Below are 56,373 nucleotides of genomic sequence, written 5' to 3'. Positions count from 1 at the left end.
CGCACCGCGTCTGGCGGCGCAGGTCGGTCGCTACGCGCATGCGAAACAGTTCCGGCGCATGCGCAAGGCATTGAGAACGCTCAAGGGTTATACCGGCCGCGTGATGCGGGACATCCGGCGGCAGCTTGACGAGATCCCCGAGGGGCCGCTGCGCGAGCGGGTGCTCGACAAGCTCGTGGTGGTCTCGCGGCTGCTCCACCAGGCGCCGAAGGACCCGGGCAAGATCTACTCGCTCCATGAGCCGGAGGTCGACTGCATCTCGAAGGGAAAGGCTCGGGTGCGCTACGAGTTCGGCACCAAGGTCAGCGTGGCCACCACGCTGAAGGGCGGCTTCGTGGTGGGCACGCGCTCGCTGCCGGGGAACCCTTACGACGGCCACACCCTCGGCGAGGCGCTGGAGCAGGTCGGCATTCTCACCGGCCACCCGCCGGAGCGGGCTGTCGTCGATCGCGGCTACAAGGGTCACGGCGTCCATGGCACCCAGGTCCTGATCAGCGGCACCCGCCGCGGGCTGACCCCGGCGCTGGCGAAGGCGCTCCGACGGCGCAGCAGCATCGAGCCCGAGATCGGTCACATGAAGGCCGACGGTCGCCTTGCCCGCTGCTACCTGAAAGGCACCCTCGGCGACGCCCTCTTCGCCGTCCTCTGCGGCTGCGGCCACAACATCCGCAAGATCCTCGCCCATCTGAGGGCTCTTCTTGCCGCCGTCATCGCCCTCGTACTGGCGATGATCCGACAGAAGCCGCTTCACGGGTGTAGCATCGCCGCCGCCTGATCGCGTTGTTCAGGCTGAACTTGATAGAGCGATACGGCGCGTCCGGCGAACATCTTCTCGGGGCTTTGACCTTTCGGGGGCTGGCGAAGACCAATTCAGCGCCCTGCTACATGCACTTGGCTTCTTTAAGATGGAAAGCCGCCGCCCCCACGGCATCAAGTTCGGCCAAACTTGCCCAAATGCGCGGACCCTGCTTAACATCTGTTGATACTGGATCCAATGCCTCTTGTGCAGGATTGAAGTTGGTATCAGGCATTCTTTATTGCAGTCAACATACGCAAGTACATAAGGACCCTTGAATGACACGCTTCAATCCAGTCAACCGTTTCGCCGGGGGGTACACTCAAAGAGATGCAACAATAGAGTTCTACCTAAGAATTAATGCACTGATCAAACCAGAATTCGAAGTGGTGGATATAGGTGCGGGAAGAGCCGCATGGATGGAGAAAGATCCGGATTGCATCAAGACAAGCCTCAGAACTCTGAAGGGTAAGGTTAAAAGAGTAACCGCGATTGACGTCGATGAGGCTGTTTATCAGAACGCGTCTGCCGATCTCTCTCTCTTAATCGAGAACTGCGTTTTTCCGCTTCCGGATCAAGCCGTCGACCTAGCGATCGCGGACTTTGTGCTCGAGCATGTCGAAGACCCCTGGAAGTTTTGCTCTGAAGTGGACCGCATTCTCAAGCCAGGGGGATTCTTCTGCGCACGGACTCCACACATAACAAACTATATAACAATTATCTCTAATCTTTTGCCTGAGCGGATCCACTCAAGGGCGCTCAAGGTGACGCAACCCCTAAGGGAAGAACAAGACATATTTCCGACATTCCACAGACTTAACACGATGACGAAGATAAAGGGCCATTTTCCAAATTACTCTGATCTATCTTATTTCTACAAAACCGATCCCGCCTATTATGCCGGAAGCCGAATCATTTACAGATCAGCTGAATTACTGCACAGCATACTTCCCGCAGCGATGGTTGGGAGCATGCTGGTTTTTTTGCGCAAATCGCCTACTGCCTGAAGTCAAAGAGCCTTCTTTTGCAACAACGAACAGATAAAAAGGCAGCGTCGCTCGGTGTGGCTACATTATTATTGGGTCAGATCGTCTGGGCGGCATCTCAGGCGGCTGTGTTGCTCGCAACGGCGCACACATCGTCCTATGAAATCATCGGATCGTTTTCAGTTGGCCTGAGCATCTTCGCGCCGCTTTGTCTGCTAACAGGGTTGAATCTTCGGGTAGCGATGGCAGTTTCGGATCCGCCGAAAATATCGCCTTCCACAGCGTTGTTGTTACGAAGCACCACAACTTTAGCATGTTTCATCTTGGCGGGAGCTATCACGTATCTGGTGTCAGCTTCCTCCGAAACGGGAAGATCCGCCATCCTGTTGTTAGCCCTGAGATCCTTCGATCAGATAAGCGATGTGTCTGTGGGATACTTTCAGCAGCGCAATCAGAGATCCAATGTTGGGCGATCTTTCCTCGTTAGAGGCCTTGGCAATCTTGCGCCATTTCTGGTTGCATTCGAGTTAGGGTTTAGCCTCGACGGTGCATTAGTAATCTCACTGCTATCAACCGTGCTAGTGGTGGCATACTTCGATATTTTGCCTGTGACGCGCACTTCCGTCCGGAGTGTAGGACACAATAGGAACTGCATTCGGTCACTTATTAGGTCCACCTGGTCAATCTCAGCATTGCACCCAGTGCTCGATAGTCTGCAGGCAAATATGTTGCGGTACCTATGTCTTATGGCAGCGTCGACGCACTTCATGGGTGTGTTGGCCCTTGCGCAAATGATGTTCGTTCCGTTTCAACTAATTGTAACAGCAACGGGGTATATTACACTCGAGAACTCAAGAAAAGCACGGCAGGCTGGTGATAAGAGCGGTTTGAAGAGATATCTTTTTAGGTCGGCGAGTTTTGGGCTGGTCGCTTCGGTATTGACGGCTCTTACTATTCAATCTCTTCCCTCGCAAATTCTTGACTTGGTTTTCCATGCAGAACCTGATGCTGTGCGCGAAAGCATATTAATGGTGGGGCTGGCAATCTTATTCTGGGCAAGCTGCGGATATCTGAGTCAGGGGCTAATAGTTTCTGATCAGCACACAAGATACTTCTTGGCGCCGCTAATTGGAATAGGATCAAGTGTGCTTTTCTTTGCTGTGGCAAGAGAAGCGCCTATCGATTTTAGCCTATGGATGATTGGAGCGTGCGTTTGTGCAGGATACTTAGTTCGTCTGATCTTTTCCGTCTTATCGGTTCTGCATCTTCATCGTTAGGCTGATAGGCAGGGCAACGTGCCATGGCCATGTCTTCGGGTTCAATCGGAAGTCGGCCAATCAGAACCGGCACATCCAGTTTTGGGGTTGATCTTCGGAAATGAGACAAGGGATTAAGAAGTTGATCCAATATGGTGCCGGCGTAGCCCTACTCCGCCTCTTGCGCCTATCTCGCGCCGTTTTAAATAAAAGTAGAAGCCTACTTGCAACAGGCATAGCCCAAGCACTATGCAAGCACTTTGGCGAGGGCAGTCGCGTTCAGCACAACGTGTGGCTGCAAGATCTAAAACAAATCTCCTTTGGGACCAACTGCATTATCTGCAGCGGAAGCATAGTGGTCTCCGAAAGCGAAAACGGCTTCATGGATATTGGAGATGATGTTTCAATAAACATGAATGTTCGGATCGACTACACCGGCGGTCTGAAGGTCGGCCGCAACGTCGTGATTTCCGAGTCTGCGGTAGTCTACACGCATAGTCACGGATTTGATCCACACTCACCACCGCGGGGTTTCTATAAAGAGATTGGCGACCTCGCTTGGATCGGAGCCCGGGCGATTGTTTTGCCTCAATGTCAACGTATTGGGAAGGGTTCTGTGATTGCTGCTGGCGCAATTGTCTCTAGTGATGTTCCGCCTAACAGCGTTGTAGCTGGAAATCCGGCACGAGTAATAAGGACGCTACAATAGTATGCTTGGTGGGCTGCTTCTCTTCCTAGTTCACGCTATTGGATTGACTTGTGAGGGTCGACGTCCACTTTATAATGCCCCCGTTCGCATAGTTTCTATTTTGAGTTCAGTCACGATCTTGCCGTACTATGCCATTCTGGCCATCGACCCAGACAGATCACGTGTGGCTTATTTGACTTCGTTGCCCGTTCGAGAGGGCCTTTCTAAAGTCTCAGGGTACTACGCAATTTCGCTTTTATTTACGATTTTTGGCATCATTGTTGCTGCCTCATTTAGAGGTAGGCTCCCTTCTTCGTCGGCAGCCTCAGAGGCAAAAACGTCGACACCTGCAACAGTTTTGCTATTATTCGGCTTCTGCGTTGCGCTTGTCATTGTTAAGCTAAGTGCCGCCGGTGGCCTTTTCTACATCATTGGTAATATCGCATCCCGAGCAGAACTTCTCGCGGGAACTGGAGTCTACGACATATTCCTGACGCCCGCGATATTTCTGACGATCCTACATGCAACCAGGGTTCACAGTCAGCGGAGAATGCGTCTCATACTCTTGATCTTCATTGTTTCCTCCTTGTTTGTCCTTCTGGCAGTTTTCGGGGGACGAAAGATCCCGATATTTATTCTGTTGTTTGCTTGGATTGCTTATCAAAAGTACGTCCGCAAGATCCCGTTAATCTCGCTTACGTCTGTAGGTTTAACAGCGTTAATCGTGATCTTCTTCTCTGCGATGCTCGAATGGCGTGTAAACAACCAGACTGGCTCGGCGGGAGATTTTAAAGCGGGCGCCGTATCGACGATCGCTAATCTCAGTTACTTAGACACCTATCTATTCATCACTGACTACTTCGACAATCACCCAAAGTGGCAAGGAAGCTCATTCAAAGATCTTATAGCTAGGTTTATGATCCCGGGGCCTTACGGTAATCCGCCACTTGACGAGGGGGTATACATTCGAACGCTCGCCGAAGGCTATCATGTTGTACCATCTTTGCCTTTCTCCCTCATGTATCCTAGCTCTTGGCCACCGGAGTCGTACGGGAATGGGTACGCGAACTTCGGATTGATCGGAGCGCTGCTGTTCAGCGCAATCAGAGGCATCGTGATCGGAACCGGCTTTGCAATAGCACGAAGTCATGGATTTGGCCCGAAATCGTTTTTCCTCGCGTTGACAACTGCATTCAATTTCCACTTCACTAATCTTCGACTGACGCAGTTGGCGATGGTTCTTTGCGGGTTTGTTGTTATTATTCTGATCGAGCGACTTGGAGCGAGAATCGCAAGGATGCGTATTCGTTGACGCGCTGTAGTCAACTCGGAATGAAGGCCATATACATTCTTTCGCGCTTATAGAACAAAAGCTTGGAAAGGTATGCTCAAGCATTATGGGGGAGCACTTGAAAGTAGCACTTGTAACGGCTCTTCTTTCACCTGCCGCAGGTGGATTAGCTTCGTCTGTTCCATCGCTTGCCCGCGGTTTGACAAGGAAAGGCGTTGATACCCATGTCGTCGGTGTTGAAGATCCAGAAGATCCAGGTGCAGGTTCTCGCTGGGGGCAAAACGTTCACTCACACGTACAACCGTTGCGAACGCCCTTTCGTTATGCTCCGGACATTGGAACTACGTTGGCCAGTCTTAGGCCCGACGTGGTCGACGTCCAAGGTATCTGGACTTATCCATCGCTCGCCAATCTACGGCATCATATAGGGTTTGGCACTCCTTACGTCATTACACCTAGGGGGATGTTGGACCCTTGGGCTAGGGATCACTCGCGCTGGAAGAAGGCGTTGGTGCGCCACCTGTTCGAGGATCAGCATCTAGCAAAGGCCTTCTGCCTCAGAGCGACGGCTACGATGGAAGCTGAGCATCTCCGCTCTTTTGGGCTGCGGAACCCAATTGCTGTTGTACCTAATAGTGTTAGCATACCACCTTTACAAGGCGGCTCGAATCCTCGTCCGGGCATGCGCCGCCTTTTGTTTCTTAGTCGGATTCATCCGAAAAAGGGCCTCCCATATTTGCTTCGCGCTTGGGCTGCAGTAGAGGATGCGCGCCCGGATTGGGAACTCATTATAGCGGGACCAGATGAGCTTAATCACACAAAAGAGATGCAACTTTATGCGCGGAAGCTGAATGTTTCCCGCGTTCGGTGGCTTGGGCCGATTCACGGCGAAGCAAAGAGCTCGCTTTATGCTGGGGCGGATATCTTTATTCTTCCCACTCATGCCGAGAACTTCGGTCTTGTCGTTGCCGAAGCTTTGTCGCACGGTGTACCAGCAATCACCACGCGAAATGCTCCTTGGTCAGGCCTCCGCGAGTATGGGTGTGGCTGGTGGATCGATTTGAACGATCAGACGCTCCGGGCGACTCTACTGCAAGCGACGGAACTGCCTAGGCGAGCGTTGGGAGAAATGGGAAGAAAGGGCCGGGCTTGGATGGAGAAAGATTTTGGCGAAGAAAAACTTGCTTCAAACATGCTTGAGGTCTATTCTTGGGTAGTAAAAGGGGATAACCTTCCAAGTTTCGTTTTAACGTGAGGCATGGGCTGCCGTTCCGCGTTGTTCGGGCTGAACCAGCTAGTGTTCCGAGTCTGACGCTTGTTACCGATTTCCGCGGATTTCATCGAGTTTGTCCAGCGCGCGGCGTTCGCGGGTGAGGATGTCTTGCGCCGATTTGGTCCAGACGAAGGGCTTCGGCTTCTTGTTGTGAAGCAGCAGGTAGTCGTAGATCGCGTTCTCGAGATCGTCGACGCTCTCGTAGCTGCCCCGGCGGATGCGCCGGTTCGTGATCTCGGCGAAGAAGCGTTCGACCAGGTTCATCCACGAGGCGCTGGTGGGCGTGAAGTGCAGCTTGAACCGCGGATGCTTCTCCAGCCACGCCTGCACCTCGGGCGTCTTGTGGGTCGCATGGTTGTCCAGCACCAGATGCACGTCGCGCGGCTTCAGGACGGCGCGGTCGATGCGGCGCAGGAATGCCAGGAACTCCTTCGCCCGGTGGCGCGGCATGCATTCGCCGATGACCATGCCCGATTTCACATCGAGCGCGGCGAACAGCGTGGTCGTGCCGTTCCGCCTGTAATCGTGGGTCATGGTGGTCGCGCGCCCCTTCTTCAGCGGGTGAGGAGGAGCGTGGCCCCGGTGGGGCCGCGTAAGCCGACGAACGGCTGGGTTCGGTCGAGCGCCTGGATCTGAGACTTCTCGTCGACGCAGAGCACCACCGCCCGGTCCGGCGGATCGAGGTAGAGGCCGACGATCTCGGTGACCTTCTCCTCGAACATCGGGTCGTTCGACACCTTGAAACCCTTTGTCAGGTGTGGCTTCAGGCCGGCTTCCGCCCAAATCCGGCCCACGCTCGACGGCGAGATGCCCACGGCTGCGGCCATGCTCGACCGGCTCCAGTGCGTGCCGTCGGCGGCGTCTCCTTCACCGTCTTTGCGATCACCTTGAGGCGCGTTTCCCGAGGCAGCGGAGGCACCCGCGAAGGCCGCGTCTTGTCGCGCTTCAGGCCATCGACGCCTTCGTCGAGATACCGCGCCTGCCAGCGCCAGACCGTCGGCTTCGACGTCCTTGCCCGCCGCATGATCTCGCTGGTGCCGCAGTGGTCGGCTGACGCCAATATGATACCGGCGCGCCAGACGACCTTCCGGGGCGTGTTGGGTCAGTCAGCAGCGCTTCCAGCTGCGCTCGGTCGTCGGGGCCAAGATAAAGGCAGATGTCATCGCGTCTCATGCCCGAACAATGACACATATCACCGAAAACGGGAATCCTCCGTCAGGTGAGGAACACTAGTACTACTAGTACTACACGTCGGCATCCAGTGTGCATCTGGCAAAACCCGAACCGCTTCTCGCGTCGGTACGTGGGCCTGCGCTGGCACCTCTACGATCCTTGACGTCTCCGCGATGGCAACTCCTATGACCCGCGAACAGGCCACTGTGTCGCGCTTGGTTCACGTTAATCCATGGCCCTTGACTACGACCGTGCCATTACGGAAGCCCCCTTCTAAACGACGTGATGTCATCATTTAGTACTGACAGGGCATAATGGCCGGATCCGGCATTGCTGTATATGACCCAGAACGGGTTATTGCCCGGGCGACCACGATATTGAGGTAAATAATGAGCAAAGGCCAACCTGATCTTTCACGCTTTAACAATGACGGTTTTGAGCGTGGCGCGGCCAAATGGCGAGAGGGCCTTTGGACGGTAGTGCAGGCAATTTTCTTCGCGTCTTGGCTTCCTGGCTCAGCAATGCGAAGAAGCGTCCTAAGGTTGTTTGGCGCCTACATTGGAGAAGGTGTTGTTATCAAGCCACGAACGAGAGTGAAGTTTCCTTGGCGACTCCGAGTTGGCGACAACAGTTGGATTGGAGAAGACGTTTGGATTGATAACCTGGCGCCGGTTATAATTGGCTCCAACGTTTGCATTTCCCAAGGCGTTTACCTCTGCACCGGCAGTCACAATTGGAGCTGCGCGACATTTGACCTAATTACGAGCGCAATATCAATCGGTGATGGAGCTTGGGTGGCTGCTCAGTCAACAGTTGGCCCGGGCGTCAGTATCGGCGAGGGTGCAGTGCTTGGGCTCGGTAGCACAGCGACGAAGGATCTCGAACCATGGACTATAAACTGCGGATTGCCGGCTGTTCGCTTGAAAATGCGGAGTATGTTTTAGCTTATTCACCGAACCCGTGCTGCCGGTCGGGTCGTCATTTCGGCGGCGGATGGGGGATTTCCCCTTATCGTCCAGACATTGAAGCTGAGGCGCGCCGAGATCCTCGGGCAGATCAAGGCCTACGAAGCTCAGATCGCGCACGCCAAGCACGACCTCGCCCATGCGAATGCGACCATCGAGCTCTTGGCGGCACCAGAGCGGCAGCGGGCGCGCTACAGACACCTCGGCCCGCGTCAGCCACGAGACCATCCACGCCGCGTTCTACGCGCAGCCGCGAGGTGGGCTGAAGGCCGCAATGATCAAGGCCCCGCGTCAGGCAAACCCGCTCGCGGATGCCGCCGCACGACACGGGCGGGCAGCGCGATGGTTTCGGAATCGCTGCGGATCATCAACCTGCCGGAGGAGATCGAGGCACGGATCGTGTCCGTCCACTAGGAGGGATGAATCGACCCAGTGAGAACCTGCTCATGCTACAAGGAGTAAGGTAGCGATGAGTGTGACGATGGACGACCCGATCAAGCGGTGGACGGCGAAGCGCAAGACGGCGCTCGTGGTAGAGATCATCCAGGGGAAGACGACATTGGTCGAGGCCGGTGCAGCACCTCCGGTTCGCCGATTGTAAGGGGAGTAGATTTCAGTATTATCTTGCCCCTGATACAACCGCCGTCTAACCTTAGAAGATGGATTTGTTCTCTCTGGCGCGGAAGTGAGAACGTGAAATCCGTGAAGCGGGCGGAGTGCGCTGAGGGACGCTGGGCAGAGATGGCGTGTTGGTAGCGTGGTTCTGGGTCAGCCCAAAAGGCTGAGAGCCTCATGTCGACACATTCGCGGATTGTTGACCTTTTTGTCGCGTTTGCCGAAATTGCGATAGAAATTGCCGTTTCATCGAACGGGCCGCAAAGCCGATGCGGGCGCTCGATTTCGGGGTAACCGTCTTCTCTGTTCCATGCGAGGCGCCATCCGCGCCCATCCGGGCAAAGAGCTTGTTGAGACGATATAGGTGAAGATGATCGTCGCATGGGCGACAAGAATGAAGGGGAGGAGGCCCGAATCTGCAAGGCTACCGAGCAGTGGATTGTTTTCCCGCGGCACGGGCAGTATTCTTCGGCTGCGCCACCTCGATCAGTTTCCGTCGGGCTTTGATCATGTCGAGGATTTGGCTCTGTCCTTGCCGACGAGGCTCACGCCACCGCCGCATCGTCCGCATCTGTCCTGGTGAGGTTTTCTGTCGCACTACGTTGGAGATGTCTTTTGCAACTTTGGATCGTATTTCGATCCGGACTGGATTGTGATTTGGCTTTGACCGGGATTTGTCGGCGGCCTTGCTGATTTGCGGGCGGGTCTGCGGCTCCCCTGGGGCCTCCGAATGGCCGCGGAGGCCCCGCTCATCCGGGGATGAACAGCCGGGCCCGGGGGCCGAGGCGGGAACGGAGAATGGGACATGCCGGGAGTGGCGCGCCGAACGATCCTGGCCCTGACGAGCAGTCTCGCCCTGCTGTCGGGCTGCTCGGAGGGGCATGTGCGGTTTCCGGTGACGGAGAGGGCGCAGGCGTCGCTGCCTTCGGACGTGCAGGTGATCCGGCTCGATGCGTCGAACATTTCGAGCTTCGAGCGGCCGGCCGAGCCGCACCGGGCGACGGCTCTTCCGAAGGTGGGGAGGTGGGCCTACCGGATCGGGAGCGGGGATCTGCTCGGCATCGTCGTCTTCGATCACCCAGAACTGACGATGCCGGCCGGGCCGGAGGCGAAGGCCGGGGAGAACAGCTTCCGGGTGCAGGCGGACGGCACGATCGTCTATCCCTATGTGGGCTCGATCCGGGCGGAGGGCCGGGGGCCGGAGGAGGTGCGCGAGGAGCTGCGGGAGCGGCTGGCGGCCTTCGTTCCGGATCCCCAGGTGGATGTGCGGGTGCTGGGGTTCCAGTCGCAGGCGGTGAGCGTGACGGGGGAGGTGGAGACCCCGAACCGCCAGCCGCTCACGACGGTGGCGCTGACGCTGCTCGATGCGATCAACGCGGCGGGGGGGCTGACGGAGACTGCGGACACGCGCCGCGTGACGGTGCGGCGGGGCGGCCAGTCCTACCGGGTGGATCTGGACGGATTTCTGAGTGCGGGCCTTGGGCAGAACAACCCCGTGCTGCGGCCCGGAGACATTGTGACGGTTCCCCGGCGACGGGCGGAGGAGGCCTATCTTCTGGGCGAGATCGTGAAGCCTGCGGCGGTGGATCTCTCGCTCGAGCCGCTCACCCTGACCCAGGCTCTGACCCGTCAGGGCGGGATCCTCGAGCGTCGGGCGGATGCACGCGGGGTCTTTGTCTTCCGCGGCAAGGGCGGGACGGGGATGACGGTGTTCCAGCTCGATGCCCGCTCGCCCACGGCGCTGCTTCTGGGCACGCGGTTCCTGCTGCAGCCGAGCGACGTGGTCTATGTCACACGGGCGCCGCTCAGCCGGTGGAACGACACGATCAGCGACCTGCTGCCGACGGTGGGGGCTGCGGGGAGTGTCGACCGTCTGGGTGCGAACTGACCGGTGAGGATGGCATCGATCCTCGTCGTCTGCGTGGGCAACCTGTGCCGGTCGCCCGCGGGCGAGCGTCTGTTGCAGGCCCGTCTGCCGGAGCTGCGGATCGCGTCGGCGGGTCTGGCGGCGGTGACCGGCAGCCCGGCGGATCCGCAGGCTCTGGCGGTGGCCGCGGCGCGGGGGGTCTCGCTCGAGGGGCATGTGGCGCGGCAGTTCACCTCGGCGCTGGGGACCGGCTTCGATCTCATCCTGGTGATGGAGCCCCACCACCGTCAGCAGATCGGGCGGGGCGCGCCGCAGCTCTTCGGACGGACGCTGCTCTTTGACCGCTGGACGGGGAACACGGGGATCCCCGATCCCTACGGCCGCTCGACGGAGTTCCACGAGGCGACATTTGTACGACTGTCTGCGGCGGCCGATGCCTGGGCGCAGCGGCTGCGCGAGAGGATCGAGGAATGATGGCAGAGAGACCGCAGCCGGTCGCGGCTCCCGAAGAGGACGAGATCGACCTCGGCCAGCTCCTGGGCCAGATCTGGCACGGCAAGCTCTGGATCGGGAGCGCCACGCTGGCGGCGGGGATGCTGGGGCTGGCGTGGCTGGCGAACACGGCGCCGACCTACCGGGCGGATACGCTGCTGCAGCTCGAGGAGAAGGCCTCTCCGCTTGCACTGCCGACGGCACTTTCGGAGTTGGCCGGAGGCGAGGCGCGCAGCGCGACGGAGGTGGAGATCCTGCGTTCTCGCCTTGTGCTGGGGGAGGCGGTGGCGGCGTTTCACCTGGACTGGGAGGCGAAGCCGCTACGGGCGCCGCTGGTGGGGCAGGCGGTGGCCTCAGGCGTGCTCCCACTGCCGGAGGTGGAGGGCTTGATCCGCTACGACCGGGGCGACAGCCGGATCCGGCTCGACCTGCTCGAGGTGCCACCCGAATGGGTCGAAGAGCCGATCCTCCTGACGGCGATGGGGGAGGGGCAGTTCGCGCTCCTGCTGCCCGACGGGCGCGAGGAGACGGGGGAGGTCGGACGCCCGCTTGCCGTTCCGGACCGGGGCTTCGGGCTCAGGATCGGGGCGCTGGAGGGCGTACGGGGCCGCCAGTTCGTGATCCGGCAGCTCGACGAGACCGGGGCGATCGGGGCTCTGCGCGACCGGCTCACGGTGGCCGAACGTGGCAAGCAATCCTCCATCCTCGAGGTGGGGCTGACGGGCCGGGACCCGGCGGAAGTGCAGCGGACGCTCGGCGGCATCGCCGAGGCCTATCTGCGCCAGAACATGACCCGGAGCGCGGCCGAGGCGGAAAGCAGTCTCGAGTTCATCGAGGGCCAGCTGCCCGAGGCGCAGAAGGCGGTCCGGGCGGCGGAGGACCGGCTGAACGCCTACCGCCAGGCCCAGCAGGCGATCGACCTCGGCTTCGAGGGCCAGAGCCTGCTGACCCAGATCAGCGCGATCGAGACCGAGCTGCGCCAGCTGGCCGATCAGGAGGAGGAGATCGCCAACCGCTACACGTCGAACCACCCGACCTACCAGCGGCTTCTGGCGATGCGGGGGCGGCTCGAGGAGCGGCTGGCGGCACTGCGCAAGGAGGTGTCGAATCTGCCGGAGACCCAGCGCGAGGTCTTCAACTTCACCCGCGATCTGGAGGTGGCGCAGGAGGTCTATCTGCAGCTGCTGAACCGCGCCCAGGAACTGCGCGTGGTGAAGGCCAGCACTATCGGCAATGTCCGCATCGTCGACGGGGCCCGCACGGCGCCTGAGCCGGTTGCGCCCCGGCGCGGTCGCACGCTCGCGTTGGCGCTGCTTCTGGGGGCGCTCTCGGGCACCGGCCTCGTGCTGGGGCGGGCCTGGCTGCGCCGCAGCGTCCGGGGCCCGGAGGAGCTCGACCGGCTCGGCTTGCCGGTATTTGCCACGGTCCTGTTTGCGCCGGCGGCGGTGGGGAACCGGAAGGGCCGGGGGCTGCTGCCGATCCTCGCGCTGTCGGATCCGAACTCCGCGACGGTGGAGGGGATCCGGTCGCTGCGCACGAGCCTGCATTTCGGGATGCTCGACGCGGGCAGCCGGTCGATCGCGCTCACCTCCTCGGCGCCTGCCGCCGGCAAGTCCTTCACCTCCGTCAATCTCGCGGTGGTGGCGGCACAGGCCGGCCAGAGCGTCTGCCTGATCGATGCCGACCTGCGGCGGGGCCATCTGCGGCGCTATTTCGCGGTGGCGAAGGGCACGCCCGGCCTTGCCGAATATCTGGCGGGCGAGGCGGAGCTCGATGAGCTGCTGCGGCCGGGGCCGGTGGAGGGGCTGGCTTTCCTCTCGACGGGCCAGCTTCCGCCCAACCCCTCGGAGCTGCTGATGCGCCCGCGCCTTGCAGAGCTCGTGGCCGAGCTCGACCGCCGCTTCGATCTGAGCATCTTCGACGCGCCTCCCGTGCTGGCCGTCACCGACCCTGTGGTGATCGGCCGGGCGGTCGGCGCCACCATCGCCGTCGTCCGTCACGACGTCACCGGCCTGGGCGAGGTGGAGGCCCTCATCCGCCAGCTGCAGGGGGCCGGCGTGAAGCCGGCCGGTGCGGTGCTCAACGCCTATCGCCCCCAACGCGGGTCGGGCCGGTACGGCTATGGATACGGCTATCGCTACCGCTACGACACCGGATACCGCCCGCAGTCGGGAGACTAGAGAGCCCGCTGCCGATTTGGCGGTTTGGCGCTGACGTCTCCACCCGCTCTCTCCAGGGAACCCTTCTCTCTCCGCTCAGGATCGGGAGAAAAGCAAAGCGGCAAAGCGGCCAAACCGCCGCCGCCTCCCGGGCCGGATCCTCATGCCGTGCGGTTGAGGGCGGCCGCGTCCCGTCTTCCCACATCGTGCCAGAGCCCCGGCGCTCGAGGGCCTCGGTCGGAGGGGAACGGACAAGGCGACGGGAATGGCTTCGATCAGATCCCGCAAGGGGGGATCGCAGGTTACTCGTTCTCGCGCTCTGGTCTGATCCCTCGCAGGAGGGTGGAGGACCGGCATCCCCGGATCACGGATACTGGCCTCTCTCGCGACGACGCTGAAGCCGGGCAGGCCCGCACTCGGATGAAACAGTTTCGACCCGCTGCCGTTCGCGGCGGGCCGGCGACTGTGGGGCCTCTGCAGGAGCTACCCGCGGCCGATGTCGTTCAGGATGACGTGCCCGCGGCCCGACATGCAGCGATCGACGACGCGACGCGGTCCGTAGGTCACGAGGTCATGGGTATAGTCTCCGGAACCGGCCCCGGCGGCAGCACCAGCAACAGCTCCCGCGGCCACATAGTCGCCCTGGTAGCCGGTATTATGCCCCACGGCCGCGCCAAGAACCACTCCGGTGAGGATGCCGATGGCCATCTGTTTTCCGAGTTCCTTCTCCTGCCGGGCCTTGTAGTCCGCCTCGAGGTTCAGGGCGATGCCCCGACACGCGGCCAGGTCCTTTTCGTACTTCTGGGCGTTCGTCTTTTCCGGATCCACGACCGGACGATAATCCTCCAGCTTCTGCACCGGCTCGCAGGCAGCCAGTGCAAGAGCGGCTGCGATGCCAATCAAAGTCAGGTTTTTCATCTAGTTTCTCAATCCCGTGGGCGCTCTCGACGCCAAGCCTGCCTTCGGACCGAGCACGTATTGCGCGCAATGCGTTAAAATCGGTTCGAGAGTTTCTGGCTTGGCTGCAATCCGAGCCTATCCCATGCCGAGATCGCTGCAGATGCGGCATTCCGGACCGACCGGGCCTCTCGAACCAGCGCCTTTTTACGGGGCCGCCGCGCATACCCACACACCTGAAGTGCCGCTGCGGCGTCCAGATGCCGGGGCGATGGCCGACGTAAATCATCGCCCGCACCCAAGCCTTTCGAGCTTCCCGTCTCAGGAAGGTGGCGGGATCTGGCCACTCGACGCTCGTGAACTTGCCCGAGTTGCCCGTCCGAGCCAGATTACAGATTGACATACTTCAGCGCGGAAGGCCGATCCTGCGAAAGGCAGCCGCCTTTTTTTGCAATAATGTTGTCAGGTTTGATGTTATGCGTGGTTCTTGTGATGTGCATTGGTCCGGACAGCGGCCTCCGCAGCGCCTGGAAGGCCTTCAGGCGTGCCGGATGATCGCAGCCATCGGCGTGGTGCTGTTTCACGCCAACAATTTCGTCCTCCCGCTGCGGCTCTACGACGGAGCGATGGTGTGGCGCGGCTTCGGGATGGGCTATGCGGGCGTCGAATTCTTCTTCGTCCTCTCGGGCTTCATCATTGCGCATATCCATGCCGCCGACTTCAGCAGGCCGGAGCGGGCGCGCCGCTTCCTGCGCAAGCGCTTTCTGCGGATCTATCCGCCCTACTGGATCGTGCTGAGCGGGCTTGTTCTGCTCTATGCCGCAGCAGACGGATTGGTCGATGAGGACCGCCTCGCCCCCTCGGCCCTTCTGCGGGATTTTCTGCTGCTTCCCGCTCCGCAGGGCCCCCTCCTTCCGGTGGCTTGGACACTCAAGCACGAGATCCTGTTCTACATGCTCTTCCTGCTGTTCATCATCGCCTTCGAGATCGGCCTCGGCCTCTTCACGATCTGGATGATCGGCACCCTCGTGCAGATGGTGAGCCCCTCCTCCTGGTATCCCATGGAATTTCTGTTCTCGCCCTACAACGTGCTCTTCGTGATCGGAGTACTGGTTGCCGGATGCTACCGCCGGCTGCCGGCAGGCGGGACCTGGCCGCTGATCATTGCCGGGAGCACGGGGTTCCTGCTCGTCGGGCTGAGCGAGCAGTACCTGGTCGTCTGGCCGCTGCCGCTGCGATGCCTGGCTTACGGAATAGTGGCCGCAGCCGTGATCGCGGCACTTGCGCGAGCCCGGACAACCGCTCCGGCCTGGTGCGTGTTTCTCGGAAACGCTTCCTACGCCATCTACCTCATCCACCTGCCCGCGATGAACATCCTGGCGGTTCCGATGGCAATGCTGGGACTGCAGGTGTGGATGCCGCCCCTTGCCACGCTCTTCCTTCTGACCGCCTTCGCCGTCGTGCTGGGCGCCCTTTTCCATCAGATGGTGGAACGCAGGCTGCTGGCTGCCCTCTCGGCGCCAAGGCGAAAAGGCCTGTAGCCGCACCGGGAGCGCCGTCACAGGCCTGTCAGGAGGTGCGCTCCTTGTCGAGAAGCTCCACGATCCGCAGCGTCGCCTCGATCCCTATGTCCCCGTCCACGCGCAGATGCGTCATCCGACGGTCTCCGGCGGAAGGCGGAGACCGAATTCAGGGCTGAATTTTCCAACCCAGCGGACACTTCGGGAAATGGGCTAAAATCGGTTCGAGAATTTCTGGCGTAGCTGCAATCCGAGTCTATCTCGTGCCGAGATCGCTGCAGATGCCCATTTCGGGCCGACCGGGCCTCTCTTGCGCAATTCTGGCTCTGGAACTGGCGCCCGTTCTGCTTGCCGGAAGGGCCGCTGCTGCGTCCGGATGCCGGGGCGATGACCGATACAGCATCACGGTTCCGGATTGTCTGAGGCGCGTTGCGCTTTTGCGTCGTATCCGCCTGGGATAAAAGGGCAGGTGACCGGCGCCGCATTGATGTGGTGGTGATTCCGGTTGCGCCAGTTTGTACGGTGAGTTTTGCAGGAGCCATGAATGACGAATGTTTCGAACTCTTATCTGGCGTGGCTTGAGCAGGAGATCAATGTCGCGGAGGGAATTGCCATCGCTGTCGAGAACGGCATGTTATGGTTCGGAGCGGAGGTGCGCCCCGATGAGGAGACCAAGGCGGCCATCATCGAAGAATATCGACTGAAGGCTTCAGCGCTCCGGGAAATCCTGGAACGCAAGCGCCACCGCCACATGCTCTGATGCCCCAGTTGGGCCACCCGATTGAGGCGGCCGCAGGACTGCGTGGGCCTCCCGCGCACCCTGCGACCTGACCTCTGGCGGCCGCGGGGCGAGCGGCTCCATAGGCTGACGGCAGCATAACAAGCACCATGGGGCGAGTTGACGTAGCAATTCGGTGATCAGTGCCCCAGGCGCCTACCTCAGTCGCATAGGGGCTTCCCACAATCGCCATGCGTTCCGCATGTGTGCTGAGCGGGCATATTCATCGATCCCGCGGCGGCCCGTGCCGGTCGGGCCTGGACTGGCCGGAGGAGTGACGGCCGCAGGGTGTCCACGTAACCACGGATCCTGCGGCCTGACCGTCCGAGGTGGTTAGGGGTCACCTCGGCGGCTGCCGGAAGCGTAGCATCTGCCTTCTGCCGGGAGCCGCGCCATTATCGGAAAAAGGATGGGTGATGCTGGGTCGCCCAGCCCGGCCGCGCGACGGTTCGGCGGCGACCGGTTTCATGACATGAGCAGCGACCTGCGCTCGACCAGTTCAAGGCGCACAAGTCGTGCCTGATCAGCGGGCAAGTCCCCTCGACGCAATGCCACCGTCATTCTGCGGCGACCGCCATGATGGAGTAGTGCGGGGTTCCGTCCCAGACGAGATCCCAGGATGCCCCCGGACGGACGTTCTGGATGGCGCGCGGGTCGAAGCAGACCAGGCAGTTCCCTCCGGGTGCCGGGGCCCGCACCGATGGGTAGATGAGCCCGCGGGATCCGGCCCGGCGCAGATGCTGGGCGAGGCTCTGGCCTTCCGGATAGCCGACAGCCGGATCCGGATGCAGCACCGGATGACCCGGCTCATCGGTGAGGTCGTCAAAGACCCCGATGAAATCTGCCAGCAGTTCCACATAGCGGGCGCTGTCAGTGAAGCTGCCCATGAAGCCCAGTTCCCGCGTCCGGTGCCAAGCCACTTCACTGACGGAGACCATCACGTCCCATGCGCAGTACCAGGCCCCGCGCTCCTCGGTGTTGAAGCGGTTTCCGCCGGTTCGCGTGTAGGTGAAGGCCGCGTTGACATGACTGTTGCCGTAGATGCGCAGATCACGGCTGCGCCGCTGCCAGGCAAGCTCCCGCGGGTCCAGATGCGGGTTGCGGCCCCGCTCGGCCAGGAGGCGGCCGCTGGTCAGGCCTTCGATCTGGGCCAGGATATCCAACTCATCATCGGTATCGACGAGACCGCGCAGGGCAGGCGGCTTGTGGTAAGTGGCGGGCAGGAGGCGCACGAGAGCGCGATCGGAAATGTCCGTCTGCCTCATGCCCCACCGCGCAAGGCGTCAAGATAGGTCCGCACCGCGAGGATCTGCGGCAGCCCGCCTTCGATGGCGGTGTCTACTGGACGGCTGCCACCGAACAGCGGCCCGGTATTTGGGGTGATGAACCAGCATCTGGCGAGGGGTTCGGAGAAGTAGAGTTCGAGCGACTTGTAGATGCCGATCACGGCACTCAGCCGAAGGAGTTGATCCTTGGTCAGTTCTCCTGCGAAATCCGGCTTCCTGGCGCGCTTCCATGTGCTTTCCGACATGTCGGCGAGGCCGGCCGCTTCCTTCAGGCTGAGGCCCCAGGCCTGGGCAATGCGGGCATAGGCTTTCAACGCCACGGCGTTGATCTGGGCAGGTTCCCGGATTTTCTCTGCAACGTGCATATCGGCCTCCATTGCTCTCAAGATAGTGCATATGGGCTCAATGTGAAGGCCAAATGAGCTTTTCATCTCTGATTGCCCCACAAGGGCAAGGCGCACCGTGCCCTGAAGAACGCCTGAAGGAGGCGATCGGATGCTACAGCGAGGCTCTGAAGCTCAAGCCCGCCTATGCGGAGGCGCATTACAACCTCGGCTGTGCGCTGAGCGAGGGCGAGGAACTCGAGTCGGCGAGCGCGTGCTACCGCAGGGCGCTGCATCTGAGGCCGCACTATCCCGAGGCCCATAACAACCTGGGCGCCGCGCTCCGGCAGCTGGGTCGGCCCGGCGAGGCGATCGCGAGCCTGAGGCAGGCGATCGCCCTGCGGCCGGGGTACGCCGAAGCCCACAACATGCTCGGCCTGGCGTTAAGAGACCTTGGCTTCCTCGATGAAGCCCTGGCAAGCTACAGGCAGGCAGTCCACCTGAACCCGGCCTTCGCCGAAGCCCACAACAATCTCGGCATCCTGCTCAGGGCAGACGGACAGATCGAGGCGGCTGCCGACAGCTACAGGCGGGCCTTGGATCTGAAGCCCGAGTTTGCAGAAGCTGCCGCAAACCTCGGAAATACGCTGAAGGAAATGGGGCAGATGGATGCTGCCCTGTCCTGCTACCGGCAGGAATTGCAGGCTGCGGCGCTCAATCTCCACGGCATCGGCGCCTGGGTCGAGGAATGCGTGAACCTGCTGTCCATCGAGTGCCAGCCGGCCATCTTCCGCTCGGAAGAGGAACTCTCGCGCATGCGCAACCGGATCGAGCAGGTTCTGGCGGGGTTGGCGCAACGTTTGGAAGATACGGACCCGCAGAAAATGGGTGAGCGGGCAGTGATGCGGCGCGCGGCGACCAAGATCACCGGCTTCTACATCGCCTACCACCAGCAGAACGACCGGCCTTTGATGGAGCGCCTGTCGACTGTCCTGACGCAGCTCCTCGGCATCTTGAACACGCCCCCGGCGCACAGACCCGGAGGCCGGCACCGGATCCGGCTTGGTATCGCTTCGCACTTCCTGAGAAACCACAACGCTGCGAACTGGGCCTATGGCTGGTTGAGCCACTTGCCCAAGGCCGATTACGAGTTCTTCACCTATTGCTTCCAGTCGGAAAGTGATGATCTTTCGCGCCGGTTTGCGGCTCTGGGGACGCATCGCACTCTGCGCTTCGACCCGATGGCATTCGAGACGGTCGTGAACGTCATGCGGGCGGACGATCTGGACTTCCTCATGCTGCCGGACGTCGGAATGACCAGTGTCAGCCGCATCCTGTCACTGCATCGCATTGCCCGGACGCAATTCACTGCATGGGGACATCCGGTGACTACCGGTTCGACCCAAATGGATTTCTTCCTCTCCAGCGACCTGATGGAGCCAGAGGGCGCGCAGGCGCACTACAGCGAGAGGCTCTTGCGACTGCCGAACTTGGCGCTGTATCTGGATCCATGCCAGCAGGGACTGGCTGAACCCGCGCCGCGACTTCGGGAAGACCGGATCCTCTACGGCTGCCTGCAGTCGCTCTTCAAGTATCTTCCGCGCTACGACGACTTGTTCCCGCGTATCGCATTGGAAGTTCCGAAGGCGCTGTTTGTGTTTCTCGAGGGCAAGCCATCCTATATGACGGCCGTCCTGCGCGAGCGTCTACAGGGCGCATTCCGGCGCTTCGGGCTCGACGCCGACAGATTTGTCCTGTTTCTGCCACGGCGCAGCTCTGAAGACTTCAACCGGCTGATGCGGTCGATGGATGTCGTCGTAGACAGCCTGGGCTGGAGCGGCGGCAACACCAGTCTCGCGGCCGTCCGGGACGCCCTCCCCCTCGCTACAATGCCGGGCGACTTCATGAGGGGCAGGCACACATCGGCCATCCTCCAAAGGATGCAAGCAGACGAATTTGTGGCTGCATCTATCGATGAGTACATCAATAAGTTGATCGCTTTGGGGAATGACACGGACTATCGCCGCTACTGCTCCACCACGCTGCGCGACCGCGGGCAAGCGCTCTATGAAGACAACATCTTCATCACGGCTCTGGACGATTTCTTGAGGCATGACCCCTGTTGATCACGCCCTTGGACTCGCCCATCTTATGTGACCGCAGTCTGGTGGACGGATGGCGAGATGTCTGTAAGACACCAACTGCCGTTGCAGCCGCGCGTCGGGTGTCCTTCTGCTCCGCTCGGTATCAGACCCGCTTCAAGCTGTCCTTCATGGGCGAACCGTCCGCTTCCGGGCGGTGCCCTGCGAGCCTCGGCATGCTCCGTCCCAGCCCACTCGGGCGGAAGCCATCCCCTCCCTGAGAAACAGGAGTCTCGGCTAGCGAGACTCCTGCCCCTCGGGCCGCCGCTCGGGGGAACGAGCTCAGGGCGTCAGGCGGCCTGAACCTCGATCTTGCGTTCCTTCTCCCGGGCATCGGCTGTCTTTGGCAGGGTGATCGTCAGCACGCCGTTCTGGTAGCGCGCGGCGACGGCCTCGGTGGCCACTCCGGCCGGCAGGCGGAAGGTCCGCTGCATCATGCCGGTCTCGCGCTCACGGAGAGGGGAGCAGGTGGACCTGCCCCGGAGTATCTCACCCCTTCGTTTCTCCCTTGGTCCGCCTGAGACCGAGCCGGATCTGCTTCTCGATCTCGACGATGGCCAGAAAGATCGCGCCGACGGCAACGACAAGCAGCCCGTCCGCCAGCGGAACCGCCTCAGTCCCGAGAATGCGCTGCAGGAACGGCACATAGGTGACGGCGAATTGCGCCAGGGTGATGGCGATCACCACGATCCAGACCACTTTCGTCCCCCGCACGGCGGCCCAGGTCAGCGAGGTGCCGTGAATGTTGCGGATGAAGAAGAGATGGCAGATCTCCAGCACCACCAGCGTGTTCAACGCGATGGTCTGGGCGAGCGGAAGCGCATAGCCCTTGTCCAGCGCATAGGTGAACATGCCGAAGACCGCAGCGAGGAACAGGACGGCCACCAGCACCACATGCCACACCAGCTCGCCTGAGAGGATCGGCGCCTCGCGCGGGCGGGGCGGGCGGGCCATGGTGCCCCTCTCGGTCGGCTCGAACGCAAGGGCAAGGCCCAGGGTGATGCCGGTGATCAGGTTGATCCAGAGGATCTGCACCGCGGACATGGGCAGAGCCATGCCCGCCACCAACGCGGTAATCACCACCAGCGCCTCGCCCGCATTCGTGGGAAGGGTCCAGCTGATGACCTTCTTGAGGTTGTCGTAGACGGTGCGCCCTTCGCGCACCGCTGCCGCGAGGGTGGCGAAGTTGTCGTCGGCCAGCACCAGATCGGCGGCCTCCTTCGCCGCCTCGGATCCCTTGAGGCCCATGGCGATGCCGGCGTCGGCGCGCTTCAGGGCAGGCGCGTCGTTCACCCCGTCGCCGGTCATGGCGACCGACAGGCCGTTTGCCTGCAGCGCGGTGACGAGGCGCAGCTTGTCCTCGGGGCTGGTGCGGGCGAAGACGTCGACGCCCTGCACCTCCAGCGCCAGTTGCGCCTCGTCCAGCCGGTCGAGGTCGGCCCCGGTCAGCACACGATGCGGGTTCTCCAGCCCGATCTGCGCGGCGATGGCTGCGGCAGTGCCCGCGTGGTCGCCCGTGATCATCTTGACCCGGATGCCGGCGGCGCGGCATTCGGCCACGGCGGCCACGGCCTCGGGGCGCGGAGGGTCGATCAGCCCGACGAGACCGAGGAAGGAGAGCCCGCCTTCCAGCACGGCCGCGTCAATGTGGGCGCTGTCCTCGGGCTTCTCCGCCAGCGCCAGCACACGGAGGCCACGCCGCGCCATCGCCTCGGCGCGGTCGTGCCAGTGGGCATGGTCTGCATCGCGGCACATGCTCAGGACGCGTTCGGGCGCGCCCTTCACATGGATCATCCGGCCCCCGGAGCCTTCCGTCAGCACCGCCATGAAGCGATGGCGGCTGTCGAAGGGAATGGCATCCAGCCGGGTCGCGGCAGGGCCACTGGCGGCCTTTCCCGCGAAGGCCAGCAGCGCCCCCTCCATCGGGTCGCCCTCGGCCGACCAGACGCCGCTCCGGTCGTGCAGGGCCGCGTCGTTGCACAGCGCGGCCGCGCGGGCCAGCCGCGTCAGGTCGCCCGGAGGGGTGATCTCGCCGCTGGGGGCATAGCCCTCGCCGGCGATGCGGAAGGCGCCCTGGGGCGTTTCCGCGGCGACCACCACCATCTCGTTGCGCGTCAGCGTGCCGGTCTTGTCGGTGCAGATGACCGAGACCGAGCCGATGGATTCGATCGCCGGCAGGCGGCGCACGATGGCGTTGCGCCGTGCCATGGCCTGAACGCCGATCGCCAGCGTGATCGTCATCACCGCCGGCATGCCCTCGGGGATGGCGGCCACGGCGATGGCGACGACGGTCATGAACAGATCGACGAACACCATGTGGCCGACGAAATAGCCCCAGAGCAGGAGAAGGGCCGCGACGAGCAGGATCAGGAAAGACAGCCAGCGCGCGAAATGGTCCATCTGCGCGACGAGCGGCGTGGTCAGCTGCTCCACCCCCGCCAGGAGGCCGCCGATCCGCCCGATCTCGGTTGCGGCGCCGGTGGCGGTGACGACGCCGCGGGCCGCGCCCTGCGTTACCAACGTGCCCGACCAGAGCATCGAGCGCCGATCACCGAGCGGGGCATCGGCCGCGACGGGGTAGGTCGCCTTCTCGACCGGGACGGACTCGCCCGTCAGGATCGCCTCCTGCGCCGCGAGGCCGCGCGCCTCGATCAGGCGCAGGTCGGCCGGGGCCTTGTCGCCGGCCTCCAGCAGGACAATGTCGCCGGGCACGAGATGAGCGCCGTCGATCGAGACGCGCCGTCCGTTGCGCAGGACGGCGGCGTGGGGGGCCAGCATCCCGCGGATCGCTGCCATGGCGGATTCCGCCTTGCCCTCCTGGATGAAGCCGATGACCGCATTGGCCAGAACGACCGCCAGGATCACGCCGGTGTCGACCCAGTGCTGCAGCGCAGCCGTCACGACCGAGGCCACGAGCAGCACATGGATCAGCACATTGTTGAACTGGGCGAGGAAGCGTCGGACCGGGCCGCGCGTGCGCGCCTCGGGCAGGCGGTTCGGACCGTGGCGCGCCAGTCGGGCGGCGGCTTCGGCGTCGGTGAGGCCACTGGGGCAAACGTCGAGGGCTTCAAGGCAGGCTTCGGCGGGGCGGCTGTGCGGGTCCGTAAGGAGCATCGGCCGGTTCATCGCGCGGTGTAGCCGCCGTCCACAACCAGATCGGCCCCGGTCACGAACTTCGCCTCGTCCGAGGCGAGATAGACCACGGCCCAGGTGATATCGTCGGCCTCGCCCATGACGGCGCTTCCGGTCACGATGACGGTCTTTCCATGCAAGCGGTCCATGATCGTACTCCTTGACGGTTAAAGTAGGGCCGCCCGGTCAGGCGTCCGGATGACCTTCTCTGGCTATTTTGAGGATGCTGGCGCATTCGGTGGCAAGCCTCTTCCGGTCGAGTGTCACCGGAAGAAGACCCGCTGTACCCTCTGGCGCGGCCAGCGGAGAGCCGACATCGAGCATCAGGCGTATGCCGCCCGGATGTTCGACCTCGATGCAGGAGCCACCGCTCTCGGACGCGCCGCGGTGAGCCGTCAACGCCAAACCCCATGCTGGCGCTTGCCTCTGTTTCGCCTGGACCCGGTCCCCAGGAGCAGGCACGCTGCTCCTCAGGACGACTGAACCCAGTTCTCCAGTCTCAGGCCGTCGACGCGTTCGAATTCCCGCGTATTGTTGCTCACGAGGACCAGGCCCTTAGATCGCGCGTGTCCCGCGATCATCACGTCGAACGGCCCGATGGGCGTCCCTGCCTGCGCCAACTGCGCCCGGATCTCCCCGGCATGCTGGGCAGCCGCCAGATCGAGATCCAGAATGTCGAGGCGCGCGAGGAGTCCCTCGACCGCCGCCACGTTGCGCTCGACGGCCTGCGATTTCTGCGCACCGTATATCAGTTCCATCGCGGTTGCGGCCGAGATGCACATGGTCCCGTGATGGGCCTCGAACTTTGCCCTGACCTCGCCGGGCCGGTTCCTGATCGTGTAGATCAGGATGTTCGTGTCGAGCATGTAGCGCAGCATCAGAGATCGTCGCGCTCATCGGCGTCCGGTTGCTTCCGGCGCTCCATGAAGTCTTCACTCGAAGAGACCTCATCGAACCATTGGGCCCAGCTGTCCTGGCTCGGCACGATGAGCCAGGCTCTGCCCAGCCGGACGATGTCGACGCTCCGCGTGCCTTCCGGCAAGGCAACTGATTTTGGCAGGCGGATGGCCTGTGTCCGGTTGTTCATGAAGACCGATCCCCGATCCACCTCTGCACCTCCATCCGACCGCGCCAAGATATATACATGTAGTATATACCGCTCACTACGGGCTTTGCCAGGGCAAGATCAGCACCTCGGCCGTCAGGGCCTTCTTCCCTGCCCGGGAGACCGGCTGGTCTGCCTGTGCAATGACTTCGGCAAGGCGATCGCGACTGGCAGCATGGCGGGGCGTTCATGGCTCGGAAGCCGCCGAAGCCGTCCCCGGCTGCCGAACCGTCAGGCCGGGGCTGCCCTGCCAGCACCGGATGGACGAGAGCCGGCGCGCTCTCGTCCTGTGGGGTGGTTCGGCGGCCGGGCCCCCGGATTCCTCGCCGGGATCGGGGCGCGCCGTCGAGCCCCTGTCCTCCTGCCTCGTCAGGTGAGGGGATGGCCCGGCTCAGGAGTCGCAATTTGCGAGTTGACCTGCGCCGGGAAGGGCGCTTCGCGAGGACGGCTTCTGTGCGGCTGCTTTTCTTGCGCGGCGGGGGCCGCGGGCGGGCAGGACGTCTTCGGCGACCCTGCAGCCGACAGTCATGAGGGCCTCCCGGATCTCTCGAACCTCCGCCCGGCAGGGTCGCTTCCGGCCGGCCATGATGACCACGTCACGGCCTGCAAGAGGCGTGAAATGTTTTCCGGCCCCGTCGCTCCGGAGACTTCCGGTCGTGGCGATGCGGTCCGGGAAGGCGCGTTCCGCCGCCGCAAGGCTCGTTTCGTCGAGGCAGAAGACGACCGGCTGGCCGGGGGCCGCGAGAAGCCGGTCGAGGGCGTAGAGCCTCTCCCGGGCCGGGGGCGTACGATACCAGGCGAGCTTGCCGTCCTCGAGCCGATGGCAGGTCCAGTAGAACAGCAGCGTGATGTTCAGGAAGCTGCGGTAGGCGGCCACGAAGAAGCGAATGTTGTTCCCTTCGCGGTAGGACCAGAGATCTGTCGGAAACCCGTATTCGTGCAGATGGAAGAGCGTCCGGGGGGCCCGGCGCGGAACCTTGTCCAGCTGCACCGATCCGGGCGGCGGGGAGCCCGCATCTTCGCTCACGAGACGCAGATCGGCATGGCTCAGCTTGTCGGAATGCTGGCAGAGGGCGGCACCCAGGTCATTGCACGCCAGCAGATGCGACAGGGGGGCTGCGGACAGGGCGGCCGTGGAGGAGTGGTGCGCCGTTGCGGGAGGGAGCGCCCGGTCCGGCCGCTGCCAAAGGCGGTCGAGGTCCTGCAGCCGGGCCTCCAGATGCATGGCAGGGTGCGCAGGCAAGGTCGCGGGAGTGGCGTTCGGCCGCCTCCGCCCGGAAGAACCGTAATGGGTGGACATGTCTGTTCCTTGAAGAGAGATTGTGCCGCGGGGGGCGCAACAGGGGGTTGATCGCAGGCACGATGGCCGTGCTGGTTTGCGTCGCGAGCCGCCTGCGCTCGGGGAAGGGCGTTTTCGGCGGCTCGCGAGCTCTTCTGTCAGGCCGCGGCCTGGGTCGGAGCGGGCGTCCTCGCGCTGATCCGGAGGTTGCGCAGCTTCGCCTGAAGGGCAGCTTCGATCTGCGAGGGGTCGATGAGGATATCCATCCGTTCCGGGCCGCCCGGGTAGATCCGCTGCAGGGTGACGTCGGTGAGATACCAGCCGGCCGCGAGACGCTGGAGGGCGATGCTCGTGCCCTCGAGGCTGTAGCCGTAGGACTTGCCCGGTCCGGCGAGGTTTGCCCGGGCTGTGGCGCCTGCGCGGCAGGTCTTCTGGAGGCCGAATTCCTCGAGCTTCCGCTCGGCCGTCTGGGCGGCCCAGATCACGTCACTGACCTGATGGATGCAGCGGGTCTTCTTGCCGGCCACGGCCGAAATGGCCTTCTCGATGGCTGCTGCGTTGGACTGTTCGATCTTGATCCGCAAGGCACTTCCTCGGTTAACGGACATTTATGAGCATTTTAAGTGGCCGTCCGGGCGCCGGTCAATCGCCGCTTCCCTGTCGAGAGAGTGTTCCTGTGGAAAACTCCGACGTGAAATCAGTGGTTTGATCGAAAATCGATGGTTTCAGCGGCTCTCGGCGGGCGACGGGGCGCAGGTCGTGGTACTGGCGGATCAATCATATATGTCCGATGAAGCCGCGGATTGACGCGGCATGTTTCACGACATACTGGAGACATGCCTGGCGGCGGGCTGGCAGAGGACGAAAGAGGATGATGGACGAGGAGGGGGCGGCGCTGCCTGTCTGGTCGCGGCGCCTGCAGCAACTGACGGAGCGGAGCGGCCTGTCCCAGGCGGAACTGGCGCGCCGGGCGGGCATGAGCCGGGACACCTACAACCGGTACTGTCGCGGCCTCACGCGCCCACCGCGCAAAAAAGTGCTGGCTCTGGCCGAACTGTTCGGCGTTGAGACATGGGAGATAGACCCGCTGGAGGCGGGGATCGCGGCGCTCCGACGGGAGTCCGAGCGGTCCCTGGAGGCCCTCGGGGAGCAACCGATCCCCTCCACGCCGCCCTACACCCTGTCCCCGCCCTCCTCCGGTGATCCCCGGATGATGCATCTGCGCGTCGATGTGGACGTGCGGATCGAGACGGCGCTGCGCATCGCGGAGCTTCTCAACAGGGAAGGCTCCTCCTGAGGGCAGGACCGGGTGCCCGCGGCGCGAAAGCCTGGTGCGCGGGCGGCTCTCGGAGCTACAACAGGAGGTTAGAGACTGCCAGCACCGGATGTCGGACCGCCGGTTCTCAGCCATCCTGTCGGGCATGCCGAACAGGCTCTGCCGGGTCAGACGCCGTCTGCGGCCCGCGATGGGGTGCGGGGCGGTCCTGTCGGGCGCTTTGCCGGTTTGTCCGGTTCCGCTTCCTCCTTCTTCCTCCCTCTTCTGTTGTCGTTCCCTTGCGAAGAGGCAGGATCCAAACCGGTCAAACCGGAAAGCGGCCCGAGCCCGTGCGGCCGTCAGTACCGCTGAAGCGTGCGTCCGTTCTCCCATGTGACGACGAGCGCGCCTTGAACGACCTCGACGGTCACCTCGTAGCTCGATCGTCCGGATGCCGTGGCACTGCGCTCAAGCCTTGAGACAGGGGCGCACATTGCCGCGATTGCGTCAGCCAATTACCAATTCGGCCATGCTCATCCTCCCTTCGGACGAGCATGCTAAAACTGGCCCCGTCGAGGCCTTCAGGAGCGGGAAGGAGTTGTTCATGATGTTGACGAGTGCGCCGGGTGCGGCGGTCCGCCCGTGGTCAAAGCGGCTGCGGTCGCTGGCCTGGACCCTGATCTGCTGCGGCCTGACCGCCTGCGGCGGGGGTGGGAGCGGCGAAAAGAACGTCGAGCCGAAGTTCACCGGCCGCGAGGTGGTGACCGAAGGGATCGAGCATTACGTGACCGACCACAACGGCTATAGCCGCGTCCGCATCGACAATGCCGCGACCCGGGCGGATTACGATGCGCTCGGCCAGTTCGCCGATTCCAACCCGGCCACGCCGGCCGGTTATCGCAACCTCATCGAGCAGGCGGAGAACGCCTACGCCAATTCGGTCTTCGTCGAGGTCATCGCTCAGATCGACAAGGACGCCGAGGGCCACGAGCAGGTCGTGAAGGTGTTGCGGCTCACCGCGGACCAGGCCCCCTTCGACAACGTCGATGGCGCCGGCAACCCGATCGGGAGCGGCAAGTACTACTTCCGCGGCAACGGCGACTTCCGGGTCTATGCCAGAGTCGATGGGGGCGAGGTCCAGACCGGCGTGGGCGATCTCGAAGCCCTGACCATCGACTTCGATACCGGCACCGCAGCCATCCATCTGCGCACCGGCCTCAACGAGACGTCCCGCATCGAGACCGAGATTCTGGCCGAGAACCTGACCTTCGACATCCTTACCGGCACCTTCGGCGGCGCGATCACCCAGACCGCCCGGGTGGGGGGCGAGATCCTGACCGCCCAGGGCCATCTGCGCGGCAGCATCAGCGGCAACGAGGCCAGCCTCACCCGGCAGGAGGAGCAGATGACGACCTCGGGCGTCTTCACTGCCGATGGCGCGCGGCTGAACTCGGATGGGATCTTCTGGGGCAGCCAGCTCAACTACCGATGATGACCCGGACAAGGGGACCGGCCAGGCCGCTCCGGCTGCGCGGGCGGGGACTGCTGGCACTGGCGGTGGCGGCGACGCTTCCGCCGAGCGGCGCGTGCAGCCAGAGCTACGACCTCGGGCGCAGCGGTGATCTCGTCGTTTCCGAGCGTCTGAGGATCCTGGCCCATGGCCGGGCGCTGGCCGACGGGGCCAGCCCGATAGCCCGCACCCTGTCGCTGAAGGCAGACATGATCGCCCAGGGGTTCTACCATGAGAGCGGGATCGGCTGGGTGAGGACGGAGGCATCGCTCAGTCCGACGCTGGGCTGGTCGCCGAACCTCAACGGCGGGCTGGCCCGCTCGCGCATCGCGCTCGGTGGGGGCTGGCTCGAGATCGATCCCGCCTATGTTGCCAGATCCGGCGCCACGGCCGGGCTCCTCTTCGAGAGCGAGGCACGTCTCGCCTGGGGATCCGGGCGGTTTCTCCAGATCGAGGCGGATGGCACCATCTCGCGCGCCCGGCAAAGCGGTGACGAGCGGCGCGACCGGCGGCTTCAGCTATGCGGCCGCAACCACCTGCTGGGCTGGAGCTTTCTCGACCTCTGCCTCACCCAGCGCGAGAGCGATCGCAGCCTCAGTCAGTACGAGCAGCGCGAGGCCACCCTCCAGTTCGCCCGGCTCTTTACCGCTCCGAACAGCTATCATGAGATCCGCCTCGACCTGACCGAGCGCCGACAGCCGGAGTACCGTCAGCCACGGGCGGGGCTTGAGTGGCATTCGGTCTGGTCCGGCCTCGCCACCCGCTTCGGCATAGGCGTCGGACAGGCCGTGGAGGGCCGCACCGTCGAGCGGCTCGATGTCTTTGCCGACCTGCGCTGGCGCATGGCAGGCGCGGTGACCGGGCTCGCTCTCTGGCAGTCCCGAGCCAGCGGCGGACAGGTGTTCGGCATCGCCCAGAGCGATGTGAGCACCGGCGTGGCCCTCTTCCGTCAGATCACGCCGGTGCTCGATGTTTCGGTGCAATATGTGCGCACCCGATCGAGTGTCGACCTTTTCGACAACCAGCAGGTCGGCCTCGATCTCTCCTGGCGTTTCCGTATCCGCTAGGAGCGCTGCAGCCGGCAAATGGGGCGTTTGCCACGGCTCGAGTGCTGGGATGTCCTGGCCAAAGTTGGCATCGCCCGAACGCGCCCTGCGCTCCAGGATCAGTCGCAGCCGAAGGGGCCGCAAACTCCGCTGAACGCCTTCCCGTCGCTGTCGCGGCCGCTGTAGAAGGTCGATTCGCCGATCGACTGCTGCGTCATGTTCCAGTTTCCGCCATCGGCAGAACGCCCTCGATGGTAAGTGGTATTCCCAAGGGTCTGGCTCTCCTGGCTCCAGCGTGAGCCCGTGCGGGTGTTGGAACCCTCGAGATGGGTCGTGTTCCCATAGCGGCTGACCGTGTAGCTGTTGCCGGCATCGTCCCAACAGGACTGGAACGTCTCCGAGCCGACGCAGCCAGCAAAGGCCGCATCGGCAATCAGAAGGAACGCACCCAGCATTGCAATCCGTTGCATCCGCATTTCTCCAAAGAAAATCGCAATCCCGGGAAAGTCCTGATGCGGTCCAAGGCCCCTCGTCCAGCAGGCTCATGGCCGCAGGTCGATCGAACTCTGGCGGCGCAGCCGGTCAGACTACGCGCCTTTGCCAGCGGACCTCCCGGCTCGATCGGCGAGAGCGTGCAAAGGGCAGTCTCGGGATGTTCCTCACCGATCCGGCGAATATCCGGCCGATCCGGAAGTCAGCCATCTGACTTGGGAGCGGAAGACCACCCTGGTGTCAGGAGGCGAGACCGGCCCCATACCGCTCGGCGACCGGTTCCGCTTCCTCCCTCTTTCCTCCCTCTTCTGTTGTCGTTCCCTCGCGAAGAGGCAAGATCCAAACCGTCAAACCGGAGAGCGGCCGGGGCCCCGTGCGACCGGGCGCGGCCGTCAGTTCCGCTGAATCGTCTGTCCGTTCTCCCGGGTGACGACGAGCGTGCCTTGAAGGTCTTCGACGGTCACCTCGTAGCTTGATCGTCCGGAGGCCGTGGCATTGCGCTCAGGCGCATAGGCCTGCCAGTCGATGATCGCGCTGACATCGCAGCGTGAGGCGGCGCAGGAGGCGAAGAGGCTGCCGTCCTCGATGCGGTAGTCGCGGACCGGCCAGCGTTTCGCAACGGCAGTCTTTTCCGCCACGACCTGGGCTCTGGTCTTGCGATTGCCGTAGTAGATCATGTCTTGCGCGAAGTAGCTGGCCAGCGGGGGCAGGGCGATCGCATTGGGCGAGGACCATTCGGCCACGATCCTGGCCACGAAATCTCGCACGCGCTCTTCCAGGGAAGGCGCCGGGGGAGGGTCGAGCGGCTGCGGTTGGGGGGATGGGAGGCCGATCTGCATGCGCATCTCGCGCGCCATGGCTGCGAAGACGGGGCAGTCGGCGTGGCTCATCGCGAAGGCGTCGAGGGCCGCGGCGCTTCGCACGGCCGAGACGAGCGGCCAGTCGAGCCGGGCCGAAGCGCAGGGATCGACGGCGGGGGCGGGCGCGCTCGTCGTCATCGGCGGGGCCGCGGTGCTGGAGGGCATCAGCACGAAGCTTCCGTCCAGCTGGTCGTAGACCGCGGGAAACTGGTCATGCTGAACCGTGAGCGCGAGTTTGCGGACGTCGGAGCGCACGCGTTGCGAGATCTCGCGCACTTCCAGACCGGGCGCAGAGAGGTAGGGCAGGAGGGTGCGGGTGAAGACCGAGTTCGGGGCAGCCTCGTCGTTGGCCAGGCGGTCCAGAGCCGTCTGGCCGGAGCCTGCAGAAAACAGGATGAAGCTTCCCTCAGGCGCATCGACCCGCGCCAGCCCCCGCGCGCCCCCGATCCCGCGCCCGCCGGGCCGGCGGAACGGGTTGTCCCTGCAGGCATCGAGGATGAGCAGGGTCACTCTCGTGCCGCGTATCTGGAGCTCCTGTACCAGGGTGTCGATCTCGAGGGCGCGGCTGGTGAGAAGGAGCTCCTGACCGGAGGTGACGGCGGGCACGTCTGCAGGGAGCAGGTAGTTCTGCCCGGCGATCTCGACGCCATGGCCGGCGAAGAAGAAGACGGCCTCGTCGCCCGGCCGCAGTCTGGCGGCAAAGGCGGTCACCCCCTCCATGAGCTGGAGCTGGTCGGTATCGGTGAGCAGCACGGTTTCGAAGCCGGCCTGCGTCAGGGCTCCTGCCACGGCACCTGCGTCGTTCACTGCTTTCTGCAGGCGGGGCACATGTGCGTAGGCGTCGATCCCCACGACGAGCGCCAGCCGGGCTGCGGCGGCGGGAGCGGCGAGCACGGCCTGAAGGGCGAGGGCTACCAGGAGCAGGCGAAACAGGCGTGTCCCCCCGAGATGCTGGACGATGTTCGCGATCAGGGGCTGCATCACATGTACCCCGCCCTACGGAAGAGGCCTGTCGGGGTCGAACGCGTCCTGGCCTGCGGCGGAGCGGTTGAGCCGGATCTGGAGTTTCCGGATTTCTGAACCGAAATGCGGGTCGGATCTGCGGCGTTCCAGAACCGCGCTGCGGAAGTTCTTCATGAAGGTATCGACCGTGTCGGAGAAGAAGATGGCTGCGGTATGCTCGTCGCAGAGCGTGGCCTCGATGCAGAGTTCGAGCCTGGTGAAGAAATAGACGATCCTTTCGAATTCGTCGGCGGCACCTTCCTGCTGGAGAACGTCCGCCACGAGCAGGGCTGCGAGCTCTTCGGGCGGGCGCGTGCCGTCGAGGGCGGGAGTTCGCTCCGCGAGCGCCAGGGTCAATCTTTGGCCGAGGCTCCGATAGGCGGTGAGAACACCGCTCGTCGTCTCCTCCCACCGGTCGATCAGCCGGATCGTTTCGGCGGCGCGTGCGGCCTTTCCCTGATCGGCATATTCGACCGCGGCAAGAAACAAGGATCCTGCCGCAGCAAGTCCTGCGGCACCTTTGACGAGGCTGCCGGCCAGTCCCATCCATTTCAGGGTCAGGCGGGGGACGAACATCGACGTCTCAGGGACAAAGTCGGGTCAGATCGACCGTTCCGGCGCGCCCGCGCATGCCGGTGATGATCGTGACAAGGCAGGAGGCATAGGGATAATCGAGGACATAGACCCTCTTCTCGTGCCTGATCCCGGAGGCTGCGGCAATCGCACCGGTCAGATCGGGCATGGTGACCAGTCCGCCGCGCTCGAGGCTCGCCCGGCTCTCGAGGCAGCGCGACAGATCGTATCTGTGGGGCGCACCGTCCTGTGACGGCAGTCCCTCCTGCTCGAAGAGCGTCCTGAAGCAGGCCTGCTCCGGCAGGCCCAGGTGGACGATGTCATCGCAGGACAAGCAGCCCGCAAAACTCTGCACGGGCAGGGCGAGCAGGATCCCGGAGAGGGGAAGTATCCAGTGCCTCATTGTTCCGTCCCAACATGAACAGCTGCCGGCCGGACCTGCCTGCCGGTGGTCTCGACCGCGGCTTCGCGCCCAGTGCTAGCACGGATTTTTCGGACCGCGGCGGGCGCTTTTGTCGCAGGAAGTGGAGGCTATTGATCCGCGTGGGACCGGCGGAAGCATCGGGCAAGACGGGGGCTCCTCCGGAGGAAGTCCCGGCTCGCCGCGCCGCGCGAATGCTGCAGAAGGTGGCGCGCCGTCTTCCCCGGCTCGGCTTGCGGCAGGGCGGGGCTAGGGCGATGAACGCCTCCTTCGAGCCGGCCTGGAAGAGGTCTTGCGATACGGGCGCGCCGCAGAATTCTGCCTGGCCTTCGATTTTCCGGATTTGCGGAGGCGCACGGACTGTCCGGTTTCGGGGACGGAAGGGTCGGGGGCTGGCGATGCAGGGACGGGCCTGCCCCCTGCGCGGACCTTGACCATGAGTTCGACAAGACCTGCCACCAGCGCCACGAGCGGGCCCAGGGCAACCAGTATGGGGCTGGATGAGACGACATCCATCCAGTCCGGCCGGAAGATGGTCGGCTCCTGCAGGCCGAAATGCCATACCCGAAGCGCTACGGAGCCACGCTCGGAAAGAAGCTCGATATCGAAGCCCCGCTCGTCGCGCGAGACCGTCGGCGTGACATGGCCGAAACTGACAATTCCGGCCGCAGTGTCGCGTGTATCGATGAGCTCGACCGTCGTGCCGAGCGACAGGGCGCCCGAGCCGACCACTTCGGCGACATTGGCGCGCAAGGAGGCGGCGATCCCGCTTTGCCGGGCTTCCCATCTTCCCTCCATCAGATAGTCCTCGCTTCCGGTGGCCATCAGGCCACCGATGCGGACCTCGGCCTGAAAGGCCAGCGCGCCATGGGTCTGCCAGGCCTCGGCCGGGACCATGACGAGGGAGCCCTCCGGCAGATCGGGTACGTTTGCCGACAGGACGATGAAGATCAGATCGCCCGAAGGTTCGTGCCTGATCCCGATCCTGGTGTCCGGCGGCCAGTGCAGGACGGTCTCCGCCTGCGGAAGGACTTCGTAGAGCGTCTCGGGACAGCGCCGGTCGTCTCCGGGGGCGGGAAGGCGCATGTCCTCCGGTCCACGCATCTTGCAGATGTCGACCTTTTCAAGGAGCCAATCGTTGGATTGTCCCTTGAAGGTCAACTCCGCTCCCAAGGTCCTGGCTGCGATGCTGTAGCTGCGCTCGCTCGAGGCGGAGAGGAAAAGGATCAGTCCGGTCAGACCTGCAATCACGATCGCGCTTGCAGTCACGAGGCGAAGCACCGGCTCGGCGCCCATCCTGAAGCCGTTCCGGGAGCGGGGCTCTGGCGGCCGTTCCGTCTTCAAGGGTCAGGAAACCAGATCACGATCGATGCGGCGGGTGACGGTTTGCCGCCGACGATGCGGTATGTCTCGATCGTTCTCGGGCCAGCGGGGCTCTTCAATTCGATCGGGCATCTGGTGTCGAAGGTCGTTGCGTCCTCTTCGTCCAGTTTCTCGCATTTGACCGGAGTGTCCCGCCCTTCGACATAGGCATAGACCAGATCCGCCCGAAACGAATTCAGCATGAGGTCCACCTGGTCGGAGGTCTCCGCGTCCCAATAGGCGACCGAGGCCACGGGTGTGGCCGATCCTTCGCATTCTCCCTTCGCAAGCAGGATGCTCAGGTCGCCTTCCGAGAGGCCTTTCAACATCGGTCCGTGTCTCGCCTTGATCGGGAAATCCAGATCGGCGAATCCTCCTGACCAGTCGGATGGCACATCGTAGGGGGCTATGCCCTGATAGAAGCCATTCGAGGAGACGACCCTCAGACAGAGCCGATCCCCTCTCCATTCGGCGGGTACATAAGCTGAAAGTGCCGGTACGTCCTTGGCCATTCGGTGGAATTGAACGCCCATGACGACTGCGCCGGATATCAGAGCGCCATCGCGGACGAATTCCTGGAAGCCCTGCTCATTCAATGCAAACATGGGCCTGCCATCCGCAAATGCCGGTGCAGGCAGCTGCAGAACCGTCAGCAGCACAGCCAATGAGGGGAAAATGCCAGGACGTCTCATGAGAGTGTCAGCGATTCTGAGCATGATCGTTGCAGTCTATCCTGCCCTGGCGCATTCCCAAACGGTCTCGGTCCGAAACGGCGAAGGGGAGCATGGCTTCGGCTGGATGTTCGGATATGAGGGACGCTGCTATGTCCTTATGCCGAAGCATGTGGCAGGCCTCTATCCGAAGGTCAGCATCATGACCTCGGCGCCTGTGGTGACGAGCTCAGCGACCACGATTGCCCCCTTCTGGCCGGAGATCGACCTGGCCGTTGGCGTGGGGGGCAGCGCCCTCGACAGCCGCTGTCCGGCGAGGCTGGACGATCTCGAGGAAACGCCGCAGTCGCTGAATGCGGCCATGGGCTATCTGCATCGCCTGACGCCGGCCGGCGAGGAGGAGCGAACGGCGCTTCGCATCGGGAACCGGAATTATCTGACTTTCGATGCCGAACTGGCGGGCGGCCAGAACACCATCGCCCAGGGCACGTCGGGGGCCTTCCTGTTCGTCGATGGCAAGCCGCTGGGCATGGCGGTCACGTCGAACGACACGTCACGCGCCACGTTCATTCGATCGGGAGAGATACTGATCCATGTCCGGCGCTATCTCAGCGAGCAGGCGGGTGCCTATGTGCCACCGGAGCCGGACGAGCCCGTCACGCCGGCGCCGGCGGCTGAAGGAGCTTTGCCGCTTGTCTTCGAGGCCGCGACCATGCCGCCGGTCAATCCGCGCTTTGCGCCGGAAAACATGTTGGGCGGGGGGCAGTTCGTCTTCTCGCCGGCGGCCCGGATGTCCTTCGTGCTCAGGCTTGAGGAGACGGCCCCGGTCTCGCGGGTGGTCCTGCGTTCGACGCCGTCCGAAGGCCGGACCATGCCCAAGCGGATCATTCTGAACTGGTCGCTCGAGGCCGACGGGCGCAACTTCCGCGAGTGGACGCGTGGCGAAATGGGACGGGACGGAGTTTTCGATACGGGCCTGCTTGCGCCTCGCAACATCCGCGCCCTTCAGGTCATCGTGCTCAATGCCTGGTCGAGCGGCGACATTGCGATCGACAGCGTCGTGGCGCAATGAGCCGTCGAGAGCCTCTCAGTCGAGCAGGCGAATGGAGAAGGAAACCGGCTCCTCGATCCCGTACAAGGCGCCGGTGCCTTCCAGCTGCCCTGTGTCCGTGATGACGGCGCGCCCGTTCAGGGCTTCCGGTGTGAGGAACACGCCGTCACCATTGACGGTGATGAAGCATCGGTCGGCCCTGTCTGTGTTGCTGAAGCATTTGAGATCCGGAAGGTATTTTCCGACGCCCACGCGCCAGTATCCGATCCCGTCGCTGACGTTTCCGTTCCAGTAGTTCTTGACCCTGGACGGGAAATCCTTGGCCTGCACCTTCGTTCCGTCGAACCGAATGGACAGGACAGGACCCGTAGACAGCCAGCTTTCGAGGGCCAGCCGCTTGACCGTCGGATTGGGAGAAAGCAGGCCGTATTCCAGCGCCATCCGCGTCAGATCTGCATCTCCGCTCTCGAGCATGATCTGCATTGCCGCCTGAGCGCGGGCGGGATCCGGGTCGTTGAGCAGTGCCTGATAGGGATTGAGATCGTTCATTCGCTGGTCGACCATCTTGGCGATCTCCGCCGCACTGATGGACTGAGCGGCCGCGCCCATTGTCGACAGGACGAGGGCCGTGATGGCAATCGATACGAATTTCCTCATGACACCCCCGTTTACGATAGGCCCGTTGCCCCGAGCCTGAAACATCGGAAGGGGTGAAGCAACTTCAAAGTCCGGCCGCGGGGCTGGATCCCCGCGGATAAGGCGGCTGCATTGCAGGGCAAGGCCCCAAGTCCCATCCTGCGTCCGAAGCCGGACCGCCTCCTGAAGGCGGCGTTGCCGGACGACGTGTCCGCCTTCGACGCGGACGCCTTCGACGAGAGGGAGATCGAGTGGCTTCTTCCCGGGGAGAAGAGGCCTGATGGAAAGGGATGAGGCGGCGTCTGGCCGGATACAGGCCGGCCCTCTCAAGAGGTCTGACCGGTCTGGGAGGAAAGCGGGGTGCCTCAGCCGGAGGCACTCCGTCGCGCGGTCGCGCGCCTTCTCCTGATCGGAGCTTGATCGCGGCAATGCCCGGCACGGGCCATGAGGCGGCCATCGCGGCCGATCCGAACCCCCTTCCGCCCGTGCGGCGACCTGCCGCTCCTCTCCCGCAGGGGCCTGTCTTGATCCGGCTGTGCCCGCTCCTCACCTTCCCCGAACCGGTGCCTGCCTGACCGCCGGGCCGGCGCCGCACAGGCTGCGGCTGGCGACAGAACGACCGACATTCCGGAGATTTTCATGAATATTTTCCGTGCGCTTACCGTCTGCCTTTTCGCGCCCTGCCTCGCAGCTTCCGCCACCGGCGCTCAGGCCGGGGAGGAATGGTTCCACGCCACCGCCCCGATGGCCCAGTTCGAAGGCGGCTACGGCGAGCATGACGCCGACTTCGGCATCGGTTACGGCTGCTCGACCATCGGCAGCTCCCTCGACATCGACCTCAAGGGCAACCATGTCGGCACCGGCACGGGCCGGATCATGATCGATGGCACGATCCTCACCGATGCCCCGATCACTTTCAGTGCAACCCGCGGCACCACGCGTATGGCCTTCCACTCCTCCTGGAAGGAGAGCCCTGCCCAGCGTGCTGCCTATGACCGCGTGATCACCGCCATCGCTTCGGGTCGAGCCATGTCCGTCCGCTTCGGCGATGACACCGAAATCCCCGTTTCGCTGAAGAATTCCTCCGCCATCACCTCCTGCCTCGTCCATTGAGGCGGGAGGTTGGGAAGGCACCGCACCCCTTCCCCATCGCACGGAGATGGCGAGCAGGGGGCGTTGAGGTGGCGCTCTTCAGCCCCTTCTCACCCCGATCGGGGATCAAAATCCGGCAGGGAGGCGGCCCTTACTCAGTGCCCTGGAGCCGGATATCGGAGGAGAAGGCGCAATCGGCCTCTCTGCAGGCCCGCACGGTCTGCACGACGCTCCAGTCCTCGATCCCTGCGTAGCTTGCGGATCGCGTGTTGCAGTCGTCGCCGTCGCAGGACCACTGGAGGCCGTCGAGGCTGGAGTCGAACTGCGCTCCTCCGTCGCCCGATCCATGGACGAGGTTCAGGCCGGTCATCCTGAAGCTGTCGGAACCGAAGGCGCCCTCTCCGATCACGACGAGCCGCACGCCGGAGGAGCCGGGGGGCACGGGATCGGCCGCCACGAGGCCTGCAGACGCCATGAGGGCCAGTCCGGCCAGAGCGGAGCGGGCCATGCGGGAGCTCAACATCTTTCTTCCTCCATCCCTCAGAAGCTCATCTTGTAGGACACGAGGAGGGTATCCTCGCGGTCCCGCAGGTCGTTGCCGAATTGATCCTCGCCGTAGTCGTATCTGATGGAGGCCCATTGCACGCCGAGGACGGGAGACCCGGGGCGGCCGGACTGGCGCCAGGAGAATCCGGCGCGAGCCGCGATATAGGCATCTTCGGTCGACGTCGGCGTGATCTGCGCGGTGAAGGACCAGTCGTCCGACGCCCTGTAGCTGAACCCGACGGAGGTGCTTTCGGCGTCATCCCCGTCCTCGGCCTGAACGAGCCGGTGGCTCAGGCTGTAGGTCAGGCCCTTGGGCGTCCGGTAGGACATCGCAACGTCGAGCGTCCGGTCGTTGTCGTTCAGCGTGACGCTCTCCTGCTGGGCGGGCGCCCGATCGAGTTCCTCGGCGGCGCTGACGCCGAAGGACAGCTTCGCGCCGTTTCGCAGCTGCACGGCCTTGCTGATGCGCGCCTCGACCTTGCTGAAATAGTCCCGGTCGGGATGGGTGTAATGCTCGCCGAGGAGGTAGAACGAGAACCCGTTCAGGCCGGTGTAGGAATGATCGAAGCCCACATAGGCGTTCGTCTCGTCGCCGAGGATGGCGCCGGCATAATAGCGGGAGACGCTTGTCCCTGAGGTGACGTTTCCGGAGAAGGCGAGATGCGGGACATATTTGTACCGCGACTCCTCGGTGGTCGTGTAGATGGCCATGGCGTCCTGCCGCGTGAGATCGAGGCCGGACTGGATGAAGAGATCGTCGATGTTGGCGAGTTCGATCTGTGCGATCTGCTCGCTGATCTGGTCCACGACGTAGATTGCGGTCTCGCTTGCGAGGGCGGTATCGATGCCCCCCTGCGAGAAGGCATAGCCGTTCTCGAGCAGGCTCTCCCGCGGACCGGTCACCTGCAGCCGCGAGCTGGATCCGGTCGTGATGTCGCGCACCGGCGAAAAGCCCATCCAGAAGCTGTTGAAGACGGATCTGGGGGTGTCGGCTGCGGATCTCACGCGCTTTTTGGGATGGTCCACATAGCCCACGCCCGCGTGGTAGGCTGTGAAGCTGTCCGCGGGAAGGCGGGTGTTGTTGGCTGCCAGAAAGAGGTTGTTGCCGATGCTCAGGCGGGCGTTCCGATCGGTGGCCTGCAGGGGCGCGCGCGCGGAGGGCAGCAGCCAGGCGAGAAGCTGCGTGGCGGCGGCCTTGTCGGTCCATTCGTTTGCGTCGAGGAAGACGAGGCCACGGGTGGTGCGGGCGAGGGAGGCCATGGTGCTGTTGCTGCTGAGCACCTGGCGGAACTTGTAGAGCCCGCCCATGATGCGCTTGTCCACGGACTCGTAGCGCTCCACCGAATTCAGGTTCGAGCGGCTTTCGCTGGCCTCGTATCCGGAGTTCGGCACGGACAGGGAGACGCCGACGGTTTCATCGCCGCCGTCGAGGCCGCGCTGGAAGCCTTCGGCTTTCAGGGCCTCATGCGTCTCCTGCGAGATCACGGCGCCGGTGTCCTCGCCGAAGATGAAGGCGCCGGGGATGAGGGTGTCGGGGTTGATGCTGTCAGGGTCGACTGCGACGGACGGCGTGTAGGTGCAGTAGGTGCCGGGTGCGGATTCTGGAAAGAAGCACCCCCCGGTGACGGTCAGGTCGAGCTGGAAGCCGTAGATGTCCACCGCTTCGCGCCGGGTGACCTTGGTGGTGCGGCGGCGGTCGACGTTGCGCAGCTGGAAGTACCAACCTTCCTGTTCGCGCAGATAGAGCTGCTCGCTGACCGTCTCATGGACGGACTGATGGATCGGATGTGTGCCCGAGATCTCGAGGTCCCATTCGCGGGAGGAGCCTGCCAGGGAGAGCGCCGAAAATTTCGGGCCCTGTCCGTAGTCGAAATATTCATCGTTGAGCACGAAGCGGCCGGTCAGGGGAACGACCCGTCCCGAGGCGGGATTTCGCTCGGGTGCGGTCACGGTCGGGGCCGTCTTCTCCACCGTGCCCTCGACGATGACGGCCTTGTCGTCGGCCCGGGCAAGGCTCGCGGCCAGCGCCAGAGCCGACACCGAGAGGGTCAGGGTGAGACGTTGAAGAAACATGCCGCATCATCCTCTGGAGTGAGCGATGCCGAAGGCGGGGCATTCGGACGCCTGTATTGCTGGAACTGCGGCACCCCGCGCGATGACGCGCGGGGCACCTGGGTGCAGAAGCTGGCTCAGCGGGGGCGGCGGTCCGCGGCCATGATCACGATTTCGGATTCGTAGGCGTTCGAGCGGCCGTCGAAGTCGGTCTCGATGATGATCGGGTTGCCGTCGAGGGTCGCGGCCGCGCTGGCGCTCGTCGCCCCTTGGGTCGAGGTCGCGGTGGCGGCCGCGCTGGCGCCGATACCGGCCGCAACGCTCAGCGAGCTCAGAGCCTGGCCCTCATACATCGTCCCCGAGGCGGTCCCGGTCACCGTGATCTCCTGATCCTGGGTCGAGCCGGTGCCTTCGAAGTCGTGACTGTGCCCCAGCCAAGGGCCGAGTGCATCGTCCGTTTCGCCGGTGACGGTGATGGTCTGACCCGCAACGGTGCCGGTGCCCGTGAAGGTGAGATCGTCCGCGTAGGTGTAGACCGGTTCGAAACTGGCGCTCAGAGCCACGGCCACAGAGTCTGCCGCAGCCGCAGCCAGCGGCGCAAAGCCGACGACGGATCCGAGCAGCGCGATCTTCGCATATTGCTTCATCTTTGATCTCCCTTGATTGGAATTCGGTATGAATACCGGAATTCAGTTACAAGCGAAAATTTGCCGACCATCAATATGATTCAATATCGGGTTTCCAAAGATTATAAATGGAGTCGCAGGAAAAAGTGAGTGTTTATATTGAAGCGCGCGCGTTATCTGAAGATAACCATCATTATCCTTGGAGCGCCAAAATACATCTCCGCCCTGCGCAATTCACGCTTGACGGGATCAGATTATAGAACCGCTCTCCGTGAGCGCGAGCCCTTTCTTTCACCTGCGGGGCGGCCGCAGATTTTTTTATCAATGGGAGATCTATTCGTGGCTAAGCATGGTCAGAATGAAATGTGAGCCCGCCATGGGCCGGAATGCCATCCGCCTCTGGAAGGAGAGCATTCCACGGAGCCTGCGTCAGCCTGTTGTGCTCGTCCCCATCTCAACCGCTCGAAGCCGACGGCAATACCGATCTTCCGAAATAAAGCGGCCTTCATACGAGCTGTCGCTTCGGAGTGAAACTCGTGCCTCGTTTGATGCCGAGCACTCCTGATATCGAAAATCGCGTGGCCGCGGCTGCCTGGAGCCATTCCCGGCCTGTCCGGGCAATCTCTGGCGATCCAGCAGCTCGATCAGGTGACACAGCAGAACACCACTGCCGCCGAGGCATTGGCGAGCGGTGCGAGCCAGCTTTCGCTCGAAGCCGAGCAGCTGAAGGAAGCGGTCGCCTTCTTCCGCGCCGAGGAGGGGCAGGGGCCCGGGGCGCCGAGCAGCGGATCGCAGGATGATCTTCGGGCATCGAAGCCCGCGCTTCGCGTGGTGCGCCCGGGGCAGGGCTTCAACTTCGATCTGGCGGACAGGCACGATGAGCTCGATGCGAGCTTCCAGCGGCCTGGCGCGGCCTGAAGCTCGGAAAGCTGCGGCCGGGGGGAAGCTCCCGGCCCGTTTGGATTTCAAGGACCCGCGATCTCTCCTGGGCGGATCCCGCGGCTCAATACGAGAGCTCCACCAGCACCCTGCCGTGAAGCCGTTCGATGTCCTGAGGCTCCTTCAGATCGAGCAACCGCAACTCGGGCATGGTCTCGAGCAGTTCCGCCCGCGAGATCAGGCGCATGGACCAGTCCGGAAACCGTCGTCTTTCTATTTTTCTCACGCCGAAGGCGACGATGTCGGAATGGCGAGGATCTTCCGAGATCCTCGCGAACAGCTCCCGGCAGGCGTTCTGCGGGCCCTCGATCGTTTGCACAAAATGAAAGCCGTTGTAGAGCAGGATCCCCGTGATGCCGAGCCGCAGGTTTCTGACCCGGCTCGCCTGAACGATGCCGAGGAGATCCGCCACCGGATCGGCAAGGCACACGCGGCTCCGGTAGCTCACTGTCAACAGATCCCCAATCATGGGGTCATGTGTCACGGGAGGCCAGGGCGCGACAATCGTCTCCTTCGTCGGCTGGCGGCTATAAGGTAGCCATAAGAGAGCGCTTTTCGGGCGGAGTTCCGCTTGACGTCAGAGAACCCGCGCTCAATGCGCCGCAGGCAGCCTGCTGTGGGCAGACGTTCTGACGTCGGCGCAAGGGCTGAGGCGGATGCTCCGGGACCGATGAAGTGAGCTGCTCGGGGGGGCTATCGTCAGCTTAACGTACCCCATCCACCCGCTGCCTCGATCGCCTCATCTCTGACGACGCGGTCGTAGTAATCTCGTTCTTCAAGACCGAAGTCGACATCGAGCGCATCCTCGAGCACGCGCGCCTGGGCATGGAGACCATCGACAAGGCCCTTGGGGGCGTGGCGGGCCGAGAGCTCGGATATCCTTTTCGCAAGCTGCTGGATCTGCTTCATCGCCCGCTCGACGGGCGGCTTTCCGAAGCCGAGATCGGACAGCAGCCCTCGCAGGGCATCGACATCGAAGTCCTCGGCGAAGCGCGCGCTGCCATGCCTGAAGGCGAATTCGTGCGTCACGCGCCTGTCCATGAACACCGGCGCCACATCGTAAAGCGGCGCCAGGAGGACCGTCCGTCCGCGGTAGAGAAGCGACGTGTTCTTGCCGTGGTTGTCCGTGTTGCCCACGAGCAGGTTGAAGATCGTTTGTGCCAGAAAATCCCTCGTCACCAGGGCCGGCACCGTCGTCTGTGCCGCGATGACATTCACGGCGGCGGCCGAGAAACGGCGATGCGGATCCACTGCATCGCGCTCGTATTTCAGGCTCGGTGGCAGACCGAGCGCCTGGCAGAAGTCCTCGGCGTGTCGGCGACGAATTGTTCCTGCCCCCTCTGCGATCTCGATATCGCGGTCGAAGCGCGTCGACAGGAGCGCGTTGATGTGCGTGCCCCCAACATCGAAGACGAGATCCCGAGTCTCGGCGGCATCGATCCCGATCTCGGAGGCAATCTGGAGCAAGATCGTCTCCTGGCGTGTGACGTCAGGATCGAAGTGCGGAGACACTTTCAGAATATGTGTTGTTGGTGCGCGGGAGCCGCCCTTGGGCAGCCAGACCGCCCCCTCGAGCATGAGGCAGGCGATCTTGCCCTGAACGCCCGCGACGGGTGACGGGTTGCGCTCTCCCTCGGGCATGCGGCGGTGCCGATGCAGCGACAGGACGATCTGATGGAGCCGGGCCTCCGAAAGCCGTTCGTAGTCCTCGGGGAACCTTCCTGGCATCTTGCCGGGCCCCGTGCCCTCGGGGGTGATCGAGATGGCGCCCGGGCAGTCTGCCCCGAGGTGCCACAGGAGCGCACCGATGTCGCCACGGTCGAGACCGAAGCCATCGAGAACCCGTTCGAGTTGCGGCCCCTCGAACAGGAGGTTCGCGAAATAGCCCCTGCAATCGGCATCGCTGTATGGCTCCGAGGTGATCGGCAACGACATCGAGATCCGGTGCTCGGGCGCGATGTCGCCGGCGTAGACGAACGACAGACTCTTGTCTTCCGAGCGGGTCAGCACGCCCACGGGCGTATCTCTCCCTTCCATCCAGACGTCCATCCTCATGAGCGCGCCTCGGCGAAGAGATCGATGCCGAGAATGCCGCACAGCTTGAGATATGTGTCGAGATGGGAGCGGCGGCTCCCACGCTCGATCTTCGAGAGGTTTCCGGGATCGATGCCGGCCAAGGATGCCAGTTCGAACTGCGCGATGCCGAGCCGCTCGCGGCGCAAACGGATCACCCCTCCAAGGTCGGAGGCGTCAAGAAGCTGCCGCCGGCGCAGCAGGTCCAGCTCGTCATCCTGTTCGCGGCTGCAAGCCATGGTGCGCCTCCTGCCGTAATGGCGTTAACGCCAAGCCTACAGTGCGCGAGGTGTCCAAGACAAGAAAGTTGGCGTGAACGCCAAGTTGACGTGCCCTCGACGGCGGAGGACATACATATTGGCGAAGACGCCAAGAGAAGGGCAAGGCACTCGCGGTTCACGCTGACCTTCTTCGAGACGACCGGCACCCTCGACGCGCAGCTGAGCCATGGTGACGAGAGGGCCGCGATTTTCGGCCTCGCGACAGCCAACGATCCGGACCTGCTGCAGTTGGATGGCAGCTTTGCGGCCACGCACGATCCACGGTTCTGAACCTTACTCTTTCCGGAAAGGCGGGAGCTTCCGGGTATTTGTCCAGCCTTGCGTCAAGTCGAGGCGGAAGGAGTGCCCCTCCCGCCCCCGGCGGCTCATCCGGGGAGGATGTTCGCCGCCTGCCTGTTCGGCCCTCTCAATGCTGCGCTTTGCATTTCGTCCTGCTCTGGGCCTTCACCTCGAGCCCCGCCTTCTCGGCCTTGTCCTTTCCCGAAGCCCGGAGGCGGCTGTGGTCAGGGCTGGGCAGCGCTATCTGGAGCCCGCCGGCTTCTCCCGCGCTCCCCGTGGCGGCTTCAAGGTCATCCACCGAAGCTCTGGAGGCGACATCCGATCGGATCGAAGGGGACTGTCACCGCCAACATCATGTTTCCTGCCGACGAGCGATCCACCTTCGCCCTGCTATCGCCGACGACATTCCAGCTCCACCTTTACGGGGTTGGGTACCAGCTCCTGGGAGGCGCCGGTCGCTGCGTCGACACCCAGGCCGATGATCCCGCCCACCAGAATGTTTCCGGCAATCGCGGCGCTGCCACCGCCGGCCGTCCGATGCGTGACATTCACTCTCACAGGCTTGCACCCGGTCTTGTTGATGTCGACGACGATCTCGGACTTGCGCTTCATCTTCAGCGCGCAAGGCGTGGTCAGACAGCTCATGCCATTGCTGGTCTGCACCTGGGCGCCGGCGGGCTTCGTTTCGATTTCCAGGACGTCTTCGGAACCCCTGGTAACGGTTGCACACCCCGAAAAGACCGCAATCAGGCAGGCCACGAAGGCGGGTGCGAAAGTGGGCGTGGGCACTACTGACCGTGGCCACATGGCGACCGAAAAAGCATGAACGAGTACCCTTGCTGTCATTCCAGATCCGCGCCCTTGATCGGTTATCCGCCGAGCTCCGAACAAGAAAACCTTCGAGCGAAGGCATGCTCTTTGGTGTGCGTGGAAGGCCTGCATGTCACGTTGGATCGTCGCACGGAGCATGCGTAGCGGCCTGGGAACCGGAAGAAGAAAGACGCTCCTCCTTCGTCCGCTCGCCCGTACAGCATCTGCTAATCCGCCTGCTTTTCGCGGAGCGCGGGGCGGCTCGGCTTACGCCGACCTACGCTTTGGATGGCTTCGAGCGGAGGATGTTGTTCCGCCTCAGCCTGTTTATCGGGCCAAGGGTGCAGTTTCCTCTTCCCGGCTCGATAATACCGGGTTCCCTGACAAAATGGCCGATAAACCCCCGGCGAATGCTTGGGAGCCGTCACCAGCTTATGCGAACCGGAGGCCCGAGGTTTGGAGGCGCTTCAAGTTCGTGGCTTGATATTTCCTTGGTTCGGCCTCCCGGCTCAGACTGTTTTTCTATGGCGGCCCCGACGACTGAGGAGTATCACGGCGGCGTGAAGTCCGAACTCCCAGCAATCCTGCGAAGTGACCATGAACAATATTCTGACCCGAAAGCGCCACCTTCTGGCGGTTTCCGCCTTCTGTTTGGTGGGGGCCTGCGAGGCCACCACAGATGTCTATCTTTTCAGGAGCGATGGTTCGGTCTCTCAAACCGATACGGATTACTTCGAATGCGAGGTTGCCGCAGCGCGGGGGGTCCCCCAGGAAACCCGGATCGGCACTACGCCGAGCTACACGACGCCTACTCAGACCAGCTGCTATAATACCGGATATTCCGTGCAATGTCAGACCACCGGAGGACAGACCTACGGCGGCCAGACATATACCTATGACGCAAATTCCGAATTGCGTGCCACATATTTCGCAAGATGCCTCGCGTCCCGAGGCTACAGTGTTGTCGAGCTGCCCAAGTGCGACCGTGCCAAGGTTCCGGCCGAAGTCCTGCAGAAACTCGCAGGCAAGCAGCGCCCGCCTCGCGAGGATGCCTGCTACGTCGCGATCACCGAGAGAGCTGGCAACGTGGTCTATGCCTCGGAACTCACGCCCTGAGGATCAGGCGGGTCGCCTGCCTTGCCAGGAAGCGGGGGGCCAGTCCGAGCGGTCGGTCGCAGGCCACCGCTTTGTCCCGGGTTGCGGCGGCCTGCAGGTATTCCTGAACCTCGCCGACAAGCGCTCGGGGCGCCTTCTGTGCTCACGAGACGTCCGGAAAGACTGCGGTGCTCCGCCTCAACCTGTTTATCGGGCCACGGGTAGAGTTTCCTCTTCCCGGCCCGGTAATACGGGGTTCCCCGGCAAAACTGCCGGAGAACCTCCGGGGGCCGTCATATCTGGAGGTCCTCGGCGGTCTTTCCGGCTGCGAGTGCCTCCACGAACCAGTGCGGCTTGCGGCCGCGGCCCGACCAGGTCTGCTCGGGCTGGTCCGGGTTGGCATATTTGGGCGCGGCGCCTGCCCGCTGACGGGTGAGGGCGGTGCCGGTCAGTTCAGAAAGGCTGAAGCCGAGCTCGCGGGCTTTTTCCTCCAGTTCGCTCAACGCCTCCTTCCTGCGGCGCTCCTCGAAGGTCGAGATCGCCTTGGCAACCTGGGTCTGCAGGTTTTTCAGTTCTTTGATGGACAAGCCGTCAAGTTCGAGGTTGGGCATTTCTTGCTCCTTCAGGGGCCGATTTTCTCTCTTCGTAATCCTGTCGAAGCCGACTTGCAAATTGCCTGCGGGCGAGGTTCGTGCCGATCACCGATGCTTCCCTTCGGTGCGAGCCTTGCTGGGTTCCAGGTATTCGTGCGGCACGCAGGGAGCGACCATCGGAAAGATCCGGTTATCCGGAAAACCAGCCTGCCTTTCCGAAATTCCGGATCGGTCGGCTCCGGGGTTTCCGGAAAACTTTTGTAATGCGAGCGCCCCTTCTGCCAGGCGCTTGCCCCTCTTGACGAGTGCGGCGAGATCCGGGACCGGAGCAACGGCCGAAGGCGCGGCATTACCGCATGGCCGGTCTTCCCGCGCCGGCCGCGATCATCCTCTCGCATGCCTCTCGATCCTGTGCCCGAAACCACCCGGTCAGGCGTCGAAGATGTGTGAGCCCTTGGCGCGGGTGCCGAAGATCCGGCTCCTGCTGCCGCGCGGATGGTCCGAAGCAGGCAGGATCATCTCTCCTGTCTTCTGACGGGCAGGGCGCCTGCACACCAGCGGTGGGCGTCAGGCGAGGGCCGCCATGCGTTCGGGTTTCCTGCGGGACCGGGCCCCTCTCAGATCTGGAGTTCCTCGGGCGACTTGCCGGCGGCCATGGCTTGCGTGAACCAGCGTGGCTTGCGGCCACGGCCGCGCCAGACTTCCCCGGGGTTTGCAGGATTGGCGTATCGCAGCATGGCACCGACCTGCCCGCGCTGCATCGCAGGGGCAAGTTCCTCCAGGTTGAACCCGAGTTGGCGCGCCTTTGCTTGCAGCTGCTCCAGCGCCTCCTGCTTGCAATGTCTTTCCTGGGCCGTAATGGCCTGAGCTATTTCGACCCGAAGTTCTTTCAGCTCTTCGAGGGACAGGTCTTTAAGCTTGGTATGATACATTCGAGCTCCGAATGATGGAGACCAGTCAGGGTTGTGATGAGTGCGGCATGGGCTTCATTTTTGCCATTAAAATCGCCTCCGGCCAGTGGGACATTCCGTCACTCGCCTTAAGATAATTCCACGGGCTTTTGCGCAACTTTCGTGTATCGGCAATATTCCGAAGAAGAGGCCGATCCGGTAATGGCCCGGCCTGCGGCTCTCACGCGCCGCCTTTTCGCAAATGCAACGGGCCCCGCACGTCGCCTTAGGGCAGCGGACAGGGCATGGCAGGGGGCTCGGCCGCTTGGCAGCCTGCCAGGGGAGCGATAAAAGTCATGCCGCAGGGCCCGGGAGCCTGATGCGGACGGGCCAGCCTACGGGCCAAGTCCCGTGCGGCAGCCATGGCGCACCGCCCTGCGGACGCACGAGCGACTTTCCGGACATCGACGAGCAAACCCCCGGCCATGGCCCGTGAAGCCCATGGGGCGGCATCCGCCCGCGCTGCGACGACAGGCTCCAACTCCGGCAGCCATCTTCCCTCTGTGTCACCCGTCAGGTTCAAGTGAGGCATTTCATGCGCATCGGAAAGAACAACCCGGGAGGGCTCCTCCCGGCAGCGTTCCTGGCCCTCTTCATGGCAAGCTCGGCCCTGGCGGAACCCACCGCCTCTCGCATCGACTTCGGCGTGATGACCGATCCTTTCCTCGGCCAGCGCGAGATTCTGGGCTGGGGCGATCGCGGCATCCTCCGCCTCTCCCATGGCGGCGCAACCGATGATGCCCGGTACAGGATCATGATATCGGCCGAGCCGGACGGGGAGGGGCTTCGCCTTGACGGCAGCTTCCTGGAGCGCCGCTTCGGCTCCTGGACCCTGGGGGTCGGCGCGATCGAGCGACACTGGTCGCCCTCCCGGCATACCTCGCTGATCCTGTCGGGGAACGCCCGGCCGTTCCCCTCGGTCTACCTGTCAAAGACAGAGCCGAGCGCCTTCGCCTCGCCGCTTCTGGCCTGGATCGGGCCGTGGGACGGCGAGATCTTCGTGGGTGCCACATCCCCGGATGACCACAGTCATACCGGCATTGTCGGAGCGCGCCTGACGATACGGCCGTTCGAGGGGTTCGAGGCCGAACTGGTCCGGACGGCGCAATGGGACCGGACTTCGTCGTCGAGCGCGCTAGACGGGTTCTTCGACGCGCTTGTGGGCGACACGAACGAAGGCGACAGCGCCTCGATCAACCAGATGGCGGGGCTCGGCCTGTCCTACCGACTGCCTGAGGCGGTTCTGCCTGCCCGGGTCTACCTGCAGGCGATCGGCGAGGACGAGGCCGGCGGGTTGCCCTCCTGTTTCATGACCCTGGCGGGCGCCGAATTCGAGGGAACAGTCGCTGGGGCTCCGACCCGCGTCACGCTGGAGGGGATCGACACCCGGATCGGTCGGTCGACAAACGGCTTCTGCGGCGCCGGCACCGCCTATGCCAACAGCAAGCACCCTTACGTCAATTTCGGCACCGTGATGGGAGCCGCCATCGATGGCGATGGCCGGGCGATCGAGATGCGCGTCAGCCACCGCCTGGCAGGAGGAGACTGGAACTGGGGCATCGGTCACTACGTCATCAACGATGCGGACCTGCCAGACCACCGCCTGAGTTCGGAACGGGTTTCCGGGGTGATGGCCCACATCGGCCTGACCAGACGGTTCGAGGCCATGACGCTCGAGGCGCTGGTGGCCTACCAGGGGTTCGAGTTGGACAGGGTGGGCTTCGGCCGCGGCGCCCGGATCGGCGTCAACCTGACCAGGTCCTTCTGAGCCCCGGGGGGCATCTCCTGAGGATGAGGGACATCTCCGCCGGCCCTCCGGGTCATTGCCGCGCGGACCGGTACTATTCCGCATTTCCCGTCCTGCCACCGGAAATCATCTGAAACCAGTGCTTCACAAGGCCCCAAGGGGGCAGGGAGCGGCTACCTGCTTTCCGGGACGTCCGATCCGCATCCGGTTTCTTCATCGGAACTGGTTGGGAGAACCGGTTCGGCGCGCTCGAGGGCGGCGCAGTCTCTCCGGCCCCCCTGACCGCCGAGCGGCCGGGGGTCACTGATTTTACGGATTTCGAGGTCCCTCCAGCAGGGACGTTCACAAACGCCCGCTCGAGACCATCCAGGGTTCCGGCGGAGGCGAGCGGCCGCGGGCGGGATCCCCGTCTGGAGGGCCGTCACTGACAGGCTTCGCCGAAAGCCTGGGGGCAGGCAGGGGCTTGCCGCAGCCCTTCTCGCACAAGAATGGAGAACTCATCATCATGATCACGCAGGTCCTTCTCTGTGGAGGCTCGGGCACGCGGCTCTGGCCGCTGTCGCGCAAGGGATACCCCAAGCAGTTCGCGTCGATCCTCGGAGAGCACAGCCTTTTCGCGGCCTCGGCCCGGCGGCTCTCGGGGCCGGGCTTCGGTCGGCCGGTGATCGTCACCGGCTCGGACTTCCGCTTCGTGGTGACCGAGCAGCTTGCGGAGGCGGGCATTGACCCTGGCACCATCCTGATCGAGCCCGAGCCGCGCAACACCGCACCTGCCATTCTGGCCGCGGCACTCCATGTCGCGGCCGGCGATCCCGAGGCCTTGATGGTCGTGGCGCCCTCGGACCATGCGATCGCCGATCCTGCGGCCTTCCGGGCGGCCGTGATGCAGGGGGTGCCTGCGGCCCGCGCGGGCCGGATCGTCACCTTCGGCATCGTGCCGACACGCGCGGAGACCGGCTATGGCTGGCTGGAACTCGACGGGGCGGAAGATGGCGCCGCAGTCCCGCTCCGGCGGTTCGTCGAGAAACCCGACCTCGACCGGGCTGAGGAGATGCTGGCCAGCGGAGGCTTTCTTTGGAATTCCGGGATCTTCCTCTTCTCGGCCCGGACCATTCTCGCGACTTTCGAAGAGCACGCGCCCGCGCTTCTTGCGCCGGTGCGCAGAGCTGTCGAGGGCGCGGTTCCGGACTTGGGCTTTCTCCGCCTCGATCCGCAGCCATGGGCAGAGGCCGAGCCGATCTCGATCGACTACGCGGTGATGGAACGGACACGCAATCTGTCGGTCGTGCCCTTCCGGGGGAGCTGGAACGATCTCGGCGGCTGGGATGCCGTCGCGCTCGAGATGGGCACAGACGGGCAGGGTGTGAGCCTTTCCGGCGGGGCCACCGCCATCGACTGCCGCAACGCGCTCCTGCGTGCGGACAGCGAGGGGGTGGAACTCGTGGGCATCGGGCTCGACAACATCATCGCCGTGGCGATGAAGGATGCGGTTCTGGTCGCCGAGCGCTCGCGCGCGCAGGAGGTGAAGCAGGCGGTCGAGGCGCTGAAGGCAAAGGGCGCGCGTCAGGCCGAGAGCTTCCTGCGCGACCGCCGCCCCTGGGGCTTCTTCGAGACGCTGGCGCTCGGCGAGCGCTTCCAGGTCAAGCGGATCGTGGTCCATCCAGGGGGCGCGCTGTCGTTGCAGAGCCATCTCCACCGCTCCGAGCACTGGATCGTGGTTCGAGGCACTGCCCGGGTCACGATCGATGCCGATGTCCACCTCATGACCGAGAACCAGTCGGTCTATATCCCCCTCGGCGCGCGGCATCGGCTGGAGAACCCCGGAAAGGTGCCGATGGAGCTGATCGAGGTCCAGACCGGGAGCTATCTCGGTGAGGACGACATCACCCGCTACGAGGATGTCTATGCCCGCGGCCAGGGGGCGAGGGGCTGAGATGGCGCCGAGGTTCGGAACGAGCGGCCTGCGCGGCCTGGTGACGGAGCTGACGCCGGATCTGGTCTCGGCTTATGTCAGGGCCTTCCTGCGGGCCTGTCCGCAGGGCGCAGGGCTTTACCTGGGGCACGACCTGCGACCCTCCTCGCCCGCCCTGGCCGGGGTGGTGGCGGAGGCGGCCCGTCATGCGGGTGTTCCTGTGACCGATTGCGGAGCGCTGCCCACGCCGGCGCTGGCGCTGGCCGCGAGGCGGGCAGGCGCGCGCGCGGTGATGGTGACCGGCAGCCATATCCCCGCCGACCGCAACGGATTGAAGTTCTATGGTCCGGGCGGCGAGATTTCCAAGGCGGACGAAGCCGCCATCCTGTCGGGCCTCGGCGAGCCGTTGCCGCCCCGGACGCCGCCGGCGCCTCTCGCCTGCGATGCGAGCGCAGGCGAGGCCTGGGTCCACCGCTACGTCACGGCCTTCGGGCCAGAAGCCCTGACGGGCCTGCGCATCGGGGTCTGGAGCCACAGCGCAGTCAGTCGGGACCTGCTGCTTGCCGCCCTGCGTGCCCTGGGTGCTGCGGCGGTGGTGGAACTCGGCCGCTCGACCGCGTTCGTCCCGGTCGACACCGAGGCGGTACCGGAGGGGGTGCGCGCCCGGATCAAGGCCTGGACTGCCGAACATCGCCTCGATGCCCTGATCTCGACCGACGGGGATGGGGATCGCCCGCTTCTGGCCGATGCCTGCGGACAGATCGTCCCGGGCGACCTGTTGGGGCAGATCACCGCGGCGCTGGTCGGGGCCGAAACGGTGGTCACCCCGGTCAGTTCCAACACCGGCGTCGAGGCGGGAGGTCGGTTCCGGCGGGTGATCCGGACGCGGATCGGCTCGCCCTTCGTCATCGCGGCCATGGAAGAGGCTGGGGGCCGCAGCGTGGGCTACGAGGCAAACGGCGGCTTCCTGCTGGGGTTCGACGCGCACCTTGAAGGTCCTCTGCCGCAACTTCCGACACGGGACAGCCTGTTGCCGCTCCTGGCTCCGCTGTCTCTCGCGCAGGCGGCCGGCGGGCTGGCCGCGCTGGTCGGGCGCGAGCCGGCCCGCTTCACGGCCGCCGACCGGCTCGAGGGCGTGCCGGACGGGAAGGCCCAGGCGCTGGTTGCGGAGTTCGGGGCCAGTCCTGAGGAGCTTGCAGGATTTCTGGCGATCCTCGGCGAGGAGATCCGCAGCCTCGATCGTACCGACGGTCTGCGTGCGACCTGCGCGTCCGGACGGATCGTCCACATCCGCCCCTCGGGCAATGCGCCGGAAATGCGGCTCTATGTCGAGGCCGAAACCCCCGCTGCGGCGCGGGATCTGCTGGAGCGAGGCTTGCGGAAGCTTGAGCTGACCTTGATGCGGATGACCCTCGAGACGAACTCTGGATAGCCCGGGGACGCTAAGATGGAACCGAACTATTATGGCTTGCAGCTTAGATCGTGCTGGAACTCGCCGCGGTCAGAAGGGGCTGACCGCATTCCGGGTGATGCAGGTTCTAAAGGCGCGGAACGCTTCTCTTGAGCCCTGGATGGGGTAAGTGTGCCCCGGATAGGGGATCGTCAGCACATCTCCGCGCTGACCGCCATCCGCGATCATGCCCATGACGACATCGGCCTGCCAGCGGAGAGCTATTCGTGCCAGATGTCGATAGACTTGCGTCGTCATGGCTTGGTAGGTCTCAAGGCCGACCTTTAACGTCACTTCGAACTGCTTCTGTCCGTCGAACGGATTGTTCACATTTTGATTGTCAAGGATGGACAGTACAGTGCCTTCCTTGATCGTATGAACGAAGCCGATGGATCCTTTGGGACCGTCGTTCTGAACGATGCACTTGAGGCCGGCTGGGCCGGAATGATCTATCACGAACCAGTCACCGATCTTGGTTTCTGTCTGCGCCTCTGCAGGGGACGAGAGAAGAATGGCTGCGAGAATACAGGAAGATAGGCGGAAGTGGAACATCGATCAACCCATAACGCAAGATGTCACGAATACTCCAATACGAGTGCGTGGCGCAATCCGAAGAGTCAATTGCATATTGCCGCGACAAATGGAGCGGTATTATGGCGCCATCACCGGATCACTGTCGCGAAGGTTATTAGGCCCGCGGCAAGCCCACGATGGATAGCGGCCTGGTGAGCCGGACGCACACAGGCCCGACGGTCGAAGTGCTGCGACATTTGTGCCGGCGGGTCCCGCATGTTGAGTGGCGAGGTGGTTTGCCGCAGGCAATTTCGCTGTTGGGAAGGTAGCCTCCATCGTTTCATCATAGAGGTCTGTAATGCGCAGCCGCCTTTGCCTGATACTGCTGATCCTTCCGATAGGATGTGGATCTCCTGGGGAGAACAGGGCCTCCCTGTACGGCGCTCAAACTTCCGCCACGGCTGCTCAATACGGCGACGTAGACTGCAGTGACTTCGATAGCACTGCCTCGGCGCAACGCTTCTATCGTCAAGCTGGCGGTCCTGCTGTCGATCCCCACGGCTTGGACCGGGACGGGGACGGTTTGGCATGCGAGTGGCTCGATAGGCAGCCGAGCTACCCGCGCTACCGATCGACCTCCTATGGCTCGTCTAGCTACTGTCACGTCGGGCCACGGGGTGGGACTTACACGATCACCGCGAGCGGAAGAAAGAACTACGGCGGCTGCTGACCATCGGCAGCTCAGGCTCCGGCGGTCTTGTTCAATAATGGATGAACCCGGTGAGAACCCGGAACGTGCCAAAGTGGCTCCTCGAGACGTCGAGTTCTGATGTATCTGCTCGATACAAGGTGCCGTCATGGTGACAGGGAACGTTGACGACTTCCGGCCGACCGGTGTTCAGATAGAAAATCTTCTCCAGACCTGAAGCTCCTCGCCACGTGAGGATGCCGCGCAACGGCTCTCCGGCACCATGAATCCTTACATAATTTGGATTATCGTCTCGACGGTTGTAAGCGCAAAGTAGAATTGTCGCATCCAAGCAAAGTAGAACTGTCGCCTCTTCCTGTCGGGACAATGGAGGATCGGCGGCATGGGATGGGTGCTGATGAGCGAGCGCGAACTGAACCGCATCGAGATCCTGTCGAAGGTGCTCGATCGGAGGATGACGACGACGGAAGCCTCGGTTCTGCTGGCGATCGGCCCGCGTCAGGTGCAGCGTCTGCTGCGACGGTTGCGCGAGGACGGCGCGGCGGCAACGCGGCACGGGTTGCGCGGGCGACCGTCGAACCACCGCCTCTCGCCGGGATTGCGGGACCTTGCGCTGGCCCTCGTGCGGGAGACCTACGTCGATTTCGGCCCCACGCTCGCGGCCGAGAAGCTGGCCGAGCGCGACGGCCTGCATGTGTCGCGGGAGACGCTGCGGAAGTGGATGGTCGAGGATGGGCTCTGGCTGTCGCGTCCTCAGCGCCGGAGGTTTCACCAGCCGCGGCTGCGGCGCGAGCACCTGGGCGAACTGGTTCAGATAGACGGGTCCGATCATCATTGGTTCGAGGATCGCGCACCAGCCTGCACGCTGCTCGTCTTCATCGACGACGCGACGAGCCGGCTGATGGAGATGCGCTTCGTGCCCTCCGAGAGCACCTTCGCCTATTTCGCGGCGCTGGAGTGCTACCTGACGCGGCACGGCAGGCCCACGGCTTTCTACTCCGACAAGCATTCGGTCTTCCGCGTGGCGAGGCAGGACGCGCGGACCGGCCATGGCATGACGCAGTTCGGCCGGGCGCTGGCCGAGTTGAACATCGAGATCCTCTGCGCCAACTCCTCGCAGGCCAAGGGCCGGGTCGAGCGGGCGAACCGCACCTTGCAGACGACCGGCTGGTCAAGGAGATGCGGCTTGCAGGCATCAGCGACATGGAGGCCGGGAACGCCTTCCTGCCCGGCTTCATCGAGCGGCACAACGCGCAGTTCGCCAGGGTGCCTGCCCGGCCGGACGACCGGCACCGGCCGCTGAACCTGCCCCCGGACCGGCTGGCCGACATCCTGTGCTGGCGCGACCAGCGCTACGTCGGGAACCAGCTCACCTTCACACTACGAGCACCGGCGGATCCTGCTGGAGGAAAGCGACCTCACGCGCGGCATCGTGGGGAAATACGTCGACACCTACGCCTTCCCGGACGGACGTTTTGAAGCTCGATGGAAAGGCATCTCGCTCCCCTACCGCAGCTTCGATCCCGAGCAGCAGCATGTCACCCACGCGGCCATCACCGCGAACAAGCGGCTCAGCGACGTCCTGGCGCTGGCGAGGAGCCTGCAGGAAAGCCAACCCCCGCGCGTGAGCCGCGTCGGCCGGCAGCGCACAGTCTACGAGCCGACGGGTCGGCGGAACGACGGCTGGAATTCGAAACTGGCCCGCCGCGCCAGGCAGCGGGCGGACGGGACGGCGAAGCCTCCCGACATCGCGGCGGAATGACCGTGCGGACCCGGAGCGTTCCGCCCCCGCCGGCCCCGTCCCT

General features: G+C 63.6%; 51 protein-coding genes and 6 pseudogenes (1 of these 57 only partly in view). 28 read left to right on the top strand and 29 right to left on the bottom strand.

All coding sequences use genetic code 11. The features are described 5' to 3' along the window. Positions 1–775: pseudogene (locus tag RSP_RS20600) on the top strand (IS5 family transposase) (it extends 571 nt beyond the left edge of the window). A 299-nt stretch (positions 776–1,074) separates the two neighbouring features. Beyond that, positions 1,075–1,803 carry a class I SAM-dependent methyltransferase gene (locus RSP_RS20595; protein WP_011331377.1) on the top strand — a complete coding sequence of 243 codons (729 nt, stop codon included), beginning with the start codon at positions 1,075–1,077 and terminating at the stop codon, positions 1,801–1,803. A gap of 136 nt (positions 1,804–1,939) precedes the next feature. Here the strand turns inward: RSP_RS20595 and RSP_RS20590 are convergent, their stop codons facing one another. Next, positions 1,940–2,164: a hypothetical protein gene (locus RSP_RS20590; RefSeq protein WP_160384192.1), complete on the bottom strand. Its 225-nt coding sequence runs from the start codon at positions 2,162–2,164 to the stop codon at positions 1,940–1,942. Between the two features lie 385 nt (positions 2,165–2,549). On the opposite strand from RSP_RS20590, the gene RSP_RS20585 reads away from it, so the two are divergent. From RSP_RS20585 to RSP_RS20575, 3 genes are all read left to right on the top strand, one after another. Beyond that, positions 2,550–3,059, top strand: coding sequence for a hypothetical protein (locus RSP_RS20585; RefSeq protein WP_160384191.1), 510 nt, complete (start codon positions 2,550–2,552; stop codon positions 3,057–3,059). Between the two features lie 806 nt (positions 3,060–3,865). Beyond that, complete coding sequence (locus RSP_RS20580) at positions 3,866–5,038, top strand: hypothetical protein (protein ID WP_162129772.1); 1,173 nt, start codon at positions 3,866–3,868, stop codon at positions 5,036–5,038. Between the two features lie 85 nt (positions 5,039–5,123). Beyond that, on the top strand, positions 5,124–6,272 hold the full coding sequence (locus RSP_RS20575) for a glycosyltransferase (RefSeq protein WP_227590683.1): 1,149 nt from the start codon (positions 5,124–5,126) through the stop codon (positions 6,270–6,272). Positions 6,273–6,335: 63 nt separating this feature from the next. Here the strand turns inward: RSP_RS20575 and RSP_RS20570 are convergent. Continuing rightward, positions 6,336–7,463, bottom strand: a pseudogene (locus tag RSP_RS20570) (IS630 family transposase). Positions 7,464–7,852: 389 nt separating this feature from the next. Here RSP_RS20570 and RSP_RS20565 point away from each other — a divergent pair. From RSP_RS20565 to RSP_RS20545, 6 genes and pseudogenes are all read left to right on the top strand, one after another. Beyond that, positions 7,853–8,407, top strand: coding sequence for a putative colanic acid biosynthesis acetyltransferase (locus RSP_RS20565; RefSeq protein ID WP_011331372.1), 555 nt, complete (start codon positions 7,853–7,855; stop codon positions 8,405–8,407). Between the two features lie 217 nt (positions 8,408–8,624). Beyond that, a pseudogene (locus tag RSP_RS22820) lies at positions 8,625–8,839 on the top strand (IS30 family transposase); the annotation flags it as partial. A 58-nt stretch (positions 8,840–8,897) separates the two neighbouring features. Continuing rightward, positions 8,898–8,999, top strand: a pseudogene (locus tag RSP_RS20560) (DUF1153 domain-containing protein); the annotation flags it as partial. Positions 9,000–9,848: 849 nt separating this feature from the next. Continuing rightward, entirely contained in the window at positions 9,849–10,931 is a 1,083-nt protein-coding gene (locus tag RSP_RS20555; RefSeq protein ID WP_011331371.1) for a polysaccharide biosynthesis/export family protein, read from the top strand. Between the two features lie 9 nt (positions 10,932–10,940). After that, positions 10,941–11,384 (top strand): arsenate reductase/protein-tyrosine-phosphatase family protein, encoded by a 444-nt coding sequence (locus tag RSP_RS20550; protein WP_017140467.1) that lies wholly within the window; start codon positions 10,941–10,943, stop codon positions 11,382–11,384. Then, positions 11,381–13,582, top strand: coding sequence for a polysaccharide biosynthesis tyrosine autokinase (locus tag RSP_RS20545; RefSeq protein WP_011331369.1), 2,202 nt, complete (start codon positions 11,381–11,383; stop codon positions 13,580–13,582). The genes RSP_RS20550 and RSP_RS20545 overlap by 4 nt, the downstream gene beginning before the upstream one ends. A gap of 462 nt (positions 13,583–14,044) precedes the next feature. On the opposite strand, the gene RSP_RS20540 is transcribed toward RSP_RS20545, so the two are convergent. After that, positions 14,045–14,479 (bottom strand): glycine zipper family protein, encoded by a 435-nt coding sequence (locus tag RSP_RS20540; RefSeq protein WP_011331368.1) that lies wholly within the window; start codon positions 14,477–14,479, stop codon positions 14,045–14,047. Positions 14,480–14,934: 455 nt separating this feature from the next. Between RSP_RS20540 and RSP_RS20535 the strand changes: the two genes are divergently transcribed. Then, complete coding sequence (locus RSP_RS20535; RefSeq protein WP_011331367.1) at positions 14,935–15,999, top strand: acyltransferase family protein; 1,065 nt, start codon at positions 14,935–14,937, stop codon at positions 15,997–15,999. Positions 16,000–16,522: 523 nt separating this feature from the next. Continuing rightward, positions 16,523–16,738: a hypothetical protein gene (locus tag RSP_RS20530; protein WP_017140469.1), complete on the top strand. Its 216-nt coding sequence runs from the start codon at positions 16,523–16,525 to the stop codon at positions 16,736–16,738. 575 nt (positions 16,739–17,313) lie between these two features. Here RSP_RS20530 and RSP_RS20525 read toward each other — a convergent pair. After that, positions 17,314–18,021: an RES family NAD+ phosphorylase gene (locus RSP_RS20525; protein ID WP_011331366.1), complete on the bottom strand. Its 708-nt coding sequence runs from the start codon at positions 18,019–18,021 to the stop codon at positions 17,314–17,316. Then, positions 18,018–18,419: an MbcA/ParS/Xre antitoxin family protein gene (locus RSP_RS20520; protein ID WP_030002945.1), complete on the bottom strand. Its 402-nt coding sequence runs from the start codon at positions 18,417–18,419 to the stop codon at positions 18,018–18,020. Before RSP_RS20520 ends, RSP_RS20525 begins: the two co-directional genes overlap by 4 nt. A gap of 41 nt (positions 18,420–18,460) precedes the next feature. Here RSP_RS20520 and RSP_RS20515 point away from each other — a divergent pair, with 41 nt between their 5' ends. Then, positions 18,461–20,491 (top strand): O-linked N-acetylglucosamine transferase, SPINDLY family protein, encoded by a 2,031-nt coding sequence (locus RSP_RS20515; protein WP_017140471.1) that lies wholly within the window; start codon positions 18,461–18,463, stop codon positions 20,489–20,491. 305 nt (positions 20,492–20,796) lie between these two features. Here RSP_RS20515 and RSP_RS22515 read toward each other — a convergent pair whose 3' ends face one another. The 7 genes and pseudogenes from RSP_RS22515 to RSP_RS20480 form a co-directional block, all read right to left on the bottom strand. After that, the gene (locus RSP_RS22515; protein WP_227590684.1) at positions 20,797–21,087 is read right to left on the bottom strand and encodes an Hsp20/alpha crystallin family protein; all 291 of its coding nucleotides are present in this window, start codon (positions 21,085–21,087) and stop codon (positions 20,797–20,799) included. Further along, positions 20,996–23,620 carry a cation-transporting P-type ATPase gene (locus RSP_RS20505; RefSeq protein WP_017140473.1) on the bottom strand — a complete coding sequence of 875 codons (2,625 nt, stop codon included), beginning with the start codon at positions 23,618–23,620 and terminating at the stop codon, positions 20,996–20,998. The genes RSP_RS22515 and RSP_RS20505 overlap by 92 nt, the downstream gene beginning before the upstream one ends. An 8-nt stretch (positions 23,621–23,628) precedes the next feature. Beyond that, positions 23,629–23,739: pseudogene (locus RSP_RS20500) on the bottom strand (SDR family oxidoreductase); the annotation flags it as partial. 369 nt (positions 23,740–24,108) lie between these two features. Next, positions 24,109–24,516, bottom strand: coding sequence for a type II toxin-antitoxin system tRNA(fMet)-specific endonuclease VapC (vapC, locus tag RSP_RS20495; protein WP_011331362.1), 408 nt, complete (start codon positions 24,514–24,516; stop codon positions 24,109–24,111). Next, positions 24,516–24,746: a type II toxin-antitoxin system VapB family antitoxin gene (vapB, locus tag RSP_RS20490; RefSeq protein ID WP_011331361.1), complete on the bottom strand. Its 231-nt coding sequence runs from the start codon at positions 24,744–24,746 to the stop codon at positions 24,516–24,518. Before vapB ends, vapC begins: the two co-directional genes overlap by 1 nt. 388 nt (positions 24,747–25,134) lie before the next feature. Continuing rightward, a complete protein-coding gene (locus RSP_RS20485) occupies positions 25,135–26,043 on the bottom strand; it encodes a hypothetical protein (RefSeq protein WP_011331360.1) in 909 nt (302 codons plus the stop codon). A 137-nt stretch (positions 26,044–26,180) separates the two neighbouring features. Further along, entirely contained in the window at positions 26,181–26,606 is a 426-nt protein-coding gene (locus tag RSP_RS20480; protein WP_011331359.1) for a hypothetical protein, read from the bottom strand. 287 nt (positions 26,607–26,893) lie between these two features. Here RSP_RS20480 and RSP_RS20475 point away from each other — a divergent pair, with 287 nt between their 5' ends. From RSP_RS20475 to RSP_RS20465, 3 genes are all read left to right on the top strand, one after another. Further along, positions 26,894–27,319 (top strand): helix-turn-helix domain-containing protein, encoded by a 426-nt coding sequence (locus tag RSP_RS20475; protein ID WP_011331358.1) that lies wholly within the window; start codon positions 26,894–26,896, stop codon positions 27,317–27,319. 562 nt (positions 27,320–27,881) lie between these two features. Further along, positions 27,882–28,769 carry a viral aspartic protease gene (locus RSP_RS20470; protein ID WP_011331357.1) on the top strand — a complete coding sequence of 296 codons (888 nt, stop codon included), beginning with the start codon at positions 27,882–27,884 and terminating at the stop codon, positions 28,767–28,769. Beyond that, complete coding sequence (locus RSP_RS20465; RefSeq protein WP_011331356.1) at positions 28,766–29,854, top strand: hypothetical protein; 1,089 nt, start codon at positions 28,766–28,768, stop codon at positions 29,852–29,854. The genes RSP_RS20470 and RSP_RS20465 overlap by 4 nt, the downstream gene beginning before the upstream one ends. 98 nt (positions 29,855–29,952) lie before the next feature. On the opposite strand, the gene RSP_RS20460 is transcribed toward RSP_RS20465, so the two are convergent. The 6 genes from RSP_RS20460 to RSP_RS22510 form a co-directional block, all read right to left on the bottom strand. After that, complete coding sequence (locus RSP_RS20460; protein WP_011331355.1) at positions 29,953–30,303, bottom strand: hypothetical protein; 351 nt, start codon at positions 30,301–30,303, stop codon at positions 29,953–29,955. Between the two features lie 414 nt (positions 30,304–30,717). Next, positions 30,718–32,166: a caspase family protein gene (locus RSP_RS20455; RefSeq protein WP_011331354.1), complete on the bottom strand. Its 1,449-nt coding sequence runs from the start codon at positions 32,164–32,166 to the stop codon at positions 30,718–30,720. 15 nt (positions 32,167–32,181) lie between these two features. Beyond that, complete coding sequence (locus RSP_RS20450; protein WP_011331353.1) at positions 32,182–32,763, bottom strand: hypothetical protein; 582 nt, start codon at positions 32,761–32,763, stop codon at positions 32,182–32,184. 7 nt (positions 32,764–32,770) lie between these two features. Continuing rightward, complete coding sequence (locus tag RSP_RS20445) at positions 32,771–33,163, bottom strand: hypothetical protein (RefSeq protein ID WP_011331352.1); 393 nt, start codon at positions 33,161–33,163, stop codon at positions 32,771–32,773. 267 nt (positions 33,164–33,430) lie between these two features. After that, complete coding sequence (locus tag RSP_RS20440) at positions 33,431–34,477, bottom strand: hypothetical protein (RefSeq protein ID WP_011331351.1); 1,047 nt, start codon at positions 34,475–34,477, stop codon at positions 33,431–33,433. A 44-nt stretch (positions 34,478–34,521) separates the two neighbouring features. Next, complete coding sequence (locus tag RSP_RS22510; protein WP_227590681.1) at positions 34,522–35,235, bottom strand: hypothetical protein; 714 nt, start codon at positions 35,233–35,235, stop codon at positions 34,522–34,524. Between the two features lie 22 nt (positions 35,236–35,257). Here RSP_RS22510 and RSP_RS20430 point away from each other — a divergent pair, with 22 nt between their 5' ends. Then, entirely contained in the window at positions 35,258–36,286 is a 1,029-nt protein-coding gene (locus tag RSP_RS20430) for a hypothetical protein (RefSeq protein WP_017140480.1), read from the top strand. A 15-nt stretch (positions 36,287–36,301) separates the two neighbouring features. Here RSP_RS20430 and RSP_RS20425 read toward each other — a convergent pair whose 3' ends face one another. Further along, positions 36,302–36,922 (bottom strand): ATP synthase subunit B family protein, encoded by a 621-nt coding sequence (locus RSP_RS20425; RefSeq protein WP_011331348.1) that lies wholly within the window; start codon positions 36,920–36,922, stop codon positions 36,302–36,304. A gap of 111 nt (positions 36,923–37,033) precedes the next feature. Here RSP_RS20425 and RSP_RS22305 point away from each other — a divergent pair, with 111 nt between their 5' ends. Together RSP_RS22305 and RSP_RS20420 are read left to right on the top strand one after the other, a co-directional pair. After that, positions 37,034–37,195 carry a hypothetical protein gene (locus RSP_RS22305; protein ID WP_017140481.1) on the top strand — a complete coding sequence of 54 codons (162 nt, stop codon included), beginning with the start codon at positions 37,034–37,036 and terminating at the stop codon, positions 37,193–37,195. Positions 37,196–37,540: 345 nt separating this feature from the next. After that, positions 37,541–38,014 carry a hypothetical protein gene (locus tag RSP_RS20420; protein WP_011331347.1) on the top strand — a complete coding sequence of 158 codons (474 nt, stop codon included), beginning with the start codon at positions 37,541–37,543 and terminating at the stop codon, positions 38,012–38,014. 130 nt (positions 38,015–38,144) lie between these two features. Here the strand turns inward: RSP_RS20420 and RSP_RS20415 are convergent, their stop codons facing one another. The 3 genes from RSP_RS20415 to RSP_RS20405 form a co-directional block, all read right to left on the bottom strand. After that, entirely contained in the window at positions 38,145–38,516 is a 372-nt protein-coding gene (locus RSP_RS20415; protein WP_011331346.1) for a hypothetical protein, read from the bottom strand. A gap of 17 nt (positions 38,517–38,533) precedes the next feature. After that, the gene (locus tag RSP_RS20410) at positions 38,534–40,612 is read right to left on the bottom strand and encodes a hypothetical protein (RefSeq protein ID WP_011331345.1); all 2,079 of its coding nucleotides are present in this window, start codon (positions 40,610–40,612) and stop codon (positions 38,534–38,536) included. Positions 40,613–40,728: 116 nt separating this feature from the next. Beyond that, positions 40,729–41,238, bottom strand: a complete 510-nt coding sequence (locus RSP_RS20405) for a hypothetical protein (RefSeq protein ID WP_011331344.1) — start codon at positions 41,236–41,238, stop codon at positions 40,729–40,731. Between the two features lie 627 nt (positions 41,239–41,865). Here RSP_RS20405 and RSP_RS20400 point away from each other — a divergent pair. After that, positions 41,866–42,135 (top strand): chemotaxis protein, encoded by a 270-nt coding sequence (locus tag RSP_RS20400; protein WP_227590680.1) that lies wholly within the window; start codon positions 41,866–41,868, stop codon positions 42,133–42,135. Between the two features lie 85 nt (positions 42,136–42,220). Here the strand turns inward: RSP_RS20400 and RSP_RS20395 are convergent, their stop codons facing one another. The 3 genes from RSP_RS20395 to RSP_RS20385 form a co-directional block, all read right to left on the bottom strand. Next, positions 42,221–42,625 carry a BLUF domain-containing protein gene (locus RSP_RS20395; protein ID WP_011331343.1) on the bottom strand — a complete coding sequence of 135 codons (405 nt, stop codon included), beginning with the start codon at positions 42,623–42,625 and terminating at the stop codon, positions 42,221–42,223. 230 nt (positions 42,626–42,855) lie between these two features. Continuing rightward, positions 42,856–44,193, bottom strand: a complete 1,338-nt coding sequence (locus RSP_RS20390; RefSeq protein WP_020477362.1) for a HipA domain-containing protein — start codon at positions 44,191–44,193, stop codon at positions 42,856–42,858. Between the two features lie 14 nt (positions 44,194–44,207). Beyond that, complete coding sequence (locus tag RSP_RS20385) at positions 44,208–44,468, bottom strand: helix-turn-helix domain-containing protein (RefSeq protein WP_017140485.1); 261 nt, start codon at positions 44,466–44,468, stop codon at positions 44,208–44,210. 90 nt (positions 44,469–44,558) lie between these two features. Between RSP_RS20385 and RSP_RS20380 the strand changes: the two genes are divergently transcribed. Then, positions 44,559–44,780 carry a hypothetical protein gene (locus RSP_RS20380; RefSeq protein WP_017140486.1) on the top strand — a complete coding sequence of 74 codons (222 nt, stop codon included), beginning with the start codon at positions 44,559–44,561 and terminating at the stop codon, positions 44,778–44,780. 399 nt (positions 44,781–45,179) lie between these two features. Here RSP_RS20380 and RSP_RS20375 read toward each other — a convergent pair whose 3' ends face one another. Continuing rightward, on the bottom strand, positions 45,180–45,548 hold the full coding sequence (locus RSP_RS20375; RefSeq protein ID WP_227590679.1) for a translation initiation factor 2: 369 nt from the start codon (positions 45,546–45,548) through the stop codon (positions 45,180–45,182). A gap of 648 nt (positions 45,549–46,196) precedes the next feature. On the opposite strand from RSP_RS20375, the gene RSP_RS20370 reads away from it, so the two are divergent. Next, positions 46,197–46,715: a hypothetical protein gene (locus RSP_RS20370; RefSeq protein WP_011331339.1), complete on the top strand. Its 519-nt coding sequence runs from the start codon at positions 46,197–46,199 to the stop codon at positions 46,713–46,715. Between the two features lie 272 nt (positions 46,716–46,987). Here RSP_RS20370 and RSP_RS20365 read toward each other — a convergent pair whose 3' ends face one another. Together RSP_RS20365 and RSP_RS20360 are read right to left on the bottom strand one after the other, a co-directional pair. Continuing rightward, on the bottom strand, positions 46,988–47,305 hold the full coding sequence (locus tag RSP_RS20365; RefSeq protein ID WP_011331338.1) for an H-NS histone family protein: 318 nt from the start codon (positions 47,303–47,305) through the stop codon (positions 46,988–46,990). A 599-nt stretch (positions 47,306–47,904) separates the two neighbouring features. After that, positions 47,905–48,219, bottom strand: a complete 315-nt coding sequence (locus tag RSP_RS20360; protein ID WP_011331337.1) for an H-NS histone family protein — start codon at positions 48,217–48,219, stop codon at positions 47,905–47,907. A 553-nt stretch (positions 48,220–48,772) separates the two neighbouring features. Between RSP_RS20360 and RSP_RS20355 the strand changes: the two genes are divergently transcribed. The 3 genes from RSP_RS20355 to RSP_RS20345 all read left to right on the top strand — a co-directional run bounded on the left by RSP_RS20355 (position 48,773) and on the right by RSP_RS20345 (position 53,328). Beyond that, positions 48,773–50,005 carry a capsule assembly Wzi family protein gene (locus RSP_RS20355; protein WP_011331336.1) on the top strand — a complete coding sequence of 411 codons (1,233 nt, stop codon included), beginning with the start codon at positions 48,773–48,775 and terminating at the stop codon, positions 50,003–50,005. A gap of 484 nt (positions 50,006–50,489) precedes the next feature. Continuing rightward, positions 50,490–51,917: a mannose-1-phosphate guanylyltransferase/mannose-6-phosphate isomerase gene (locus tag RSP_RS20350; protein ID WP_011331335.1), complete on the top strand. Its 1,428-nt coding sequence runs from the start codon at positions 50,490–50,492 to the stop codon at positions 51,915–51,917. 1 nt (position 51,918) lies between these two features. Further along, the gene (locus RSP_RS20345; RefSeq protein ID WP_011331334.1) at positions 51,919–53,328 is read left to right on the top strand and encodes a phosphomannomutase; all 1,410 of its coding nucleotides are present in this window, start codon (positions 51,919–51,921) and stop codon (positions 53,326–53,328) included. Between the two features lie 69 nt (positions 53,329–53,397). Here the strand turns inward: RSP_RS20345 and RSP_RS22505 are convergent, their stop codons facing one another. Continuing rightward, entirely contained in the window at positions 53,398–53,898 is a 501-nt protein-coding gene (locus RSP_RS22505; RefSeq protein ID WP_011331333.1) for a hypothetical protein, read from the bottom strand. A gap of 319 nt (positions 53,899–54,217) precedes the next feature. Between RSP_RS22505 and RSP_RS22500 the strand changes: the two genes are divergently transcribed. Together RSP_RS22500 and RSP_RS20330 are read left to right on the top strand one after the other, a co-directional pair. Next, positions 54,218–54,589 carry an excalibur calcium-binding domain-containing protein gene (locus RSP_RS22500; RefSeq protein ID WP_080588243.1) on the top strand — a complete coding sequence of 124 codons (372 nt, stop codon included), beginning with the start codon at positions 54,218–54,220 and terminating at the stop codon, positions 54,587–54,589. A gap of 361 nt (positions 54,590–54,950) precedes the next feature. Beyond that, positions 54,951–56,330: pseudogene (locus tag RSP_RS20330) on the top strand (ISNCY family transposase). Positions 56,331–56,373 lie beyond the last annotated feature (43 nt).

Source organism: Cereibacter sphaeroides 2.4.1 (genome assembly GCF_000012905.2).
Lineage (GTDB): Bacteria > Pseudomonadota > Alphaproteobacteria > Rhodobacterales > Rhodobacteraceae > Cereibacter_A > Cereibacter_A sphaeroides.
The sequence above is the reverse complement of the archived record's forward strand: the minus strand, read 5'-3'. Positions and strand labels throughout refer to the sequence as shown.

Coding starts and splice junctions, on each gene's coding strand:
- RSP_RS20450 (WP_011331353.1), bottom strand. CDS start 32,763: ATGTTCGTCCCCCGCCTGACCCTGAAATGGATGGGACTGGCCGGCAGC.
- RSP_RS20395 (WP_011331343.1), bottom strand. CDS start 42,625: ATGATTGGGGATCTGTTGACAGTGAGCTACCGGAGCCGCGTGTGCCTT.
- RSP_RS20545 (WP_011331369.1), top strand. CDS start 11,381: ATGATGGCAGAGAGACCGCAGCCGGTCGCGGCTCCCGAAGAGGACGAG.
- RSP_RS20550 (WP_017140467.1), top strand. CDS start 10,941: ATGGCATCGATCCTCGTCGTCTGCGTGGGCAACCTGTGCCGGTCGCCC.
- RSP_RS20430 (WP_017140480.1), top strand. CDS start 35,258: ATGATCGTTGCAGTCTATCCTGCCCTGGCGCATTCCCAAACGGTCTCG.
- RSP_RS20445 (WP_011331352.1), bottom strand. CDS start 33,163: ATGAGGCACTGGATACTTCCCCTCTCCGGGATCCTGCTCGCCCTGCCC.
- RSP_RS20350 (WP_011331335.1), top strand. CDS start 50,490: ATGATCACGCAGGTCCTTCTCTGTGGAGGCTCGGGCACGCGGCTCTGG.
- RSP_RS20575 (WP_227590683.1), top strand. CDS start 5,124: ATGGGGGAGCACTTGAAAGTAGCACTTGTAACGGCTCTTCTTTCACCT.
- RSP_RS22505 (WP_011331333.1), bottom strand. CDS start 53,898: ATGTTCCACTTCCGCCTATCTTCCTGTATTCTCGCAGCCATTCTTCTC.
- RSP_RS22500 (WP_080588243.1), top strand. CDS start 54,218: ATGCGCAGCCGCCTTTGCCTGATACTGCTGATCCTTCCGATAGGATGT.
- RSP_RS20520 (WP_030002945.1), bottom strand. CDS start 18,419: ATGGAGGCCGATATGCACGTTGCAGAGAAAATCCGGGAACCTGCCCAG.
- RSP_RS20410 (WP_011331345.1), bottom strand. CDS start 40,612: ATGTTTCTTCAACGTCTCACCCTGACCCTCTCGGTGTCGGCTCTGGCG.
- RSP_RS20485 (WP_011331360.1), bottom strand. CDS start 26,043: ATGTCCACCCATTACGGTTCTTCCGGGCGGAGGCGGCCGAACGCCACT.
- RSP_RS20405 (WP_011331344.1), bottom strand. CDS start 41,238: ATGAAGCAATATGCGAAGATCGCGCTGCTCGGATCCGTCGTCGGCTTT.
- RSP_RS20370 (WP_011331339.1), top strand. CDS start 46,197: ATGAACAATATTCTGACCCGAAAGCGCCACCTTCTGGCGGTTTCCGCC.
- RSP_RS20595 (WP_011331377.1), top strand. CDS start 1,075: ATGACACGCTTCAATCCAGTCAACCGTTTCGCCGGGGGGTACACTCAA.
- RSP_RS20530 (WP_017140469.1), top strand. CDS start 16,523: ATGACGAATGTTTCGAACTCTTATCTGGCGTGGCTTGAGCAGGAGATC.
- RSP_RS20475 (WP_011331358.1), top strand. CDS start 26,894: ATGATGGACGAGGAGGGGGCGGCGCTGCCTGTCTGGTCGCGGCGCCTG.
- RSP_RS20440 (WP_011331351.1), bottom strand. CDS start 34,477: ATGGGCGCCGAGCCGGTGCTTCGCCTCGTGACTGCAAGCGCGATCGTG.
- RSP_RS20365 (WP_011331338.1), bottom strand. CDS start 47,305: ATGCCCAACCTCGAACTTGACGGCTTGTCCATCAAAGAACTGAAAAAC.
- RSP_RS20590 (WP_160384192.1), bottom strand. CDS start 2,164: ATGGCGGATCTTCCCGTTTCGGAGGAAGCTGACACCAGATACGTGATA.
- RSP_RS20345 (WP_011331334.1), top strand. CDS start 51,919: ATGGCGCCGAGGTTCGGAACGAGCGGCCTGCGCGGCCTGGTGACGGAG.
- RSP_RS20415 (WP_011331346.1), bottom strand. CDS start 38,516: ATGTTGAGCTCCCGCATGGCCCGCTCCGCTCTGGCCGGACTGGCCCTC.
- RSP_RS20455 (WP_011331354.1), bottom strand. CDS start 32,166: ATGCAGCCCCTGATCGCGAACATCGTCCAGCATCTCGGGGGGACACGC.
- RSP_RS20515 (WP_017140471.1), top strand. CDS start 18,461: ATGAGCTTTTCATCTCTGATTGCCCCACAAGGGCAAGGCGCACCGTGC.
- RSP_RS20470 (WP_011331357.1), top strand. CDS start 27,882: ATGATGTTGACGAGTGCGCCGGGTGCGGCGGTCCGCCCGTGGTCAAAG.
- RSP_RS22510 (WP_227590681.1), bottom strand. CDS start 35,235: ATGAGACGTCCTGGCATTTTCCCCTCATTGGCTGTGCTGCTGACGGTT.
- RSP_RS20525 (WP_011331366.1), bottom strand. CDS start 18,021: ATGAGGCAGACGGACATTTCCGATCGCGCTCTCGTGCGCCTCCTGCCC.
- RSP_RS20585 (WP_160384191.1), top strand. CDS start 2,550: ATGGGTGTGTTGGCCCTTGCGCAAATGATGTTCGTTCCGTTTCAACTA.
- RSP_RS20540 (WP_011331368.1), bottom strand. CDS start 14,479: ATGAAAAACCTGACTTTGATTGGCATCGCAGCCGCTCTTGCACTGGCT.
- RSP_RS20555 (WP_011331371.1), top strand. CDS start 9,849: ATGCCGGGAGTGGCGCGCCGAACGATCCTGGCCCTGACGAGCAGTCTC.
- RSP_RS20355 (WP_011331336.1), top strand. CDS start 48,773: ATGCGCATCGGAAAGAACAACCCGGGAGGGCTCCTCCCGGCAGCGTTC.
- RSP_RS20360 (WP_011331337.1), bottom strand. CDS start 48,219: ATGTATCATACCAAGCTTAAAGACCTGTCCCTCGAAGAGCTGAAAGAA.
- RSP_RS20425 (WP_011331348.1), bottom strand. CDS start 36,922: ATGAGGAAATTCGTATCGATTGCCATCACGGCCCTCGTCCTGTCGACA.
- RSP_RS20385 (WP_017140485.1), bottom strand. CDS start 44,468: ATGGCTTGCAGCCGCGAACAGGATGACGAGCTGGACCTGCTGCGCCGG.
- RSP_RS20460 (WP_011331355.1), bottom strand. CDS start 30,303: ATGCAACGGATTGCAATGCTGGGTGCGTTCCTTCTGATTGCCGATGCG.
- vapC (WP_011331362.1), bottom strand. CDS start 24,516: ATGCTGCGCTACATGCTCGACACGAACATCCTGATCTACACGATCAGG.
- RSP_RS20420 (WP_011331347.1), top strand. CDS start 37,541: ATGAATATTTTCCGTGCGCTTACCGTCTGCCTTTTCGCGCCCTGCCTC.
- RSP_RS20390 (WP_020477362.1), bottom strand. CDS start 44,193: ATGGAAGGGAGAGATACGCCCGTGGGCGTGCTGACCCGCTCGGAAGAC.
- RSP_RS20565 (WP_011331372.1), top strand. CDS start 7,853: ATGAGCAAAGGCCAACCTGATCTTTCACGCTTTAACAATGACGGTTTT.
- RSP_RS20535 (WP_011331367.1), top strand. CDS start 14,935: ATGCGTGGTTCTTGTGATGTGCATTGGTCCGGACAGCGGCCTCCGCAG.
- RSP_RS20505 (WP_017140473.1), bottom strand. CDS start 23,620: ATGCTCCTTACGGACCCGCACAGCCGCCCCGCCGAAGCCTGCCTTGAA.
- RSP_RS20465 (WP_011331356.1), top strand. CDS start 28,766: ATGATGACCCGGACAAGGGGACCGGCCAGGCCGCTCCGGCTGCGCGGG.